Origin of the sequence: Pseudomonas hamedanensis, assembly GCF_014268595.2 — a bacterium.
Taxonomy (GTDB): Bacteria; Pseudomonadota; Gammaproteobacteria; order Pseudomonadales; family Pseudomonadaceae; genus Aquipseudomonas; species Aquipseudomonas hamedanensis.
In genome coordinates this window covers 1,000,605-1,058,275 of the sequence record NZ_CP077091.1, presented here as the reverse complement: position 1 = coordinate 1,058,275, position 57,671 = coordinate 1,000,605, and the positions used below count along the sequence as shown (strand labels likewise).

The following is a 57,671-nucleotide window of genomic DNA, read 5'->3' as shown; positions in this document are numbered from 1 at the left end:
TTCGCGCATCGCGGTAGTACTTCTCGACCGGGTAATCTTCGAGATAGCCGTACCCGCCATGAATCTGGATCGCAGAGGAACACACTTTCTCGGCCATTTCCGAAGCAAACAGCTTGGCCTGCGACGCCTCGGACAGGCAGGGTTTGCCCGCCGTGCGCAACCGCGCCGCATGCAGAATCATCAACCGGGCTGCGTTGATTTGCATGTGCATGTCCGCCAGCAGATTGGCGATGCTCTGGTGCTCGATGATCGGTTTGTCGAACTGCACCCGGTCTTTCGAATACGCCAGCGCCGCTTCGAACGCCGCCCGGGCGATGCCCAGTGCTTGTGCGGCGATACCGATGCGACCGCCTTCTAGGTTGGACAGGGCGATCGCCAGACCCTTGCCGCGCTCACCCAGCAGATTTGCTTCAGGAACGGCGCAGTTATTGAGCGTCACCGCGCAGGTATCGGACGCGCGGATACCCATTTTGTGCTCAGTGCGGTCGACGATAAATCCCGGTGTGTCGGTCGGCACCAGAAACGCCGAGAGGCCTTTCTTGCCCAGGTCCGGATCGGTCACGGCGAACACGATCGCGAGTTTCGCCCGCTTGCCGTTGCTGACAAATTGCTTGGCGCCGTTGATCACCCATTGGCCGTCACGCAATTCAGCGCGGGTGCGCAGGTTGTGCGCTTCGGAACCCGCTTGCGGTTCGGTCAGGCAGAAGCAACCGATGGTTTCACCGCTGGCCAGCGATGCCAGCCAGGTCTGTTTCTGTGCTTCGCTGCCGTAGTTGAGCACCGGACCGCAGCCGACCGAGTTATGGATGCTCATGAACGCGCCCGTCGCGCCGTCGCCGGCAGAAATCTCTTCCACGGCCAGTGCGTAAGCGACGTAATCCACGTAAGTGCCGCCCCATTCTTCAGGCACCACCATGCCGAGCAGGCCCAGCTCGCCCATTTTCGCAACCAGGGCGTCGTCGATCCAGCCGGCCTTTTCCCAGGCTTGCGCGTGGGGGGCGATTTCGCCGCGGGCAAAGTCCCGGGCCATGTCGCGGATCATCACTTGTTCTTCAGTCAGTTCGAGATCGTGCATGGCTCAGTTCCCGCTTTCATCAAAACCGTGGAAGAAACTCGCAACCTTCGCCGCGTCCAGCCCTGCGAGGGTTGGCGGGTTCCAGCGAGGTGACTTGTCCTTGTCGATCAGCAGCGCGCGGACGCCTTCAATCAAGTCGCCACGGGCGAACCACTGGCGATCCAGATGCAGTTCAAGGGCAAAGCAGTGCTCCAGGCTCAAGTGGCGACCGCGACGGAGCATTTCCAGAGTCACCGCCATGGCCAGCGGCGAGCGGGTTTCGAGCAGATCGGCCGTGGCGGTGGCCCATTCATGGCTGTCGGCGACGGTTACGGCACGCAGTTGCTCGACCATGCTTGGCACGTCGGGCAAGGCGAAAAAGTGGTCGATGACCGGGCGCAGCGTTTGCAGCGGCGCATCAGGCAGGGTCTGCACGGCGTGTTTTGCCAGCAGGTTCTGCAGGGCCTTGAGCGGCGTGTCCTGCCACTCCATCTGGTCGAGTTTCTCGTCGAGCAGCGACAGTTTGTTGCTGTCCAGGTACCAGTCGGCCAGCCCGCAGTACAACGCATCGGCTGCACGAATCTGCACGCCGCTGACACCCAGGTAAATCCCCAGTTCGCCGGGAATGCGCGAGAGAAAATAGCTGCCGCCGACATCCGGGAAATAGCCGATGGCAACTTCCGGCATCGCCAGACGACTTTTCTCGGTGACCACCCGCAGGTCGGCGCCTTGCACCAGGCCCATGCCGCCGCCGAGGACGAAACCGTCCATCAAGGCCAGCACCGGTTTGCGGTAGTGATGAAGGGTCAGGTCGAGGGCGTATTCCTCGACGAAGAAATCTTCGTGCAGGGTGTCGCCGCTTTTGTAACTGTCGTACAGCGAACGAATATCGCCACCGGCACAGAACGCTTTCTCGCCGGCACCGCGCAGGACCACCGCGTTGACATCGGCGTCCGTCGCCCAGGCGTCGAGCTGGCGTTGCAGCTGGCGCACCATGTCGAGGGTGATGGCGTTGAGGCCGGCGGGGCGATTGAGGGTCAGGTGCCCGATGTGGTTGCGCACCTCGGCCAGCACTTCGTTTTGCGTGGCATCCATGGACTCGGTCCGCGGGGATGAAGCCTGAGCTGTCATCAGTAACTCCCTGCTTTTATTGTCTTTATTCGAGAAGCTCGCGCGCGAGCGTTAACGGATCCTAACAGTGCAAATTTGCCTTGTACAACGCGGATATGTGCAGGGGGAGTCTGCATTTTTATCTTATGGTTGCGGTTTGGGTAGGAGCTGCCGAAGGCTGCGATCTTTTGATCTTTAGAGAGCAAGATCAAAAGATCGCAGCCTCGTTGCACTCGTCAGCTCCTACGGCTTCTACGGTCTGTGCGTGCGGTCAGTGCGTACGGGGCGGCGTTTGCTGTGTCAGCGGGTGAAGACTTCGCCGATGCTGCGGCGCTTGGCGTGCAGTTCGGTGGCGTGGATCAGCCGTTCGAGGTCTTCGGGGGTGACGTCGATGAAGGCTTCCATGTCTGCCAATGCGCGCTTGAGGTCTTCGGCGGTAATGGCCTGGCTGTCGACCGGAACCACCGGCGGGGCCGGATCGGCCGGGCGTTTCGGGTAGCGAATGCGCGTCAGGTTGTTGTAGGCCAGGGCGCTGGCAAGCATGCACGCCGCGCCGAGCATCACCGGTTCCATGGCTTTCCAGTCCAGGGCGATGGTCGCGGGGTCGGCCAGCACCAGCGTCAGCGCGAGGGCGCCGGCCGGTGGGTGCAGGCAACGCAGCCAGCACATCAGGATCAGCGCCATGCCCGCCGCCAGACAGGCGCTGCCGAGGGTGCGCCCGAGTACGTGAGCGACCAGCAACGCAACGACGCCGGCACACAGATAGCCACCGAGAATCGACCAAGGCTGGGCGAGGGCGCCGGAGGAGACGGCGAACAGCAGCACGGCCGACGCGCCTAATGGGCCGATCAGGTGATAAGCGACTTCATGACCGAACACCTGGGCACACAGCCACACGCTGAACAGCGTGCCCAGCGCCATGCCGATGGCGGCGCGGCTCCATTCGGAGGGGCGGGTGTTGATGGCGGCGGGCAACCAGCGAGCAAGCATGTAGAACCGATCCTTAACAAAATCCGGGCAAAAAAAAGGACTTGTCCGGCAAATCCGGAAAGCCCTCGAAGCGTTCCAACATTGGGGGAGGAACGCACACAGTGTGCCGTTCCGTGACGATGCTGACAAATTCATATAAATGCAGCTTTAGTGCATTATTTTTGAGCTATGGCGATGCGTCGACCGCTCATGAAACACAAGTAGCCGCCTACTGCGGCCAATGCGCTCAAAGCGTAAAACATGCTTGGCGCCGGCGTGTGCATCAACAGAAAACCGCATATGACCGGGCTGGCCGCACCGCCCAGTGCCGCCAGGTTCTGCGCGCCGTAGTAGCTGCCGCGCAAGTGTTCCGGGGCCAGCGTGTCGACAAATAGAAAGTCTGCGGGATAGATGATCATCTCGCCCAGGGTAAAGATGAACATCGCCACGCACCAACCGACGAGACTGTCGGCCAGACTGAAGCCGATCAGCCCAACGATGAACAGGGCGGTGCCGCCGGCAATCCAGTGGCGCAGGCGTTCGCGGGTCAGCAAACGGCCGACCTGATATTGCAGCAGGATTACGGTGATCGCGTTGCAGGCGAGCAGGGCGGCCATGGTGTCGAGCGTTTGTTGCTGGGTGTGGGTGACCAACAGGTATTGCGACAAATACAAGGTGAAGCGCCCGTGCACCAAGGTGCTGAGCAGGCAACCGAGGGTGAACAGGACCATCGTGCGGTCGTTTTTCAGAATGACCAGCGTGTTCACAAAGCTCGGAGGTGGGTTGATCGATGATTCCGGCTTGGCGTCCCTGCCGACGCCGAGCAACAGAAAAATGCTGCCAATGGCAATTGCCCCTGCGACCAGAAACGGCGCCGCAGGCTCTACACCGGCAATCACCACGCCGATCATCGGACCGACTGCATAGCCGATATTGGTCAACGTGTAATTGAGGGAAAACGCCTTGACCCGTTGGCCCACCGGCAGGTTTTCACTAAGGATGGCCTTGGAGCAGATCAGGAACAGGGCAGACGCCGTTTCGCTGATGATCAGCACCAGGGTGGTCAGATACAGGTTCTGTGCGAAGGTCAGCAGGATCAGGCCGATCCCGCTTGAGAGCATGGTCAGGATCAGCAGGCGGCGCTTGTCCAGGCGGTCGATGATGTAACCGCCGTAAAGCGAAAGTAACGTGGCGCTGAATACCGCGATCCCCAGCAACAGCCCGACGTCCTGGGGGTTGAGCCCGAGAGTGTTGCTGAGGAACAAGGTCAACAACGGGCTGATCAGGGCGCGGCTGATGACGACGCTCAACGAACTGATCATCAAGCGGCGGATGAGGCGCGAGTAGGTGGCCACGGAGGTCAATGTCCTTATTTCAAAGCCGGGCGGGCGAACGCTATCCTCTCTGTGCAGGCTCTGCCGGTCAAGCTGAGACATATCTGTGGCAGGAGCTTGCTCCCAAAGGTCTGGTGAACACCAGGGCTATTTACTACCCACCACAAAACCAATGTGGGAGGGGGCTTGCTCCCGGAGGCGGTGGGTCAGTCAGCACTGATATCGACTGACAGGCCGCCTTCGCGAGCAAGCCCGCTCCCACAGGTTTGGAGTGCAACAGAGTTATTACTGATCATCACAAAACCAATTGTGGGAGGGGCTTGCTCCCACAGGTTTGGGGTGCGCCGGGGCAATTGCTGACCACCAAAAAAACCAATGTGGGAGGGGGCTTGCTCCCGGAAGCGGTGGGTCAGTCAGCACAGATATCGACTGACAAGCCGCCTTCGCGAGCAAGCTCGCTCCCACAGTTTCGGAGTGCGCCAGAGCTATTACTGACCATCACAAAACCAATTTGGGAGAGGCCTTGCTTTGTTCACGCGACGTCCGAGGCGTGCGTCCACTGTTGCAACGAAATCGGCAATTTGCGCGATTCACCGCGGCCCATCGGGAAGTATTGGAAGCCGTTGCGCGCCAGGCGGTCGGCGTCGTACAGGTTGCGCCCGTCGAAAATCACCGGACTGTTGAGGCGTTGCTTGATCAGGTCAAAGTCCGGTGCCTTGAACTGCTGCCATTCGGTGCAGATGATCAGCGCATCGGCGCCGGGCAGGACCGATTCCGGGGTGCCCATCAACAGCAGTTTTGATTGGTCCGGATACAGCTTTTGGGTTTCCTGCATGGCCTCCGGGTCAAACGCGCGAACGCTGGCGCCGGCGGCCCACAACGCTTCCAGCAGCACCCGGCTCGGCGCATCGCGCATGTCGTCGGTATTGGGTTTGAACGCCAGGCCCCACAGGGCGAAGGTCTTGCCGCGCAGCTCGCCTTTGTAGAAGGCATTGATGCGTTCGAACAGCTTGTGCTTCTGCCGCTGGTTGATCGCTTCGACCGCTTGCAGCAAATCGCTGGAGCAGTGTGCCTGCTCGGCGCTGTGGATCAGCGCGCGCATGTCTTTGGGGAAACATGAGCCGCCGTATCCGCAGCCGGGATAGATGAAGTGATAACCGATGCGCGTGTCAGCACCGATGCCCTGGCGCACCGATTCAATGTCGGCGCCCAGGTGTTCGGCCAGTTCGGCGATCTGGTTGATAAAGCTGATCTTGGTCGCGAGCATGCAATTGGCCGCGTACTTGGTCAGCTCGGCGCTGCGCAGGTCCATGAACAGGATGCGATCGTGGTTGCGGTTGAACGGCGCGTACAGATCGCGCATCACATCGCGCACCGCATCGCCTTCGCAGCCAATAACGATGCGGTCCGGACGGCGGCAGTCGGCAACCGCCGAACCTTCCTTGAGAAACTCCGGATTGGACACCACATCGAAATGCAGCAGACGGCCAACCTTGATCAGCGCTTTTTCAATGTACGTGCGCAGGGCATCGCCGGTGCCGACCGGCACCGTGGATTTTTCCACGACGATCAAGGGCTGCTGGCGATGACGGGCGATGGCGTCGCCAACCGCCAGCACATGGCGCAGGTCCGCCGAGCCGTCTTCGCGCGAGGGCGTGCCGACCGCGATGAACGCCACCCGACCATGCTGCACCGCGAGTTGTTCATCAGGGGTAAATTGCAGCCGCTTTGAATCCAGCCCCTCGCGCACCAGACTCGCCAGCCCCGGTTCGAAGATGCTCACGTGGCCCTGACGCAACAGGTCGACTTTATTCTGGTCGATGTCCATACACACGACATCATGACCAACCTCTGCCAGCACTGCCGCTTGCACCAGACCGACATAACCACTGCCAAACACTGTGATTTTCATCGAACACTCCTGAGCGCTGTTCCTTGCGTCAGGATAAGAAGGTCATGTTTCAGTTCGCCTACCGTGTGTTGTCGGTAGCAACACTGTGCAGTCAGCGAGGAAGCAGACCGTTCGGGGAATGCCCGATTGACTTTTGCCCCCACGAACGGCAGGTTGTCGGCCTTTTGCGGCAACCCCTGTTATTGAGTCATGCCGTTTTTTGCCAAAGATGCCCGTACAGAGCGGTCGGCTACTTATCTTTCCGTCTCCAAAGCCACCGTAATGATGTTCTGCGTGCAGTGTTTTTTGTTGAATCGTTTTCTATTTCAAGGCCGTTTCGTTTGATCGACTTATCGAGTACTGAATCCACCCCGTCCAACTCCAATCCGCTGACGCTGTATCTGGCACGCCTGGCGCCGTCCAGCCAACTGACCATGCGTTATATCCTGCAGGACGCTGCCGACCGTCTGGGTTTCGAAGACATTGATATCGAGGAAATCCCCTGGCACGGGTTGCAGCCCGAGGATGTTGTCGCCCTGGTCGCCGCATTGCGCGCCGACGGTTACGCGCCCAATACTTCGTCGCTGTATGTGAACGCCGTGCGCGGCGTGATGAACGAAGCCTGGCGCATGAGCCTGATCACTCAGGATCACCTGTTGAAGATCCGCTCGGTCAAAGGCATTGCGGGCACGCGGCTGGCGCAGGGGCGTAATCTCAAGCGCACCTTGATTCGTGAATTGATGGAAGTGTGCGCGGCCGACCCGCGGCCGCAAGGGCTGCGCGATGCCGCGGTGATTGCGCTGCTGTACGGCACCGGCATGCGCAAGTCGGAATCGGTCGACCTGGACCTCAATCAGGTCGATTTCAGCGAACGCAGCCTGACCGTCACGGGCAAGGGCAACAAGCAACTGATCAAGTACGCGCCGGCGTGGGCGTTCGCCAAGCTCGATGCGTGGCTGGAACTGCGGCGTTCGCAGCTCAAGGAAGGGGAGAGCGACGATGCGTTTCTGTTCAACCGTATTCGCCGTGGCAACCACATCACTCGTGAGCGCATCACCAAGCACGCGATCTACTACATCGCCCGCCAGCGTGGCACCCAGGTCGGGGTGAAGATCATGCCCCACGACTTTCGCCGGTCGTTCATTACCCGGGTCATCGAAGAGCACGACTTGTCGATTGCGCAAAAACTGGCACATCACAGCAATATCCAGACGACCGCCAACTACGATGTGCGCGATGACAACGAGCGGCGGCGGGCGGTGGATCGCTTTGACTTGTAGGTGGATTCAGGACGCGGTCGGGCAACTGAACGCCTCACTCGCCGCCGCCTGATTTATCGCGGCGGCGAGGCGTTTGACGTTGCTTTGCTGGGCACCGACCAGGTCCTCGATGCTTGTGCCGGACGGTGTTTGAATCAGGGTGCGACAGGTCAGCGTCGATGGGTTGGCCTCGGCACGCTGGCGCAGGCGCCACTTCACATCGATCAGTGCGTACTGGCCGGGAATCGAGTCGAACCGCTGCACGTCGATGCGCACCGACACCGGCTGCTGACGGACGCCGGCACTGAGCTGCTCGTTCAGCGCACCGCGCAACTCATCGGCGAGGGTGGCGGCCCACCAGTCTGTTTCCAGAATCGCCACGCCGCTGTTGCCCTGGCGGATGACGATTTGCGCGCGATCGACCTGGGGCGGCACGGTGATGCCTTCAATGGCAATCTCCGCACCGCTTCTGCCAGCACCCGGCTGGACTGGGGTCAGGGTGTGAAAGCTGATCGGGTCGCTGCGGCACGCGCCCAGCAACAGACACGCAGCGAGCACGGTGATCTTCAGCGGTACAGCCATGGTTCAGCTCCTGTGCTCAATTGCGCGGCGGCCCTTGCAGATCCAGTGGCGCAGCGTTGTCGGGACGGCCGCGGATCAGCGATTCGGGATGCCGGCCCAGATAATCCGAGAGTTCGCGCAGCGAGCGCGACATGCGTCCGAGTTCGTCCAGGGTCTCGGTGAGTTTCTCGCGCTGCGGCGAATCTTCAGCCAGCGTCGAGCTGGCCGATTGCAGGGTCTTGCTGAGGTCGCCCAAGGTGGTTTGTACGCCCGGCAAGGTTCTGCCGTTGAACTGGGCCAGGCCTTTGCGCAGCTCGACCAGATTGCTGTCGAGGTTGTTGGCGATGCGGTCTATCGGCAGTTTGTTGACCTTGTCGACCATGGCTTCAAGTTTTTCCTGCATCTGTTCGAGGCTGCCCGGCACGGTCGGGATCACTACCGGGCGCAACGTTGGGTCGAACGCGACTTTTTCCGCTTTCGGGAAGAAGTCCAGGGCGATATACAACTGCCCGGTCAGCAGGTTGCCACTGCGCGCCTGGGCACGCAGGCCGTTGTCGATGAACGTGCCCATCAGCCGTATGCCCGCGGCTTCGTCGTTGGGGTCATGCTTGAACGCCGTGAGCATTTTCGAGTAAGCCTGGCCGAGGCGCTGCGGGTAGATGACGATGCCGACATTCAGCGGGAAGCTGCGTTTTTTCGCGTCGAAATCCAGATTGATCGCCACCACGCGACCGATCTCCATGCCGAGGAACTCCACCGGTGCATCGACCTTTAGCCCGCGCAGGGCCTGGTCGAAACGCAGGCTCAGATATTGCGCCTTGCCATTGGGTGGGGCGAGGGCCGTCTGTTGGTCGGCGAACAATTCGAAGTTTTTATCGTCGGGGGCAGCGCTGTCGTTGGGGTTGTAATTGGGCGCGCGGAAGGCAATGCCGCCCACCAACAGCGTCGAGAGCGACTCGGTTTTTACCGCAAAACCGTTGGCGCCGACATTGATGTCGATGCCGCTGGCGTTCCAGAAACGGGTGTTTTCGGTGACAAAGGCATCGTTCGGGGCATGGATGAACACTTCGATATTTACGCCTTTGCCGTCAGGGTCCAGCGTGTAGGTGACGACCTGGCCGACCGGGATCTTGCGGTAATACACCGGCGAGCCGATGTCCAGCGAGCCGAGGTCTGGGGCATGCAACATGAAGCGCTTGCCGGGTTCGCCATAGGTGATCGGCGGTGGATTCTCCAAGCCCTTGAAGTATTTGGCGCGGTTGTTGGACTGGCCGATGTCGGCGCCGATGTAGTCGCCGGAGAGCAGCGTGTCGATGCCTGAAACCCCGCCAGCGCCGATCCGTGGGCGCACCACCCAGAATTGCGAGTCTTCGCGGGTGAAGGTTTCGGCCTGCTTGGCCAGTTTGACCGTGGCGTTGACGTTTTTCTGGTCGTCGCTCAGTTCGACCCCGGTGACATGGCCGATCACCACGTTGCGGTATTTCACTTCAGTCTTGTTGGCCGTCAGACCGCTGCCGGTCTTGAAGGTCAGGACGATGGTCGGGCCTTCCTGCATGACGTTGTGCACGACCAGCGAGATGCCGACCAGCACCGCGACGATCGGCACGATCCACACCAGCGAAATGCCGAAACGGCGGGTTTTGATTGGCGCCTGGCCGGGTGCTCGCGGCTCGTCGGTGGCTGACGACTTCATCCATGTCCTCCTCGATTGATTGGGCACTGAGCGTCAGGAACGCCAAAGCACCTCATGAATATAGAAGTGCTTGGCGATAGAGCAAATGTGAATAGGTAACCTGCGAGGCGAATTTTGCGGCAGGTGTTGCCGAAGGCTTCGATGTGGGGACGCAGAGCGTCCCTGGCTGCATTCCCACGCAGAGCGTGGGAACGATCACAGGTCAGCCGAAGATTTCCCGCAGGCGATACCAGAACATGCCCAACGCCAACAGCGGCGAGCGTAAGGCCGGGCCGCCGGGGAAGGTCATGTGCGGCACAGCGCTGAACACGTCCAGGCCTTGACTGTGGCCGACGTGAATCGCCTCGCCGAGCAGTTTTGCGCACCAGTGGGTGACATTCAGGCCATGACCGGAATAGCCCTGAGCGTAGAACACGTTCGGGTGTTGCTTGAGGCGACCGACCTGGGGAAAACGGTTGGCGGTGATGCCGATTTTGCCGCCCCACTGATAGTCGATGCGCACGTCCGCGAGCTGCGGAAAGACTTTGAGCATTTTCGGACGCATATAAGCCGCAATGTCCGCCGGGTCGCGACCCGAGTAATGACAGGCACCGCCGAACAACAGGCGCCGGTCTGCCGAGAGCCGGTAATAATCCAGGCCGACTTTCTGGTCACACAGGGCCAGGTTGTGCGGGATCAATTGCGCGGCGCGCGCTTCGGACAGCGGCTCGGTGGCGATGATGTAGCTGCCGGCCGGCAGGACTTTGCCGCTGAGCTGCGGTTCGAGTTCGTCCAGGTGCGCGTTGCAGCCGAGCACCAGGCTGCCGGCGCGCACGCTGCCGCTGGCGCAACGAACCTGCACGGTCGCACCGTGAATGATTTCCAGCACCGGGCTCTGCTCGAAAATCCGCACGCCCAGTTGCGCGGCCACACGGGCTTCGCCCTGGACCAGATCGAGCGGATGCAAATGACCTGACCCCATGTCCACCAGCCCGCCGGCATACACACTGGCATCAACCACTTGCTCGCGGATTCGCTCAGGGCCGACCAACCGTGTTTCGTGGGCGTACCCGAGGTCGGCAAGGCTGACTTGCTCGTCCTTGAAGGCGGCAAACTGCGCCGCCGTGTTAGCCAACTCGCAAAAGCCCCAGCGCAAATCGCATTCAATGCCGTGGGCACTGACACGCTGGCGCACCAGTTCCACCGAATCGATGCCGGCGCGCTGTAAATAGCTCACGCCTTGTTGGCCGACGTATTTGCCGAAGCCGCCGACGTCATGGCCAATCCCGCGGATCAACTGACCGCCGTTGCGCCCACTGGCGCCCCAACCGATGCGCCGGGCTTCGATGAGGATCACCGAGAGCCCGCGCTGCGCCAGTTCGATGGCGGTGTTGACGCCGGTGAACCCGCCACCGATGACGCAGACGTCCGCGCTCAGATCGCCATCCAGCAGCGGGTAGGGTGTCGCCGCCCGGGCCGAAGCGGCGTAATAGGAACGGGCGTGTTGCTGGGTGTACTGATTCATTTGTTCGACTTCACTTTGCTCCAGGAACGGGTCATCAGACGCATGATGGCCTGGGGCGGGGTCGTGGAGATGTACAGTTTGTCGAGTACGGCCTGAGGCGGGTACACCTCGGGGTTGTTGACCAGTTCCGGATCCATGTATTGCTTGGCGGCAGGGTTCGGGTTGGCGTAACCGACCGAGGCGCTGACCTTGGCAATCACCTGCGGATCGAGCAGGTAATTAATGAAGGCGTGGGCTTCTTTGGCATTGCTGGCGTCGGCGGGAATTGCCAACAGGTCGAACCAAAGGTTGGCGCCTTCCTTGGGAATGGCATAGGCGATGTTCACGCCGTTGTTGGCTTCTTTGGCGCGATTGGCGGCCTGAAACACGTCGCCGGAGTAACCGAAGGCCACGCAGATATCGCCGTTGACCAAGTCCGAGACGTATTTCGAGGAATGGAAATAGGTGATGTACGGGCGGATGCTCAGCAGCTTCGCCTCGGCCTTTTTGTAGTCTTCGGGACTTTCGCTGCGCGGGTCCATGCCCATGTAGTTGAGCACGGCCGGAAAGACTTCGTCGGCGGAGTCCATCATCGACACACCGCACTGGGAAAGCTTTTTCAGATTCTCGGGTTCGAACAGCACAGCCCACGAGTCGATGCGATCAATGCCGAGCACTTGCTTGACCTTGTCGACGTTATAGCCGATGCCATTGGTGCCCCACAGGTACGGCACCGAGTGCTGATTTCCAGGATCATTTTTGTCAAGTAATTCAAGTAGTTTGGGGTCGAGGTTAATCCAGTTTGGTAGCTGCGAACGGTCCAGTTTCATGAACGCGCCGGCCTTCACCTGACGGGCGAGAAAATGGTTGGACGGCACGACTACGTCATAACCGGTGCGCCCGGCCAAGAGTTTGCCCTCAAGGGTTTCGTTGGAATCGAAGACGTCGTAGATCACTTTGATCCCGGTCTTGCTCTGGAAATCGGCCAAGGTGGTTTCGCCGATGTAGTCGGTCCAGTTGTAGACGCTGACCGTCGGCTGGGCGTGGGCTGCGGCGCTGAACAGCACACTCAGCGCGACCGGGAGTACGGATTTCAACAGACGCATTTCAACACCTCTTCTTGTAATGATCGTTCCCTCGCTCTGCGTGGGAATGCCTCAACGGACGCTCCGCGTTCGGCTGTGGATGGGACGCGGAGCGTCCCGGGATGCATTCCCACGCAGGAGCGTGGGAACGATCGATTTCTCAGGCGCGCCCTCCCACAAGGACGGTGCAGATCTGGATCAGACGCTCAGCAGCAGGAACTCGCGCTCCCAGGAGCTGATCACGCGTTTGAAGTTTTCGTGTTCAGCGCGTTTCACCGCGACATAACCGCGGACGAATTTGCTGCCCAGGTATTCGGCCACTGTCGGGCACTCTTCCATCTGCGTCAGCGCTTCTTCGATTGTGATCGGCAGGCGCAGATTGCGCCGCTCATAAGCACGGCCCTCGACTGCCGCGCTCGGCTCGACCTTCTCGACCATGCCGAGGTAGCCGCAGAGCAGGCTCGCCGCGATTGCCAGGTACGGGTTGGCGTCGGCGCCGGGCAAGCGGTTTTCCACGCGCATCGACTCAGGTCCCGAGGTCGGCACGCGCAATCCCACGGTGCGGTTTTCCTCACCCCATTCAACGTTGACCGGTGCCGAGGTGTCCGGCAAAAAGCGGCGGAACGAGTTCACGTTGGGCGCAAACATCGGCAGGACTTTGGGAATGTATTTCTGCAGGCCGCCGATGTGCTGGCGGAACAGTTCGCTCATGCTGCCGTCGGCGTTGGCAAAGATCGGCTGGCCGGTGGCGATGTCGACCACGCTCTGGTGCAAGTGCATGGCGCTGCCCGGCTCGTCGCCGATCGGCTTGGCCATGAACGTTGCCGTCACGTTGTGCTTGAGTGCCGCTTCGCGCAGGGTGCGTTTGAACACGGTGATCTGGTCGGCCAGATCCAGCGCGTCGCCGTGGCGAAAGTTGATTTCCATCTGCGCCGGGCCGTCTTCATGGATCAGTGTGTCGAGGTCCAGGCCCTGCAATTCGCACCAGTCGTAGACGTCTTCGAACAGCGGATCGAATTCGTTGGCGGCATCGATGGAAAACGACTGCCGACCGCTTTCCGCGCGACCCGAACGTCCCAGCGGTGCCTTGAGCGGCAGGTCCGGGTCTTCGCAGCGCTGCGTCAGGTAGAACTCCATCTCCGGCGCAACGATCGGCTTCCAGCCTTTGTCGGTGTACAGCTGCAAGACTTTCTTCAGCACGTTGCGCGGCGACAGTTCGATCGGGTTGCCAAACTTGTCGAAGGTGTCGTGGATGACGATGGCGGTCGGTTCGATCGCCCACGGGATGACATACACGGCGTCGGAAACCGGCTTGCAGACCATGTCGATGTCGGCCGGGTCGAGCAAATCGTAGTAGATGTCGTCGTCGACAAAATCCCCGGTTACCGTTTGCAGCAGCACACTTTCCGGCAGGCGCATGCCGCGCTCATGCAGGAACTTGTTGGTCGGTGCAATCTTGCCGCGGGCGATGCCGGTCAGGTCGCTGACCACGCATTCGACTTCGGTAATCTTGTGATCTTTCAGCCACGTGAACAGCTGATCGAAAGGGACATTCATAAAGACCTCGTTATTGGTTTTATAGACGCCGGGGAGGGCGGGTTTCATCTTCCGCCCCTTCCCCTGTGGCGCGTTGGCGTCTATCTTGGGCGCGGCTGGTGAATCCATCTATCCACTTTAAGCAGCACCAAAGCGCACCAAAAGAGTGCGCAAGGTCACTCCATGACGACGTGCAATCCGCTCCAGGTTCAAGCCTTCAATACCGCCGATGTCGCTGAACAAGTCCGCGCCACTCCGGGCTGGGTCCAGCATTACCAACAGATGTCGCCGGGGCATTTCGCCGGGCATATCCGCTATCTGGATCTGCAGGGTGTCGAGGTCTACGAAGAGCAAATGAATACTCGGGTCGAGCAGAACTTCAGCGCGCCAACGGGTGCCCTGGCCTTTTGTTTCGATCGCAGCGACAACGCGCTGTACCTGCTCAACGAAGAGAGCCGCAACATCTGGATCACCCCGGAGAACTACCAGGAAATCGCCGTGGTGTTCGGCCCGGCCTTCGTCCGTGAGCACGCGCTGGATGTGGCGAAATTCGACGGGCTGTTCATGGCGCCGCTCACTTGCGGGCAGAACGCCTTGTTCAGTCGCTGGTTAAGCTCGACTCTCACGAAGTTGTCGCAAACCATTGATATCGATAGCAAAGAGGTGTTGGCCGAGCAGTTGCTGGAAGATTGTTTGTTCATCCTCGACAACGCACAAGCGCGCCTCGATCGCAGCGGCCTGCAACGGCGCGGCGAAGAACGGATGATCATGAAACGCGTGGGAGAGTGGGCGGCGGATTCGCCGGAAGATGCGCTCAATCTGCTTGAACTGGCGCAGGTGGCGGGGGTGTCGCTACGGCAATTGCAACAGGCCTTCAAGGCCTATACGGGGATGACGCCAAGTCACTGGTTGCGCTTGCGTCGACTGAACAGCGCGCACCGCGAACTGCTCAGGCGCAGGCCTTCGGAAACCACCGTGGCCGAGGTGGCGATGCACTGGTCGTTCTGGCATCTGGGGCGGTTTTCCAGCAGCTATCGGGCGCTGTTCAAAGAGCTGCCGAGCGAGACGCTCAAGCGCAGTTGAGGCCGGACGGCCTAGTCGGCCCTGACCAGTTTGAAGGAAATCGAAAGTGACCGTTTGATCGATCGTGCCATGGGCTTTTCTATCTGTTTGTGGATCAGCCAGGAAACACTGACCATGAACGCCACAGTGCCCCACAGCAGCACGTGCGGATCTACCGCCGGATAGGCGATGTTGAAGATCATGAAGCCGATCATTTGATGCAGCAGGTAAAGCGGGTACGTCAGCGCGCCCAATGCGGTCCAGTTCCAGCGCTGCAAGGCGGCCATTCGGTTCGTCGCGATCAACAGAAAAATCAGGAAAAACAGCACGACCATGGCGCAGATGATCAGCGGGTTGTAGTCGGTCGAGTATTTGCTTTCGATCGATGCCGCCCAGACCACTGCGGTGAAACTCGCCAGTGCCAAAGCACCCACCAGCAGCAGAATGCGCAAGGGGGTGAAGCCTTTGGCCCACGCCAGATAAAACGTCGCACCGGCGATGAACCAGGCCGCGTAATCGGTAATCAGCAGCGAGCGCAGCTTCTCGAATTCGAGTACCTCGGCGATGGCGGAAATCAACAGCCAGACCACCATGCACGGCTCGATCCGGTCGATTTTCTTCAAGGCCAACAGCACGGAAATCATCAGATAGAACTTGATCTCCACGAACAGCGACCAGTACACGCCGTCGATGGGCTCGACATTCAACAACTCGCTCAAAAAGGCCATGTTGACCACGTATTGATAAAAATCAGCGCTGAACCGTGGCTGCCCAACGGCGAGGGTGACCAGGAACGTCATCGTGCAGCACACCCAGAAGGCCGGGCAGAGACGAACCACCCGGGAAATGAAAAAGACCTTCAGGTTATTGCTGGAGGCGGTCATCAGAATCACGAACCCGCTGATCATGAAAAACAGTTCGACGCCCAGATAGCCATATTTGGCCGGCTCAGCCAGCAGCGGGTAGGGCATCGCCGACATATCGCCCTTGGCATAGCCGCGAAACGCGTAATGAAAAAACACCACGGCCATGGCCGCCAAAAAACGCAGTAAATCCAGTTCCTTGAGCCGTCGGTTGTTCATGTAAATGCGCTCCGGACTGATCAGCGCTGATCAAAAACTGACGACTCTGCCGAGTTAAGTCGACCCAAGGCGCAAGCTGAAACAGCAGTGGCGGCTCACGGCGTGCTCCCGGCCTGGGACAGCGATGAGCGGCGTTGCCACATCTTGATGTAGTCGACTTCGAACGTTGAGGGGAGGTCAGCGTCCTCGACCACGCCAAACCACGACCACATGGCCTCGCTGTCGAAGACGATTTCCATAGGGAAGAAGAAGTGCTTGTTCCTTGACTCCCGGACCAGTACGCCATCGACATACCAGCGCAGGGTATCGGGCTGCCAATCGAAGCCGTACACATGGAAGTCATCCGCCAGCCGCCATGGACTGATCCAGATGCTGCCATCGGCGATGTGCTCGGTACTTTGCGGGGTAGCCCACAGGTGAGCGTTCATGTGGTACGAACGGTCCAGCTTGCCGTCCTTGGTCTTGCCGGCGATTTCGAAAATATCGATTTCGGTGGCGTTGTCGACCATGCCCGTCCACGCCAGCCAGAAGGCGCTGGAGCCGGCGGAATTCATCGGTTTCGCCCGCGCTTCGTAATAGCCGAACAAGCCTTTCTCAAGGGTGCGGACCATCGCGGAGGTGTAGTCCTTGAAACCGAGTTTCACGTACTTTTCCGGCAAGGTTTCCTTGCGAAAGACAATGTTCAGGTTGCCATTGCCGACGCTGGCGTTTTTTTCGGTATACAGCGCCGGTTTGCGGCCGAGCGATTCGTTGCCGACGCCGTGGTTGACGTGCCAGCGCGTGCGGTCGAGGCTGCTGCCATTGAACTCATCGGACAGCTTGTCGTTGAGTACCCATTGACCGGTATTGGCCTGGTCGGACAGCGGCAGGTTCGGGTTGTTTCGGGTCGGTACAGGGTCGAGTGGCCCGACCCGGGTCCAGGTATCCGCGACCGGGGGGATGGCGATCGTCCACCTGTCCGCCAGGTACTGAAAAGCCTGCTGGCGTTCGGCGAGGGAGGCGAACGCACGGTCGTACACCAGTACTTCGGCGATGTCGCCGCGAAAGTTATCGGCCGTGCCGACAGCGTTACGCCCAATGCCATAAGGACCAATCGGCACATCGTAAAGCTCCAGCACGGAAACGCTCGGCGCGTAGGCGGCGGTGTCTCTAAGGCTGATGGCGAAATTCGGCAGCACGTTATCGTTGTCGGCGGTTTGCGGGCGTGAGCTGAACAAGCGTTGCCAGGGATCGACCTGGGCTTGTTCGGCTGTGCGCCGGGACACGACCAACACCGTCACCGGACCTTTGGCGCTGCGGATGGCTTTGCCGAGCAAACCCGACACGCCGTTGAAGCGCACGATTGCACGACCGTTCACCGCGTCTGGCAGCCACTGTGGCGCCGCGCCGGGATTGTCGACGCTCGCATCATGGCCGCTGGCGGATTTGTCCTTCCAGCGCAGGACACGGTTCTGTTCATCGAGCTGCAGGCTTTGCGCATCGGCCGCGTCCAGCCACAGCACCAGCCCGGCGCCAGGCACACCGGGTGGCGCTTGCGCAGCGTTGCCGGCCAGGGCAAAGCACAGCAGCCAGAGGACCAGCGCGGCTTTGAGTTTCATCTGACCGCACTCAATGCCGCGATCTTGAAGGAAGACTGATACCCCTGCGGATTGCACGACTGCCACCGCCAGGCATCGATGATCATTTGGCGCAGATCGCGTTGCGCCGTCCAGCCCAATTCCCGTTTGGCCTTGCCGGGGTCTGCGAAACATTTGGCGATGTCACCCGGGCGGCGTGGTGCAAAGCGATAGGGAATGGCGATGCCGGTGATGTCTTCGAAGCTGTGAATGATCTGCAACACGCTATAGCCAACGCCGGTGCCGAGGTTCCAGACATCGATGCCACTGGTTTGCTGCAATTTCAGCAAGGCCTTGAGGTGGCCGATGGCGAGGTCCACGACATGGATGTAATCGCGCACGCAGGTGCCGTCGACCGTGGGGTAGTCGCTGCCGAACACCGTCAGTTCAGGAATCCGGCCAATGGCGACCTGGGTCAGGCAGGGCAACAGATTGTTGGGGCGGCCCGTGGGGTCTTCGCCGATCATGCCGCTCTCATGGGCACCGATCGGATTGAAGTAGCGCAACAGGGCGATGCTCCAGCGCGGATCGGAGTGGCACAGATCGCTGAGCAATTCTTCGATCATCAACTTGGTCCGGCCGTACGGGTTGACCGGTTTGCCGGTGCCGAAATCTTCGGCAATCGGCGTGCGTGTCGGCTCGCCGTAGACCGTGGCCGATGAGCTGAACACCAGCTTGAACACGTTGTTGCGGGCCATGGCCCGGCACAGGTCGAGCGTGCCGGCGACATTATTGGTGTAGTAGTCCAACGGGTTGCTCACGCTTTCTGCAACCGATTTAAGGCTGGCGAAATGCACCACGGCCTCGACGTCATAACGGCTGAAGATGTCGTCGAGCAAGCGCGAATCGCGGATATCGCCTTTGATGAAATCGACCCGCGTCAGGGTCAATTGCTCAAGACGCTTGATGCACTCCCGACAGCTGTTGCACAGGTTATCGAGGACCAGCACGTGACGTCCGGCATTGATCAGCGCCAATGCAGTATGGGAGCCGATGTAACCGGCCCCGCCAGTAATCAACGTAGTTTTGCGCATGGATTGGCCTTCCTGTTTTTCGGGGACTGAATTCAGCGAGTGGTGAACACCGATTTGAATTCCTGCGGCCAGCGCGGGTGCAGGACGCTATACGCCACGGCATAGCTCAGCGCGCCAAGCAAAATACTGCCTGCCAGGTGCAGATAGCCTTGAACACCCAGCTGCGGTGATACCGACAGAACGGTCGCGACCATCACCAGCGAGGCCAGCACGCTGCGGTAATTGGAATCGAGGAACCGACGCCAGTCATAGCCGACGGCGGCGTTGAGCCCACGGATCTGCAACGGCGTGATCATCAGCATCCGCGCCAGCAGCGCAACGGCGGCGGCCATGCCGCCATAGACACTGCCGAAGACGTACACCAGCAGCAGCGCCAGCACTGTTGTGGCCACTTCCGCCTTGATCGTCAGGTGGCTGCGGTTGACCGCTACCAGGGCCGTGGTAGCGTACATCGCCGTGTTGCCGATGGCCGCCGTGCAGGCCAGCACTTGCAGCAGCGGGATGGCTTCGGCCCACTTGGCGCCGAAGATCAACAGGATCAGGTCGCTGGCGGTGAGGGCGATGCCGAGGAACAGCGGCGTCAGCAGAAAGCTGCTGACGACGGTCGAGTCGCCGATGATTCCGAGCAGGCGCACCGGCTCGCTGCTGCGCCGGGAAAACGCCGGCAGCGCATAGCTCAGCAGGCCGTTATAGATCGCCGTACGCGGCAGATCGATGATGCGCATGGCCATGTTGAACATGCCGACCGCATTGGCCCCGGCCGTCATCCCCAGCACCACGTTGACGCCGCGCTGGAGGGTCTGTGAACTCAACGCGTTGATCGCCACCGGTGTGCCGGCCCTTAACAGCTCGCGCAAGAACGGACCGTCAATGTAAAAGGCGATGCGCCGCGGATCTGCGCGCATCAAGACGATGATCGAGACAAACTCCATGATCAGCGCCTGGGCAATCACCGCCCAGGCGCCCAATCCCCACAGCGCGACAGCAATGCCGGCGACACCGCCGACCACCTTGCCCAGTAACGTGCGCGACGCGAGCATTTTGAAGTTGCCGCTACGGCGCATTTGCGCCACGTAGACACGCGCCATCATGGTGAAGAGGATTTTCACCGAGGCCAGCGCCGTCATCCAGCGCAGCATCGGGTCGGAGGTGTAAAACACCACCGCCACCGAGATCAGCACAATCGACAGCAGGCTGACCAATACCGCCGCCCAGAACGCCGTCGAAATGTGCTTGTCCTCCAGCCGCTGCAGACGAACCAGCGGATCTTCCAGTACCGATGAGTAAATCAGCCCGACCAGCTCGACGATGGCAATGATGATCGTGCCCACGCCCAGTTCGGCCGGTGACAGCAGCCGCGCATACGCGACAAAAGTGATCATCGACAGCAGGATCAGGCCGAATTTTTCGGTAAAGATCCAGCCGAGGGTGACGAGGCGGTGGTTGGCCATGGCGGATACCGATTCATTGAGCGATGGTTGACGCCGGTGCCTTGCGCCATGACTTGGCGAGGGCGTAGAGGTAGCGCAAGGTCGGTTTGCCGTGATCGAAGATCAGCGTTTGCCAGGAGTAGTCGAACATCCGCCGGTACACATCGAGCACCTCGACATGCTCGCCGCGCCGGGAAAAGGTGTTGAGAAAATCCGTGTGATTGCCCAGCACGAAATCGATGTGTTGCTGTTTGCTCAACTGCGCGCCATAGCGTTCGAGATACACCTCGATGAACTTGATCTTGTTCTGGTAGTGCTTTTTCGGTTGCGCGGTCATGTTGCCGTCATTGACCGTGCGCTCGAGCAGCACCTGCGGCACGGTGTGGATCTCCCAATGCTCGGCGATGCGCGTCCACATGAACCGGTCTTCGCAGTAACGCAGGCCGGCATCGAAGCCGCCGAGTTGCAGCATGACGTCGCGCTTGACCAGTGCGGCAGATACGCCATTGAGCACGTTGGCGTGGACGAAATCGTAGAAGTGCATGCCGCTCTTGCGCACGTTGTCCAGTTGCCGCTTGCCGTTGCTGTAGTTGACCTGGGCGTAACAGTCGATCAGCCCGACCGGGCGGCCCTGACGCTCCAGTTCGTCATACAGCGCCAGTTGCAGCTCGAGTTTTTGCGGGCGCCACTGGTCGTCGGCATCGAGCATCGCCACAAACGTTTCCTGGCTGTGGTGCAAACCGGTATTGCGCGCACTGGCCTGGCCGGCGTTGGCCTGCTGCAACAGGGTCAGACGAAACGGCGCGGCGAAGTCCCGGACCCGTTGTGGCCCGTCATCGGTGGAGCCATCGTCGATGACAATGACGTGATCGGGCAGCCGGGTTTGCTCGGCCAGCGACGTCAGCGTTTGCTCGATGCTGTCGGCGCCGTTGTACATGGGGATCAAAACGCACACGGTATGCGCTGAAAGCGGGGCTTGGTTTCGCACGGGTGCTTCTCCTTGTGTCACGCCTTGGCTGAATCAGGCGCAAATGCCTGGCCAGCCGGACGCTGACGCTGGGTTGCGGGTGATGACGCGGGGTACATGACCAGCCGATGCCGGAACGACAGGGCGAGGGTGCAGAACACGAGAAACTCGGCGGAGCGGTAGTTGGGGATCACATACGCGACATAGTTGGTGACGACGAACAGGCCGATGATTACCAGCGCGCTGGCGCGGTACTGGGCCGCGTGGTTCGCGGTGACGGCGCGGTATTGCTTGAACAGCGCTTCGCCCAACAACAACACCAGCGCGCTCAATTGAATAACACCGCCGTTGAGCAGGGTTTCCATGTAGCCACTGTGGGCGTTGCCGATGTAGCCCCAGCGCGTGATGAAGGCATCGGCATCGGGACTGGCCCAGAAGGCGCCGAAGCCGTAGCCCTTGAGCCATTGTTGCTCGACGAACGGAGCGAGCAATTCCCAGATCAGCGTGCGATCGGTCAGTGACGGATCACGACCGGCGATTTCCAGCAGCCAGGCCAGGTGGTTGTAAAGCAGCAGGCACACCAGCAGAAACAGCACCGTGCAACCGAAGAACAGCCACTGCGAGCGGTTGATGCGCAGACGGATCAACGTGAGGAAGTAGGCGTAGCTCACCGTCCCGGAAATGACCAGCGCCACGCCGGTTGCCGACTGCGCGAGCAGGATAGCAATCAGCGAACACAACGCGCAGAACAGCGCCCGGCGATTGCCCTGACGGATCATCGGTAACAGCAGCAGGATGGCGACCGCGTTGAGTCGCGCGCCGGCATTCTTTTCGGCAAAGATGCCCTTGAAGGCGCCGTCGCGGATGCCTCCGGACAGGAACGCGACCTCGGGCATGACCAGCGCGAGAATCAGCCCGATGAACGCTGCCACACCGATCGCACAACCGAGCATGAAAACGATTTTTTCCAGCGGGTAATTCCAGGCGATGAAGCCGGCAAAAAACACCACGCCGAGCAGGGCGATCACCCGCTTGAGCGTCAACATCGGGTCATGCGACCAGCCGATCGAGGCGATGACACAAAGCAGGAACAGCAGCAGAAAGAAGTTGCTGCGGTAGAAGGTTTTGCTCAGGAATACCTTGTGGCGGATAAAGAAAAACAACGGCACCAACAGCGTGATGAGCCCGCAGATTTGGTTGGCGACACTGCCTTCGAGGTCTTTGTCGACATCGCCGAAGCTGAATCCGCCGCCCAGCCCGAGGACAAACGTGATCACCTGAATGTAAAACAGCACGCCGAACAGGGCGAAGCCGTCGCGTAATGTCGAATATCTGATTGCCAGTGTGCTCATGATGCAGCGCTCCCGAGCATCGCGGTGAGGTAAGTCTGCACCGCACGGGTATTGGCAAACCGGGCAGCCGCCTCAAGCCGGGTATGGCGCTTGAAATTGCGCGGCGTGCCGAGTTGCAGGACGATCGCCTGTGCCAGGGCGACCGCGTCGTCAACATCGACCAGCGGCGCCACCAGGCCGTTGATGAGAATTTCCGCCGGGCCATGGGGGCAGCGGGTCGCCACGACCGGCGTACCTGTGGCCAAGGCTTCTACCAGCGCATTGGGGCTGCCTTCGAAGCGCGACGACAAGACAAAACAATCGGCCGCAGCGACTTCGGCCAAAGGATCGGCGGTGTACCCCGGCAGGTCGACACGATCGGCCAGACCCAATGCCCGAGCCTGATCCAGCAATTGAGCCCTGAGCGCACCTTCACCGAAAATGATCAAGCGCACGCTGGTGGTCGGGAGCGCGGCGATTGCCGCGATCAGCGTATCGAAGCCTTTTTGCTGGGCCAGACGGCCCACGGCAACCACCACTGCGCCAGACTTTTCCAGCAGCCAGCGGTGACTGGGGCGGCCCGGCCGCTTTTTGTAAAAGTCATCGTCGAGCACTGGATTGTCAGCCGTGGTCACATCCTGGCGACGCGCGATGGTGGTGTCGACCAGATCCTGGGCAACACCTTTCGAGACGCAGATCACCGGGTTGGGTATCAGCCGATACAGCAGCGGGGCCGCCCAATAAGCGAGCCTTACCGTCAAGGCTGGATTGACGTGCTTATCGTGGGAAAAGGCATTGCGCTCACTGACGTGCAGGCGCGCCAGCGTGCCCGACAGCGCGGCCGCGGCGATTGCCACGACGTTGACGTGAGTGAGGACCGCCAGTTGCGCATCGAAGCGATTGGTACGCAGAAACTGCGCCAGCGCCGGCACCGCACGGGCGCTGCGGGGGCAGTGCAGTTCAACGGTCTTGACCCGCGGGTCGAGGTAGGCCGCATTAACGCCGCCACCGGTGAGCAGCAGCAAGGTCACCTCGTTACCGGCGTCGACCAACGCGCCGGCCAGGCGCGTCATCATCTTTTCCGCCCCGCCTGCGCTGAGGTCGTGCAGGATGATCAGGAATTTTTTCATTGATTCCATACCTGGTAATACGCTTGCGCCGCGTGCTGGCTGGTGTACGGGCGAAGGGCGTCGGTCAGGGTCGTTTCGTTGGTCACCACGTCATCCCGAGAGGTCAGGCTGCGCAGCATGCCCTCGGCCAGTGCCGGTACGTCGTTGACCTTGACCAGCAGGCCAAGTTGACCGTTATTCAACAGCTCTCTGGGGCCGGTTTCGCAGTCGCAGGCCAGCACCGGCGTACCCAGCGCCAGTGCTTCAATCAGCACGGTCGGCATGCCTTCATGGGTCGAGCTCAGAATGAACAGGCGCGCGTGTCTGAGCAGTGGATAGGGGTTGCTCAGAAAACCGGTGAAGTGCACCCGTTGCGCGATTCCGAGGCGCTGCGCCTGTGCGATCAGTGTGTCGCGCATCGGCCCGTCGCCGGCAATCACCAGATTTGGCAGCGCACGGTGTTGCAATGCCAGGGCGTAGGCGTCGAGTAACAGATGAAAGCCTTTCTGCTGTGTCAGTCGCCCCAAGCCCAACCAGTAAGCATCGGGCAACCCGGCGACCAGAGGCTCCCGTGAGGCCTGGAACAGTTGTTCGGTGATGACGGCGTTGGGGCAATAGCTGATTCGCTGCCGTCCCCACGGTAACAAGCCGACCAGCGACTGACGCAACGCAGTCGAGACCGTGACCACTTTGCCGCTGCCGCACAGATACAAGGCATAGAGCAGGCGCAAGCTCGAAGGGCCGGTTTTCTGCTCCTTGCAATCGAGGGCGATGTGCCGGCTGTAGATGACTTTGCAGGCACTGCCCAGCGTCGCGAACCAGGTGCAGACGTTGGCCTGTTCCTTGGCGGAAACCAGGTGAGTGACGTGTTCGTCCCGAATGAGCCGGCGCAACAGCACGATCGAGCGCAGCAGGCCGACGACGCCGTTGCCACCGCCACTGTGGTGGCGTTGATCGCCTTCGGTGTCCGGGGTCTCGCCGTTCATGACGAAGAAGCTCACGCGCCGGCCATCCTTGAGGAATTGCTCGGACAACCGTTGCTGCACGCGCTCGACGCCGCCGCCCGATTTGAAGTCCTTGAGAATGAACAGAATGTGCATGATCACTCCCCGACACTGATGGCGACTTTGCGCCGTGCGAGCAGGGCCAGCAGGTGCAAGAAATTGCTGGGGTAATCGATGAGGTAGCGTTTGATCGTGTGGGGCTCGCGATACATCCGGTAGAACGCGCGCAAATGCAGGCGATTGATCAGCGCCGGGTAGTATTGCCGCGATGCCAGTGCTTCCTGGCGAATGAACCCGCCGCAAGTGAAAGCCACGCCTTCAAAGCCTGCGCGCAGCACGTCCTGTTCGAATTGTTCTTGCAGCCCGGCGCCGAGGCCAACGATGAGGATGTTCGCTTCGCTGCGGCAAATATCGGCCCGAATGGCCTCGGCCTCGGCGGCATCGAAATAGCCGTTGTGGTAACCGGCAATGATCAGCCGTGGATAAAGCGTATTGATCTTCTGGACGAACAGATCGAGTTCGGCTTGGCGGGCGCCGACGAAATACACGCGTTTGCCTCGCTGCTCGGCACCGCCCAGTACGTGGTCGGCGATGGACGTGAAGTCAAAACTGACCCGGCCGATCGTTCTGCCGGTCACCCGAGACATGAAGGTCGACATCAGCATGCCGTCGCAAAAATACGTGATGGTGCTCGGACGCTGCTCGAAGAAGCTGCTGATCGAGGCAAAATTAATGAAGGAATAGGCGTGGTTGGCCTCAAGTAATTTCGGCGAATACTGTCCGACCAATTCAAGTTTCAACATGGCGCGGCTCCCGTCAGATCACTGCGGGGGTCTGGCGACCCACGGAGACGTAGGTGAAGCCGCGTTTGCTCAAGCGTTGCGGATCGAACAGATTGCGTCCGTCGAAAATCAGCGGTTGCTTGAGTCGCGCGCTGAGCACATCAAAGTCCGGCGCACGAAATGCTTGCCACTCGGTGACGATGATCAGCGCGTCGGCATTTTTCAGCGCCGCTTCCTTGGTGCCCGTGAGGGTCAAGTCATCGCGCGCGCCATAAATGCGCTGCGCCTCGTCCATGGCTTTGGGGTCGAACGCCTGGACGTTGGCCCCGGCGCGCCACAAGGCTTCCATCAACACGCGGCTGGGTGCTTCGCGCATGTCGTCGGTGTTGGGCTTGAAGCTCAAGCCCCAGAGGGCGAAAGTCTTGCCGCTCAGGTGGCCGTCGAAGTGATTGAAAATCTTGCTGTAGAGGCTGGTTTTCTGTTCCTGATTGCGCGCCTCCACGGCCTTGAGCACCCGGGCATCAAAGTCGACGCTGGTCGCGGCGTGGATCAGCGCCTTGACGTCCTTGGGAAAACACGAGCCGCCGTAGCCCGGGCCGGGATAGATGAACTGATAACCGATGCGCGGATCGGAGCCGATGCCGTGGCGTACCTTCTCGATGTCGGCGCCAAGACTTTCGGCGAGGCAGGCCATTTCGTTCATGAAGCTGATCTTGGTTGCGAGCATGCAGTTGGCGGCGTACTTGGTCAGCTCGGCGCTGCGCACGTCCATGACGATAATTTTTTCGCGGTTGCGATTGAACGGCTCGTACAGTTCGCGCATGACGTCTTCGGCCCGCGCGCTGTCGGTGCCGATGATGATCCGGTCCGGGCGCATGCAGTCTTCGACGGCGCAGCCTTCCTTGAGAAATTCAGGATTGGAGACCACGTCGAAGCTCAGGTCGCTGCGGTCGTTGGCGGCCAGCACTTGTTCGATATGGGCGCGCACCCGATCGCCCGTGCCGACTGGCACAGTGGACTTGTCGACGATGATCTGATGACGGTCCATGTGCAGCGCGATGGTGTGCGCCACGTTCAGCACGTATTGAAGATCCGCCGAACCGTCTTCGTCAGGCGGTGTACCGACCGCGATCAACAACACATCGCCATGGTGCACGGCCTCGACCAGGTCGGTGCCAAAGCGCAGTCGGCCGCTCTGGTAATTGTCGCGCACCAGGCTTTTCAAGCCTGGCTCGTAGAGGGGCAGGGTGCCTTCCTTCAACGCCTCGACCCTGGCAGCGTCGACATCGACGCAGAGCACACTGTGCCCGACCTCCGCCAACGCGGCGCCTTGGACAAGGCCAACGTAACCAATACCGAATACGCTCACATTCATGGTCAAACCTCAGGTCGTCATGACGGTTATCAACGGTCGGGCGGGGGAGGTAGCAGTGGGGCAGGGGGTCAATAGATGTTTTTCGAGAACAGCGTGAAGGGGGTCTTGAGCAGGATTTTTATGTCGAGCCACAGCGACCACTGGTTGATGTAGTTGAGGTCCTGGGCGACCCGCAGCTGCATTTTTTCCAGCGTCTCGGTTTCGCCGCGATGCCCGGTGATCTGGGCCAGTCCGGTGATGCCCGGCTTGAGGCGATGGCGGGCCATGTAGGCGCGCACCTTGCCGGTGTAATAAAGGTTGTGGGTGACGGCATGCGGGCGCGGACCGACCAGGGCCATCTGGCCGGACAGGACATTGAACAGTTGCGGCAGTTCGTCGATGGAACTGCGCCGCAGAAAGTGGCCGATCGGCGTGAGGCGGTTGTCGTTGCGGGTCGCCTGGCGCACCTCACGGTCGTCGTGGACATGCATCGAGCGGAACTTCCACACCTTGATCACTTCGCCGTTGCAGCCGTGACGGTTTTGCTTGAACAGCACCGGCCCGGCAGAGGTGAGCTTGACGGCGGTCGCCACCAGCAACAGCAACGGGCTGAGCAGAATAATCGCCAGCGCGGCCAGGCTGCGTTCGAACAGATCCTTGCAAAACAGGCTGGCCGGATGCGAGCTGATCAGACTTTCATTGAGGTAGATGGCCGGCATTCGCTCGATTTCCGAGATCGAATGGTTGAGCAACACCATGCTGCCAAAATCCGGAATCCACACCACGTCGACATTGACGTCGAGCAGGTCGATGTAGAGCGCCTCGATGGTGGCGGCATGCGCCATGGTCAGCACGATGTAGACGCGGCGCACTTCAAGGCGCGCGATGATCTCGCGGATCGCATCCACATGGCCGAGCAGCGGCAAGATACTCGGGGCAGGGCCAGTGTCGTCGGCGGCGGCGACGAAGCCCAGCACCAGCGCGCGGTTGGGACTGGACAGCTTTTTGGCCAGCTCATGGGCGGTCGGACAGGTGCCGATGATGACCGAGCGACGCTCGTTGCAGATCCGCCGCGAGTGCAGTCGGGCGAGGTAGTGCAGGGGCAGGAAACTCGCCGCCTGGACCACGAATCCGAAGACTGCCCAGACGATGATTACCTGGCGCGAATAGACCGCGCTGGTCTGGGTGACGAAGGCAATCGTCGCCAGCACCGCCAGCAGGATCAACCAGCCGGCCAGTAGTCTGCCGAGCCCGGCCAACAGGCCATAGCGTTTGTGGTAAACGCGCATGACGCTGTAGATCGGTACTGAGCCAAGCACGGTCAGGATGATCAGGATGCGATATTCGCTGGTCAGATGGCCGACTCGCCAATAAACCAGTAGCACCAGCAGCGACGTGGCCAACGTCAGTGCGCACGACCACTGGCCCCAGAAAGTCAGGCCTCGGCGGTGCGTCATATGAGCGGTATAGAGCGGTGTCATGGGCTTGACCTCAAGGCAGCAGTAATGCGTCAGCGCTGAGCGACAGACACGAGGGTGTCTCCCGCTGGCTTTTCCGTGGCTCGGCAGAGGTGAAGCGAGTTGTGTAGTGGCAGAACGGGGTGCAGCGACAGGCGTAGTCGCCCGGTGTTACCTGGGCGCGAAATCGTAGTTATAGAACGCCCGGGAGTGGTGATGGCCGTACTTGCGCGCCTTGCGCAGGTCGACCTGGTTGAGCACGGAGCCAAAGACCGGCACATGGCTCTGTTGCAACATGGCGAGGCCACGCTGCACTTGGCTGATAGGCGTGCTGTCAGCCTTGACGACGTAAATGACCGCATCCGCATGTTTGGCCAGCAACAGGGCGTCGCTGATCATTTCTGCAGGTGGTGAGTCAATGATGATATGGCGGTAACGCGACCTCAGCGCTTCAAGCATGCGCGCCATGCGCGGTGAACTGAGCAAATCCTGCGGCGGCGGTTGCAGAGCGTTGCGCGGCTCGGCAGGTGAGGGCAGGCGTGGCGCGGCGAAGGTATCTCGCGCAGCTGGCATTACCTTGCCAGCCAGCAGCATGTCCAGATTGCCCACCGAAACAATGCAGTCTTCAAGCCGCGCGGTACCGGCAATGACATTCGCCAGGCCAGGGCTGTCAGGCGGGAAATCGAAGTTCAGCGACAGGGTTGGCTGGCGCATGTCGGCATCGATGAGCAGCACCCGTTCCAGCGGCGTCAGGGAGCTGGCGAGGTTGTTGGCAATGGTGCTTTTCCCCTCACCGGCCACTGTCGATGTGATCAGCACCACCTGCGAGGGCATATCGTTGCTCTGCAACATCAGCCAGGTGCGCAGGTTACGGATCGTCTCGGAAAAGCGCGGATGATCGTTGTCTTCGAACAGGCGCGCCAGTTGCCGACGATTTTTCTTCATGACCAACGGCACGACGCTCAGCAGCGGAATGTTCAGCGCGCTTTCGATCGATTCGTCGGTCTTGAAGGTATTGCTCAGGCTGTCGAACAGCAGCGCCAACGCTACACCGACCACCGCAGCAATCAGCGCGACGATCGCAACAATCAACGTTTTACGCGGTTTGCTGGGGTCAGCGGGAACGATGGCCGGGTCGACGATCCGCACTTTGGTCGAGTCCATGTCAGCGGTGGCCGTGGTTTCTTTCAAGCGGGTGACGAAGGTTTCGTACAGCGCGCGGGAGCTGTCGACCTCACGCTGGAACTCGCGCAACTGGAATTCCTTGCGGGCAATGTCCTGAATTTGTGCCTTGTTGCTGTTGAACGATTGACGCAGTGAGGCCTCACTGGCGGTAGCGAGCTGGTATTGCCGTTCGATGCCGGCAACCACCTGCTGCACCTGTAGCTGCAGGTTGCTGGTGGCCGTGCGCAATTCCGACTGCGCGGAAAGCAGGCTAGGGTGCTTAGGCCCGTAACGCCCCGACAGCTCATCGACCTTGGCCTGGGCCATGGCGCGATCGGCCTGGAATTTCTGCACCAAGAGGTTACTCAAGACCGCGGGTACGCTGGACAGTCGACTCAGATCGCCGTTGCTCAAAGCCTTCGCCTGCCGGTATTCGCTTTCGGCTTCGGCACGGTTGCGCCGGGCGTCGACCATGCGATTGCCGGTCATTTCCAGTTCGTTGGCGCTGATCGTGGCCACGCCGCCGACGTCGACCAGGCCTTGTTCTTCGCGGTAGCCCTGGAGCTTTTTCTCGGCCGCGCGCAGGTTGTCACGCAGCTTGACCAGCCGTGTGTTCATCCACGCCGTGGTGGTTTGCGACGACTTTTCGCTGGTGTCGAGCTGGCTGTCGGTGAAGCCGCGGGCCAGCGCATTGGCTGCTGCGGCTGCCAGTACCGGGTCTGGCAGCTCGACTTCGATTTCCAGCAACTGGCTCTTGCCGACGAACTTGACGCTGGTGTGCAGCATCAGGTTTTGCGTGACCTGGTTGAATACATCGTCTTCGGTGATGGCTTCTTTTTCCGGTAGCCAGCGCTCCAGGCCGAGGCCCGGCAACCATTTGTCCAGATCAAGATCGGCCAGCCATTCACGCGGTGCAAACCATGGCTTCGGTTGCTGGCGCGGGTCGGTGAGCGGGTGAGTGGTCAGCCCGAGTTTTTTCACCGCGCGCTCGGCAAGATCACGCGATTGCAGGAGTGCCTGTTGTGTCTGTAGGTAATCAGTGGTGTTGCTGTTCGAATCCTTGACCTGCTGAAAGGACATCAGCGGAGGTGTTTTATCGTTGAACAGCAGGGTCGTGCTGCCGATGTATTGCGGGGTGATGTTCGAGACCACAATGGCCGCCAGCAGACCGCTCACCAGGATCAGCCATCCGATGCTCCATTTGGCGCGCCAGATCACCCTCCAGAGTTTCAATAGATCAAGGGTGTCCTTGTCTTCGCTGTACGGCTGGTGCTGATGCACATGCGTTTGCAAAGGACGTTCGACGTAGGTGCCAAGGCTGTTGTCCATGATCAGAAGAACCCTTGTGCGATGGAAATGGTGTCGCCGGGGGCAATCGTGGTGCTGCGCGTCACGTCATCGGTGAGGGTCGCACTACCATCGCCACGCAAAATGGTCACGCGCTTGATCGAGGCTCGCTCGGTCAAACCGCCGCCCAAGGCAATGGCCTTCTCCAGTGTCAGGCCCGGCACAAACGGATAGCTGCCGGGTTTTTTCACTTCGCCATTGATGTAGAAGGAGCGGTACTCGATCTGGCTGAGGCTGACTTTCGGATCGACCAGATAGCCCTGTTTAAGTCCATCGACGATGATCTTTTCAACCTGCCCAGGGGTCAGCCCTTTGGCGGAGATTTCTCCGAGAAAGGGGTAGGAAAACGTGCCGGCATCGCTGAGACGGATCTTTTTCAGGCTCAATTCCGGCTCACCGAAAACGATGATGCGCAACACATCGCCGGCGGCCAGTTTGTATTGAGTGCCGGGATCGTCGGCATGGGCAGTCGATGCCACAGCCAGCGTGAACGACAAGACAAGTGCGTGTGTGTTCATGTCGAGACCCTCTTAAAGGCTGACGTTGAAGCTGATCTGAAACACGTTGCGGGTGAAACTTTCATTGTCGGCATCGGAATCGTTGTCGCGGTAGCGATAACCGAGTTCGATATCCAGCCAGCGGCGCATGGCGTAGATGAGCGCCAGGTTGTAATCCTGAAAGTCATCGGTGCGACTTTGTCCTTCGTAGACATACCGACCGAGTCCGGCTTGCGCCACGGTGGTGATTCGTTCGGTCCAACCGTGTCGCCATCCGACTTGGGTGAACGTCGACTTTACGGCCTCCGCACCATCGTCGCCTTCGGCAAGTGCCTGGCGAGCAACAAAGGTAAACGTCGAATACGTCCGCGGTTTCCATTGCAAATCGACTTGCCAGGTGGGGTTGTCGAGGTCGTTGGATTCGCTGCTGTCGAAGTTCTTTTTTTCATACCCGACGCGCACTTTGCCCGTCGTGCGTGCGGTGAAATCCCATACGGCACCGGCCAATACGGCGTCGGATTTACTGCTGCGCGGACTGTTCGCCTGCTGATAGTCGAAGTCGGTGTGGTCATATTCCAGCAAACCTCGGGTATTGCTGCCGATGCGGTGGTACCAGGTACCCGTGACGGCGGTGGTATCGCGTTCTTTATCGTCATTGATGCCATCGGCATTGTCGTAGCGCAGTTGTGCGTAATTCGCCCCGAGCTCGATTTGGTTGTCGGCACTCTTGGCGCCAAAGGTGTAAAGGCCGCCGACGCGTTTATTGTTGATTTTGTCATTGACGCCTTCGACCGCCGTCGACTCCGTGCGCTCGTACTTGCGATATTCGGCTTCGAGTTTCAAACGATGACGGTCGGTGAACTCCATGATGCTATCGGCGCGTACGCGTTGCGCTGTGTTCGAGGCATCAGACTCGTCGTGATAGATGTAGCGAGTCGGCTGCCAGATCAATCGCGTGGCGCTGTTGCGATCTTCGGCCTTGAGTTCGAAGGAGGGCGCCAGCTTGGTAATCAAGGAGGACTGTTTGCGGTCCTCGAGTTCGCGAAAGTTGTCGTCATAACTTTCCGAAAATATAAAGCTCGGCGTGAAATCGAATCCGTAAACATCAATGGCTTGCGGCTCGATACTCCAGGTCATTCCCGGGTAGAAAGAGGCCATGACCAGTGCAACAGGGCAGCGTGATTTCAAGGCCATGTCATGGCTCCTGAGAAAGGCACATGAGACAAGCGGTTATTTGTAGGATTGAAAGCTTGGTTTTTGTCGTTCAATGACGCTAAGCGGCAAACAGACCGGTTGTTCCCGGTTGAGAAACTGCAGAAGGAGCAACACGCGATCGTTACCGTGCAGCGCCTGGAATACGCCCTCCAGTGGCGAGAGTGGGCCGCTTATGATTCGCAACGGCTCGCCGGGTTCGAGGCGATCGTGCACATTCGAATCCGACTCCAGGCACCGTTCGCGCAGATGCTCGATGACGCGCTCTTCCACTGCCACGGGGCCATGATTGAATTCGACGACCCGGCTGACACCTCGCGTCGAGCGCAAGGGAGCCCAATTGTCCGTACGGCTAAGTTGGATGAACAGATAACCGGGGAACAACGATTCCATGACCCGCTGCCGTTTCCCGCGAATGACGCGCTCGGTAAACAGTTGAGGATGGAAGACCACGTAGTTTTGCTGCAGCAGGTTGAGGTGGGCGCGCTCATCCTGGCGAGGCTTGCATTGCAACAGGTACCAATTGGGTTGATCCGAGCTGATTGCTGGCATGCTGGTAAACTCTTTTAGGTTCGAAAGTTTATGCAGGCAGAAGCTCTATTCAGGGCTGTGAGAAGACAATTGGCAGGGTGTGTTTTTATTATGATGTAACGCTGAAGTGTTTCAACAATGAATCACTTGTTCAGGTCGACGTGCGGCTGAACTTTTTCGAAGACAAAGCTACCGCACTGTCTGCATGTTGCAGCATTTACGTTAGGTTGCTAAGTGGTTAGCTCGGAAACTTCGGGAAGCGAGAAAAGAGCACTCGCGCCGTGTTCAGCTAGACGTTGGTAGTTATCGGCCAGTCTTCACGGTCTGTCAAACGATCCGAGTCAAAAAACACGCCATTTGTCGAGTAGGAGCCTTACTAGCGTCTATCCTATTGTTTTTTCGTGTTTTTTATTGGCGGCCGCGTTTCTGAATTTTTCTGATCCGACTGACAAAGACCTGAACTTTACGTTTGACCTACTTCAAATTCGTTATAAGGCATGAACCGCGGCCGCCCATCAAGGCTATAACTAACCGCCAATTCGCTTGAAGGAAGCAGAGATTCTGACCAGTCATTAGAACTGGCGCCGCAGGACTTATCGGGTGTGCACGGTTAAACACTTATCTCTTTGCAAGGCGATAAATCCATGCATCGATGACTGTTACTTTGGTGCTACTTGCGCAGCTTAAGTAACTAATGAGCTATAGGATCTTCATTGTTCAATTCTCGCGGATGGAGGCTCTGAATGGGATTTCTGACAATAATTAACAATCTGCCTGATCTGGCGATAGTGCATCTATAGTTTATCCGCGACCTGCAAAAATGAACTAAGTCTTCAGACAAGGAAAGGAGTTTCACAATGCATCGAGTTTCAAACGTTCTTGAGATCTTGGGAGGAAGTTATGCCTAAATCCGATACTTGGTCCGGGGCGGTAGACGGGAAGCTGGAGAATGGCCAGAAAACGGGCTTCATGGTCCAGAAGGGAGACACCCTTACGATCATCGCGTCAGGGTGGGTGGAACGCGGCCCCGGCAGGGCTTTTGGCCCTCAGGGGGATGAAAGCCTGGTGGGTTCATACAAGCCCGAGGGCCTGACGTGCCCAGAAGGTCTTGTCGGTGCGCTTTTGATGAAAATAGGGGCTGACTATCTCACTCCGATCAATACAGGAGTATTCCGTTGGACGGTGCCGGTCGACGGGGAGCTCACCTTCCTGATCAATGACGTAGCCGGCGACTATGACAATAACGCCGGCTCATTCAACGTAAGTGTTGAGAAGAAAGCAGCCGTTAACCCGTCGGCCGCGGATGTACTTAAATACGGCGACAAGGTTCGCCTGCTCAACGGTTATGCCGATTGGAATGGTGGTTACCTGGTTGTCCATGACCGTTCCAGAGAAGTTGGAGCCAAGCATGGCGTGGTGACCGCTGACACTCCGGAGCTGGCCGGGCCCATCGATACATGGTTGATCCGCTCAGCCACTGGCAAGGCAGATGGCTCGAGAGTCCGCAGTGGCGACGTCATCAGGCTCTTCAACCTGTATGGAGACAATCCTGCCTACAACGATACAAACGGAGCCGGCTATCTCGATACGAATGGTCACGCCACGACACCAGAGCTCTACAACGTTTCGAGTGCGGACATGGCAAGCCGCGGTTTTGACAAAACCGGCCACAAGACGCTGGATTGGGTAGTGCTCTTCGGCGCTGTCGGTACGCAGATCAATATCGGAGATCCGATTAACCTGCGAAACGAATACAACAATTCTCAGGGCGGGTACTTGGACACTTGTGGTCATTTCGATGGACGGAAGTTCAAAGGCTACAGTGTTTATACAAACCCATCTCCGAACAGGGCAGGTGTCGGCACGGGTAGCTGGAAATTCCTCAGGGCCAGAACATCTGGACCAACCGCTCGCTAGACAATGGACTGGCACGACCGAACTGAAGTAGGTCTTACTTTAAAGGAGTGAATAAGTGGATATTGAAAACAAAAAGGTTGACCTGGTTTTTTTAATCGACTCCAGTGACTCAATGAAAGATGAGGCGGCCGCGCTCAGTGAAAAACTCAATGCTGCGATCGAGGAAGCGAATAAAGCTTGTCCTTCGGATCTCCGTGTTGAGTTTCTCGGCATTGAAGGTACGTTTGCCAATTCGAAGTTTGATAAAACCGTACGCAACTACCTTACCGAAACACTCGGGGTAGATGACGGCCTGATCAAAAGTCGAAAATACGCGGCGATTGGAAATCCCGCGCAGGAAGACGTGGCACCTGCGGCCGAAGACATTATTAAGTCATATGACTGGCGCGCTGGAGCGGAAAAGAATCTGTTCGTATTGGGCGATGAAAGTCTGTACGGCGGAGAGATGGTCCTCAATGAAGAGCGTATCAAAGCCTGTGATGACGCCATCAGTGCTGCGTTGGATCACGCGGTTAAGGTTCACACTTATTTAGGAACCCCGCATCAAACTCTGCCTTATCCTACACCCGCCGATGAAAGAGCCATGATCAAGGAATACAAGCGATTGGCCTTGCGTACGGGCGGCGAACACTACATTTACACTAAGGGTATCGCTGATTTTATCCAGGTATTGAAAGATACTATTTGCGCCAGCAAAGTACCGCATGAAGATAGCGTGGACGAGAAGAAAGAAGAAGCCGATAAGCTGGAGGGTAAGGAAACCCCGGATAAGCCAGACAATACTGGACCTGGGAGCAGTGGTCTCTGTGGGCAGGCTGCCGATATTGTTCGGGCGGTAAATACACTTGCGGATGTACTCAAAGGCTTGGTCGAGTCTTGCGGACCACAACGCGCAGGGAACTGCACTTGCCATGAAAAGCCGCTAGCTAAACCTCAACAAACGGGTTGCAAGTGTGAGGGAGAACCAGCCGCAAAAAAGCCTGAACCGGCGCCCCAGTCAGACTCGTTGACTCAAAAGCCGCCGGTTAGCCCTCCACCAGCACCTGCTTCCCAAGATGAGTCCACGCAAAAACAACCCGACCAACCCATTTCCCCTCCGGTAGTACCAGCGCCCCCTCAATACACTGAAATCGACGAACTCCTCGCGATTGCTATCAATGAAAATAGTCAGGATGGCTCGGATATATACAGTCACGACCCACAAACCGGCAAAATCCTGAAGAAAGTCGTTGATAACAATCGCAATATCGGGCAAAGCAACGCACTTACAACTGACGGTTACTCCTATTATTTCTGGTCAAATCAGCGAAAAGCCTATCGGGAAAAAGATGGCAAGAGGGAGGAAATTCCCGGTCTGTCAGGTAAAAAAATTGATGGCATGGCATTCCGTAAAGACAACACTGGCTTTATGTTTACCGACTCTGCCAATCAGGTTTATTACTATCAGCATGACCCTGCAACATTGAATATGAAAAGGAGCGATAGTCACCGCCTGCAGGTCACACCTGGACCGGGAGAGAGCGTCGTGGCATTTGGGCGTGCCGACAGCCAGAAAGTCACCGACATGGCTTTCGACTCAGCCAATCGCGCCTATTTTATCGGCCTTCAGGGGCGTTTATGGGTTGTGGAGGACACGTCGTCAACCACTTCATGGCTAACGCGCTACTTGTTCCAGTTTGAACAGTTAGAGTCTGGCGCCGAAACTCAGTTCACCGGCATTACTTTTGACTCGCAAGGGTATGTTTATTTGTGTGGTCGGCAAATCAATGGAGGCGTGTCGCGAAGATTTATTGCCAAAGGTCGTCTAGAGGACAAAGGCAAGCTGACCCTGCTGTATAAAGGCGATCCGGGTGGTTATGCCAATATTACCACCCGCGCATTTCCTGATATTGCGGAGGAGGTGCTGAAATAAAGCAGTTATAGAAAAAAATAACTAGCCCCTAAGCACCTGTTTGGTGACGATACTTTCCATATCGTCAAACAGGTGCGGCTTTTCTGGAGTACAAGTGGCACATATAGATACGGCATCCACTAACTGATCGAAGTTATTGGTAGCCATATAACTCAATCAAAGAGCCATTTAGTTTAGTTATATTTAATTGTTATTAGGAATGGAGGAGGGCAACTCACCCAATGACCTAGGGTTAGCTCATCCTTGGCCGTCGATGTATTCACTACAAAAGACAATGCATTATGGACTATGAGCGTTTGCCAAGTCCCTGGGTTATCGAGGAAGCGCGTGCTTTTTTGAGGGCCGCACAGATCCTCGAACAAGGTGCTTCAAACGGCGATTTCCAGCGCTACTGGCCAGCCGTGATGAATTCGGCGCTTGCGTCTGAGCTGCTTCTCAAGTCATTCCTTGTTGAGGCTGACCGTCGATTTCCACGGTCTGAATATGATCCTGAAGTACATTTGCGTTTGGTCGCCGGCTTACCAGGAAACAGGCATGGTCTGATCGATCTCTACAACGCTATTCCTATTGAGCTGGCAAACCAGTGAGCTGGCAAACCAGCTGCGTGAAATGTCGGAGAGATTGGCTCCAGGCTTTCAACTGGAGAAATGGATCACGGCTAGCTCGAAGCTTTTCGTTGGCACTCGATATCCATATGAAGCCAACTCGGTTCAATCCGTTGACTTCGATGTGTTGAAGCTCGCGCCGCACCTGGATCAGTGCTAGAGAAAATGACTCGTCAACCAGTCGGTCTTAAGCTTCAAATCTGACCGCCAGAGCCCCCCAGCTCCGTATATGGCGGTTCACATAATGTATATTATGTTAAATCATGTATTGCGCTACGTGCCCTGGCAGCAACACCTGTCTCGTTTGGTTTGGCATGCGCATCTGGATCATCCAGAGAAACGACCTACCTCATTACCCACCAGCGTGGTTCTTCCTCAGTGGTTGAACCGTAGTTTTTATACGCGCCCTTTTCTTTTATTCTCACAATTTCAAAGGCTTTCAAACTCAAATCGAAACCGACCAAAGACTGACACTTCTCTATAACAAACAACCTCCAATTTCAAAATATTCAATAATTAGCACTCAAAGGATTTCAGCTCCAACCTCAATAGCCAATAAGTCTAAAGACCACACTTTATTTTTTGCGGATGAAGACTAGGCTCACCATTCGCGCAGGGACATATGGATGTAATGCGCGATAGCCAATCACGAAGAAATCAACGAAAGGACTACTCCATGGAAAGCTTTGGTCTCAACGATTCGCAAACCAATTGGAACGGCGGCCAGCGTATTACGCTAAACGCGGGAGATACGGCGACGTGTACTACTTTGCGTCCTGGCCAAATTTACGGAATATTCTTATACAACTCAGCGGGCAACGATAATAATGTCGACGTCAATGTTGTATGGAGCAACAGCAAAGCGCCGGTGAAAATACTCGTCCCAGGCACGACAGCCAACGCTGGCCTGGCGTCTATGGGCTTCGTCTCTGGCAGCGACACCCAGACCATTTCCATATCTATTTCGAGCGGGAGTGGCAACGGTCAAGTCGAAGCCTGGTTGGGCAGTGTGAGCATGCCAATCAATACAAGCGGCCTTACCAATAATGTTTTGCAAGCCAATGGAGAACAATATCAGTTCAACAAATACTCCCGGTACTTCGCCGTACCACCTTCAAAATGGATGAATTTGACTATTGTAAGCAAGATTACACAGTTCATCTCTTGCCAGTTTCGCGAAGCAAATGCAACTGTGTTCGTGGTCAATGAAACTTCCAACGGCTTGCTAACTGGCCAAGTGACCAGCATCGGCCCAACTGCCTCAGAGCCTGGCGCGGTTACTATCATCCCGACACAGATACAAAGCGTCTCCAACAATCTTCAGGGTGACGGTAGCCAGTGGGTATGGATGGATGCGGATAGCGTGCAGGATTCTTCAAGTGCAAGCATTTCGCTGCAATCGCTTTAATTAGCAATAAGAATAAAGAGTCGCACAAAGTGCGGCTCTTTGATGAGAACTTATAGATTACCTGTTCACAGATGCTGCCGGCCGCCGACCCGCTCATGGGGAACTCACGCAGGGGACGCGCAGGCGGCTCATCACCCGATTAATCTCCCCAACCACCCGCCTTGTCGCCTCCTCGAGCGCTCCCTCGTTGCGGCATAAAAACCAGCCCTGTTCAGCAACGGCTTGCTCAAACGCCTGAGTACAAGCGCCATGCTCCTCCAGACCGCGAAGCACAGTACTGCTCAAGCCGCGCCGTCGTGCCCCTGCCCTCGCCCACGAAATCTCCGCCGCTGTGACCACCCCAACATGCAGGTCTGGCACCTGTACGTTGCGATCAAGGTTCAATTGGAGGATTTCTTTAAACGGGACTAACCGGCGAAACGCAGCATCGGACGGATACCAGCGGTCGATCAGGATAATGCTGTCGGTGGGTTGTTTCGTCAGCACGTGCCGGGAAATCCAGCTGCGGCTATCAGCCAGGCGTCGGCAGACTTCCAGCTCCAGATCACGGTCAGGATGTCGGACGAGCCGGTTCACCAAGTGCATTGTCTCGCCCCTGAACGGGTCGCTTTTTCTCTCGCAAAGCCGGATGACTTTCTTGTTGTCAGCCCTCAGGACTTCGGTGATGGCCTCCAACAGCGAGGTTTTGCCGACGCCTTTCGGGCCATCCAGAGCGACAAACAGCGGACGATTCATTGTTCACAGGCTTCAACGGAGAGTAGCGAACACTCTAACGGATTTTCAGGTTGAACCTCTGACGCTCAGGCGTACTCCGAAATTTAAATCCAGGAGAAACGTATGACCCAGACAGCTTTGGTCGTGGGCGCCAGCGGCATCGTCGGTAGCGCCATCACTCAATTACTGATCGACAACCAGTGGCAAGTCGCCGCGCTGTCGAGACATCCTTCACAAGCGCAAGGCGTGATCCCTGTCGCGGCCGACCTTCAGGATCTTGCTTCGCTGCAACAGGCGCTGGCAGATTTAAAACCCGCTCATGTGTTCATTACCACATGGTCGCGGCAAGCCACGGAGGCCGAGAACATTCGCGTGAATGCCGCCATGGTACGCAACGTGCTCACCGCTATTCGCCCAGCCAAGAGCGTTCAGCACGTAGCACTGGTTACCGGGTTGAAACACTACCTCGGCCCGTTCGAAGCGTATGGTAAAGGCAGCCTGCCGCAGACACCGTTCCGCGAGGAGCAGGGTCGTCTGGATGTTGAAAACTTCTATTACGCCCAGGAAGACGAACTCTTCGCCGCGGCTGAAAAGGACGGCTTCACCTGGAGCGTTCATCGCCCGCATACCGTCACCGGGATAGCCGTTGGCAACGCGATGAACATGGCAACCACCCTCGCCGTCTATGCCTCGATTTGCAAACAAACCCATCGGCCTTTTGTGTTTCCCGGATCACGGGTGCAATGGGACAGCCTCACCGATATGACGGACGCGCGGCAGTTGGCGAAACAACAACTGTGGGCAGCCACTACGCCGGCTGCCGCCAATCAGGCATTCAACGTTACTAATGGCGACGTATTTCGCTGGAAGTGGATGTGGGGCCGCATTGCCGACTACTTCGATTTGCCTGCTGCCGATTATCCCGCTTCACTCTCACCCCTTGAGAAACAGATGGCTGACGACCAAGCCATATGGACGCAAATAGTCACGGAGCACGGCCTGAAAGAACCCGATATTGGTCGCCTGATATCGCCATGGCATACCGATGCAGACCTTGGTCGGCCCATCGAAGTTGTCACGGATATGTCGAAAAGCCGCACCCTGGGCTTCACGGCATACCAAGCGAGCGATCAGGCATTTTTCGACGTGTTCGACAAATTACGACAGATGCGTTTGATTCCTTAGACCGTTCCAGAACGCTGGGCTGACGCTGCTCCCACAGAAAATCAAGGTGGGCACTTGGCGCTGTCCCTGATTGAACAGAACTTTTCCGCGCTCTCTCTCCGAACGACCTGGTGGTCCATCCGGAAACCTCGACTTGATGTTCCATAGCGCCGCGTTACAGGTTAAACCTACGCGCCTTTGCCCTCCCCTGATCTGAAATATCCAAACTCCAAGCAAAATCCAAATGCCTCAGGCCAAGTGCCTGGATAGTGCGTTCTACAAGAGTGCTCTGTATCCAAGTGTGTACCGAGGCGGACGCGTTACACAACATTGAGCTTGCAGCAGCGCAAGACACAAGCGAGATACACCAATCGGATGAACTACGGTCACGGCCAGCGCAGTGGGTCCGGTGCCTGCCACCTCTCATTGGAAGTACCTGAAGTGCTTCCACTTTCTTGACGACAAGGCGGAGAATTAAATCAATGCAAGCAAACATGTCATCAGTCTTGAATCGGCTGCACCTTAACCTCGATCGCGTTGGAGACTGGATCGCACCTTTAAGCTTGCGCATATTTCTCGCTTGGGAGTTTTTTGAAGCCGGGTGGGAAAAGTGGAACGGTGAGAACTGGTTCCCAGGCATTCAAGGTGCATTTCCTTTTCCCTTCAATCAGCTGCCGGCTACGTTTAACTGGCAGTTATCAATGTGGGCAGAACTGCTCTGTTCCATTGCTTTGCTTGTAGGTCTGGGAACCCGCCTCTCGGCACTTGTCCTCATAGTAGTAACCGTCGTGGCAACTGCCGCAGTTCACTGGCCAGCAGACTGGTCGACGTTGAGCGAACTGGCCAAGGGTTACTCCATCAGCAACAAAGGTTACGGCAACTTCAAGCTGCCCTTGATCTATCTCGTAGCACTGCTGCCGCTGCTGTTCACAGGAGCCGGCAAGTTGAGCCTGGATGCATTCATCGATCGGTGTAGCAAGCGTTTGAATGCACGCTGAGGACCGTGGATTCCAAACATCGAATCGGAGAATGAAACTCATGCAAACGAACATTTCATCATCAGTGCATTTAGATCCACAGCCCCCATTTGAGGCAACCGTTGGCCTCGGACTTCGCCGTGCGCTTCTCAAAACGCTTCGTGACGCTCCCGCTGGCGATTTCGACTTTCTAGAGGTTGCTCCAGAGAATTGGATCGGCATTGGCGGCGCTCATGGAGATGCCCTGAAGTTGCTAGCTGAACGCTATCTGCTGTCATGCCATGGCCTGTCGCTTTCGTTAGGTGGCAGTGCGCCCCTGGACGAGTCTTTTCTTGAGCAAGTACGCGGGTTCCTCGATCGCTTCAACGTGACGTTTTATAGCGAACACCTGAGTTACTGCAGTGACGATGGCCAGCTATACGACCTGCTGCCATTGCCTTTTACTGAGGAGGCAGTACATCACGTTGCTGCGCGCATCCGTCGTGCACAGGACATTCTCGGCCGCCGTCTTGCTGTAGAGAACGTCTCTTACTACGCCGCTGCTCATCAGGATATGGACGAACTTACGTTTACCAACGCAGTACTTCGCGAGGCCGATTGCGACCTGTTGCTCGACGTTAACAATGTATACGTCAACTCAGTGAACCATCGGTTTGATCCAACGGTTTTCCTGGCCGGCCTGGAACGAAAGCGTGTAGTCGCTATGCACGTGGCGGGCCATTATGACCAAGCCGATGACCTGATAATTGATACCCACGGCGCCTCGGTCAAACCGGTCGTCTGGTCATTACTGGGGCAGGCTTATGGCCTCTTTGGTGTGAAACCAACGCTGCTGGAGCGCGATTTCAACTTTCCGCACTACGACGAACTTGTGGGTGAGCTCAATATCATCAAGCGGTTGCAGCGCGACGCGGATGCTTTGGTGAAGGTGACGGTCGATGGCTGACTTCACTTCAAGTTTGCACAGTCAGCAACTTGAGCTGACCCGTTACCTGCGTGATCCGGACAGTTATCCGCCACCTGCGCAGATGAATCCCGCAAGAGCGCAGGTTTATCTCGATTTGGTGTTGAATAATCTACTGGGGTTACTGGGTGGAACGTTTCCGGTACTGGTTGCCGTGCTCGGTGATGCCGGTTGGCGTGCACTGGTGCGACGTTTTTTGCGTGACTACCGCGCGCAAACGCCACGTTTCGGAGAAGTCGCACGTGAGTTTGTTGACTTCGTAGCAAGCTTGGAGGACTCGCCGGGTCACGAACATCCCTGGTACGCGTTCCTGCCTGAATTGGCCCATTACGAGTGGGTGGAGATGGCGCTGCAACAGTTGGACGCTGCGCCGTTAAACACCCGCGATGCGGCGCAGCTACTCGACCGCCCTCTTCGGCTTTCCCCGCTCGTCTGGCCGCTGGCTTACATCTGGGCCGTGCATCGTCTCGGGCCAGGAAACCTGCCTTCTGAAGCGCCGGAACAACCAACTTTACTGTTGATCAGCCGTGTGCCGAGTGGCCAGGTGCAGTTCTCGCAGGTCAGCCCGCTGGCATGGCGTTTGTTGCAGCGGATCGAGCAGTTCCCGGATATGGACGGCCGCGCGCAGTTGCATGCTTTGGCTGCAGAGGCTGGTGCTTCAGATGTGACGAGCTTCGTTGCCGACGCACTGGTTCTGCTGCGCCAGCTTCATGAGCAAGCTGCAGTCGGCGTAGCGGCGGCACCTGTTTTCAGGCTGTTGTCCTGACTGACCATTAACGGCTCAGTGGGCGGCTGTGTGCGTCCAGCAGGAAATGCAATCGCACTTTTTGTATCGCTGTGTACCCGTGCGCGGACTCTTGGGATTGGCTTACAAATCGCTCCCTTGCTTGATACAGCGCGGATACATAGCTCCGGCTTAATAGGTCTTACCCGATAAGGTCGCCCTGTCGAGGTGGAAAACGCTTGCGCGTATAAGCCATGTAATTCCAGGCTTTCCCCACTTCGCCTGGAGCTTCCTTAAGGGTTTATTCGCCCTGTGGCATGAACTGCGGCTTGGCCGCACAAAGCATCTGGAGAATCACCATGTACCGTAAACCATTATCGAACAAAACCACTTTTGGCTTGGCCGCTATTGCTTTAGCTGGCGGCATGAGCCTGGCATCGTCTGCGGCTTTTGCTGTTGAGGCATTGCCCCAAGGCTATGAACTGGCATCGGCAGATAAAGTCGGCGAAGGCAAGTGTGGCGAAGGCAAATGCGGTTCTAGCCAAGCCAGCGACAAGTCCGCTACTGCCGAAGGCAAGTGCGGTGAAGGCAAGTGTGGTGACGACTCTTTCGCTCGCACAGACACCGACCATGACGGCCTCGTCTCTCTTAAAGAACTCCTGGCTGTGGCACCTCAAGGCGGTGAAGAATTTCAATCGATGGACACCAATCACGATGGTTTTCTTACAGAGGGTGAGGTCTACAAGTTCAGGACCAACCAGTACACCTCCAACGGCAAGAAGGTACCTACCGAGCTTTTCACCCGCATGAGCAAAGCGCAGAACTGATTCCTGCTCCCGCAATATTCGCCCTCCCTGCGGCTGTAGCCAGGGAGAGCGATTTACCTTCTGAAAAGTACCCTTGGCCTGCATCCGACTTTGTCCGGAATCTAATCACGCCAGATATTTATTAGTTACACGGCGCCATAAGTGATGTTCTGCAACCCGCATTTATTCATTGAACGCAACCTTCTAAAGTCCACCCCACTGCTCGCCTCATCCTATCGATGGGTCGCCAAAAGGAGACTTTCCCATGCCATTCATCAGCAAGTACCGTAAACAAATGACGGAGTCCAAAAAATGACTGTTCCCGTCAGTATCGATTTTGTGTCGGATGTGGTGTGTCCCTGGTGCGCACTCGGCGCCACAGCGCTGGAGCAAGCCATCGCCAATCTTGCCGGCGAGGTTGCCGTGGAGCTGACCTTCAAGCCTTTCGAACTGAACCCGGACATGCCGGCCGAGGGCGAACACGCCATCAAGCACATGATGCGCAAATACGCTCGCAGCGCCGAAGAGGTCGCCTCCCGCAATGAAATGATCGTCGCGCGCGGCAAAGCCATCGGTTTTCAGTTCGACCTGGAAAAGCGCAGCCATTTCTACAACACCTTCGATGCCCATCGCCTTCTGCTCTGGGCCGTGCAAGAAGGCCACCAGGTCACGCTGAACAAAATTCTGCTCAAAGCTTATTTCACCAACGGCGAAAACCCCAGCAACCACGAAACACTGGTACGCCTGGCCGGTGAAGCAGGACTTTCAACCACCCGCGCCCGGGAAATTTTGGCCAGCGAGGCGTTCGCTATCGAGGTACGTGAACTTGAGAGTTTTTACCTCCAACGCGGGATTAACTCGGTCCCGGCCATGGTGCTGAACGGACGTCAGTTGATGTCAGGATCGTTATCAGTCAAGGAATACGAACAAGTCCTCAGGCAAGTGGCACGCGAGTCCGCCACAGCCTGACAAAGCGACTTGTTTGCAAGTGAATGAGTGCCAAGAGCTTTGGCTTTGCCATCCAGGACGACGTTAACCTCACTTTCAGGGCGTATCAAAGCAAGCCTCAAACGGTGCAGGGCAACCTTTTTCGAACCCCTGCGCAACCCATAGGTCTGCTGCGGAACGATCTCTGGGAATAACCGCCATGTCCACCCGACACACTCTGGTCTTACTTGCTCGAGGCGGATATGCCGCGCGAGGTGTTCTGTATCTAATCATCGGCATCTTCGCGCTGCTAGCAGCGCACGATTCCACCAAACCGAAAGACAGCCACAAAAGTCTTGAGGCATTGCTGAGCCAGCCGTTCGGCTATGTGCTTGTGGGTCTGGTGGTCGCCGGGCTTCTTGCCTTCGCCGCCTGGCGTGCGTTACAAGCTATTCGCGACATCGATCACCACGGCAACGAACTAAAGGGTCTGGTCATTCGTGCTGGTTTGCTGGCTGGTGGTCTGGTCAATGCGGCACTGGCCTTCTTTGCCTTGAGCCTGCTGGTGAGTGGCGTCAGAAATTCCGGCGGTTCCGGGGATGGCAAGACCAAGGATCTATTGGCGCAGCTGTTGTCGTTCGAGCACTCGAACATGCTGATTTACCTGATCGCGCTGATACCGCTGGGCGTCGGAATCGCGCACATTATTAAAGGCTGGAAGGCTTCGTTCGAGAAGTATTTCGAGGCGGATGATGAAGTGATGCGCTATGTGCGCCCAGTGTCGCGGTTTGGGCTGATCGCCCGCGGCGTGGTGTTTATCGAGATTGCCCTGCTGATGGCCGTCAGTGGCTCGATATACCAAGCGACCAATCCCCCCGGCATGAAGGAGGCGCTTGATGCACTGCAGAATCTGCCGGCAGGCGGTGTGCTGCTGATACTAATGGCGTTGGGCTTGATCGCGTTCTCGGTTTACAGTTTTTCCGAAGCCGCCTGGCGCAGGATCAACATGGATGTGCCGTTGTAAGCGGCGCCATTCGAGGGGGCGTACCCCCTCGACATCCAGTTATCAGGTAAACAGATCAACACCTAGCTGGAAGGCGACCCAAAGCGCCAGTCCGGTGGCAAACAGCAGCGCGATGTTTTCAAACAGGTTGTTGCGATATTGCTTGTCCAGCAGCGACTTCTGGTTGGACATGATCAGCAAGCCCAGGGAAATCACCGGCAAGCCAATGATGTTCAACGCGCTGACACCAATGGTAAGCGTTACGAAATCCGGCATGCCCGGCAGCGACCAGATCAGCGGTGTGACGAGGATGAACAGCATGAACCACTTGTGCATCGGGTCGTGATGGAACTCTTTGCCGTACTTCTCGCGACGCTCAGGGCGCACATGCTGGAAGGCATCGGTGATCAGCATCGGGAACGCCGTCGTCTTGCCTGAAATGCTGGCAAACAACGTCGCGAACACACCGATGAAAAACACGTACCAGCCGATCGGGCCGAAGAAGATCTCCAGTGCCTTGCCCAAGTCGCCCAGGGTTTTCACCTCGATACCGTTGGGCCGCAGGATTTCCGCACCAACGATCCAGATGGCCAGGTTGATGATGATCCCGACGAATACGGCAAACAGCAAATCGTTGCGCTGAATGCGCTTGTGCTGCGGTCCGATCCAGCCTTTTTGGCGCATGACATAGGGGTGAACGAAGTTTGCGATAGAGCCTGCAACCGCACCGATCACCGAGACGGCCACCAGCAATGCGCCATGCACGCCTTCGTCAGGCGGAATGCTGAAACCGATGGTGCCTTTGATGATGCCGGTGACATCCGGGCCCGACATCACCGCCAGGGCGATGAACGCCAAGGTCATGATCGCCAGCAGCAGCTTCATCACGCCTTCGATCATTGTGTAGATGTTGCGACCCACCAACATCCAGACCGCCAGCACCACGGCCAGCGAGCACAGCAATGGCTGATCGATCTTGAACAGCATCGCCAGCGACTCCCCTGCTCCTTTGATCATGTAGGCATTCATCAGATGCCCCATCAACAAGGCATAAACGAGCATGAACCAGGCAAACACCGGGTTGAGCTGGGCGTAGCCCTGGAGAATGGTCATGCCCTGGTTATTGCACAGCTGGAAGCGGGCAATGATGTTGACGATCAGATACCGCAACAACAACGAAACCGCCAGCACCCACATCATGGCGTAGCCGTAATTCGCACCGGCCACGGAGGACGTGATCAGATCCCCGGCACCGAGCCACGACAGCACGGCGATAATGCCGGGGCCCAACAGTTTAAGCATGCGCATGAAACGGTTTTGCGGTTTCGCAGCGGCCTGATGATCGAGTGAAGGCATGCTCGTCATAGGGGTATCTCCGTTATTGTTTTTGTGAGAACGATTGCAGCTCGGCACATTAGGTACGATGTCGTACAACAACGCTAATGGGAGAGTATGTAAAAATGTTTCAAGCGTCTCTGGTCGTCGCCCTCCCCGATCATTTATTCCAGACCAACCCAGTCACCTTATCGTTATCGCTCGAACGCAACGGCGCGGACAGCCGACAAAATAAGCGTTGAGACATCCGTTAATCACTCATAGGATGACTGATCACAAAAACAACAAGGCTGAACTTCATGAGAAAAATCGCCGTTATCGCCGCTGCTGTCGCCTCAGGTCTGTGCCTGTCTGCCAATGCGGCTACCTATGCTTACGTCTCAAGTCCTGGCGATGGTCTGATCTCGCAATACCGCCTCGATCAGGACAACGGCGCACTTACTCTCGTGGAACAGATTCAGGCTGGTGACCAGGTCAATCCCATGGCCATCACCCCTGACGGCAAGGTGCTGTTTGCAGCCTTGCGCGTCAAACCCTTCCAGGTTCTGGGCTACCGGATCGATTCGAAGACCGGTCACCTGACGCCATTTACCCAGGCGCCTCTGGCAGAGAGCATGGCCTATCTGTCTACCGACCGAAAGGGACGCTATCTGCTCGCTGCGTCCTACGGCGCCGATCTCGTCAGCGTTCAGAAGATCGCTAAAGATTATCAACCTTCCGCCAATGTCCTCCGCTACAAGACCGGCCTGCATGCGCATTCGATCCGTACCGAGCCGAGCAATCGCTTCGCCTACGCCGGTAATCTTGGGACAGACAAGGTTCTGCAATATCGCCTGGATGCGCAGACTGGTGAACTCAGCCCGATTGGCAGCGGCTACGTCAGTGTTCCAGACAAAACCGGGCCTCGGCATCTGGCGTTCTCGCCGAACGGAAAATTCCTCTACGTGGTCGGCGAAATGAGCGGCACCGTGACCGCGTTTTCAATCGACCACACTACCGGCGCGTTGACGCAGATTGCCGATGCCAACGGCATTCCCGCGCGCTTGAAACTGGCCCACGGCGAAGTTCGTGATGCGCGCAACAACGATTTGAAAGACGACCCTACTCCACGCATCTGGGCCGCTGACCTGCGCATCTCGCAGGATGGAAAACTGCTGTTGATGAGCGAGCGCACCAGTAGCAGCGTCTCTGCATTTGCCGTTGACCCGTCTACGGGAGGACTTGAGTTTCTCGACAACTACCCAGTACAGGAACAGCAACCGCGCAATATCGCCTTTTCCCCCGACGGCCGCTGGTTGCTGGTGACCGGGGAAAAAAGCGCCAAAGTCGGCACTTACGCCGTGAGTAAAGACGGCGCCCTGACGCGTGTCGGTGAAGCGGCATCCGGCAAAGGCGCGTTATGGATAGAGATACTGCAAACGCCTGATGCCTGACTATTTGCGCAGCCGCCACTGCTCTGTGCGCCGCACTTGTATCACGGTGTAGCGTTGGCCGGCGCAGATACACTCGCATGCGAAGTTCAGCCGCGCGAACACATATCTGACACATTTAGCGCGCTAAATACCACTGTCGCTTCCATTCCTCCTTTACTCACCGACAGGCCATCACCATGAACAAAGTATTCGCAACCCTCGCCCTCACCGCCGCCATGTTCAGTGCCAGCGCCGCGTTCGCCGCGCAGGACAAACCCACTGTGGTGCTGGTACACGGTGCCTTCGCCGATTCGAGCAGTTGGAACGGCGTGGTCAAGATCCTGGAGAAGGATGGCTATCCGGTGATTGCCGCCGCCAACCCGCTGCGCTCGGTCAAAAGTGACGCGCAGTCGGTGGCGGATGTGCTGGCCAGCGTGAAAACCCCGGTGGTGCTGGTCGGTCATTCCTACGGTGGCCCGGTGATCAGCGCCGCCGCTTATGGCAATGCCAACGTGAAAGCACTGGTGTACGTCGCCGCTTTTGCGCCAGCAGCCGGTGAAACGGCGGCTGAACTGTCCGGGCGTTTCCCCGGCGGCACCCTCGGCCCGACCCTCGCGGCCCCGGTTGCTTTGGCCGACGGCGGCAAGGACTTGTACATCCAGCAGGACAAATTCCATGCTCAATTCGCTGCCGACGTTTCCCCGGCTGATGCGAAGTTGATGGCCGCGACTCAACGCCCGGTGACCGTCGCTGCGCTCAATGAAGCCGCGACCGAACCCGCGTGGAAAACCGTGCCGTCGTACTTCGTCTACGGCGATCAGGACAAGAACATCCCGGCACAAGCCCTGGCGTTCATGGCCGAGCGGGCTCACGCGAAGAAGACCGTGGTGGTCAAAGGCGCGTCGCACGTGGTGATGGTGTCCAACCCGAACGTCGTCGCCAACCTGATCGAAACGGCTGCGACGGCGCAATGACCGATGGATGGGAGCGAGCCTGCTCCCTTCCTTGAATTCAACAGAGAGATCATTTCACCGACTGAAACAATGGATTGCGATTTCTGGCCATTCCCTCCAAACCGACTGAAGGTCAACATGAGCTCCACTTTGGGTTTCCAGCCCTTGGCAGCTCACCGGCCCGTTGCACACGAGGAGAATCGGAATGGACACAGTGTCGAAATCAGCGTCCTCGCCCTGGCACGAAGGTGAGCTGACTCTGCAGCGTGCTGTCGGCGCCGTGGACATGATGGCCGGCGTTGGCCAGCGGCAACTGGCCCGCGACTGGATGCCGGATCAGCACCGTGAGTTCTACGCGCAACTGCCCTTCGTGGTGCTCGGCGCGGTCGACAGCCAGGGCGATGCATGGGCCACGATCCGCACCGGCCAGCCCGGTTTCATGGAGTCGCCATCGCCACAGATTCTCAAGATCAAACTCGACGATCAGCCCAACGATCCGGCTCAGCCAGGTTTGCAGCCCGGCGACGCGATCGGCATGCTCGGCATCGAATTGCATACGCGTCGGCGCAATCGCATGAACGGCACGATCAGCCGTCGCGATGGCAACAGCCTTGAGATCGGCGTAACCCAGGCTTACGGCAACTGCCCGCGCTACATCAATCTGCGCCAGTACGCGTTTGTCGACGAGACCACCGACACCGCGCTCGACTTGACCGTCAGCGAACCCCTCGTGCGCGACATGATCACCGCTGCCGACTCGTTCTACGTCGCCACCTACGTTGTGCGCGACGGCCAGCGACAAGTCGATGCCTCGCATCGCGGCGGCAAATCCGGATTCGTCCATATGGATGACGACGGCACGCTGACCATTCCGGATTTCTCCGGCAATCTGTTCTTCAATACCTTGGGTAACATTCTGCTCAATCCTCGTGCCGGGCTGACCTTCATCGACTTCGAAAGCGGCGATCTGTTGCAGATGACCGGCACCGCAGAGGTGTTGCTCGACGACCCGCAAATAGCCGCCTTCCAGGGTGCCGAGCGTCTGTGGCGGTTCAAGCCGCAGCGCATTGTTTACCGTCAGGCCGCGCTGCCGTTGCGTTGGATCGATCAGCCCGAGGGCGATTCGCCCAACTCGCAAATGACCGGCAGTTGGGAGCAGACCCGCGAGCGCTTGCAGGCGCAAGCCCTGCGTAATCAATGGCGGTCGTTGCAGGTGACACGGGTTGTCGATGAGAGTCCGCAGATCCGCTCTTTTTACCTTCAAGCCAACGATGGCTTCGGCCTGCCCCGCTTCGAACCGGGGCAGCATGTGCCGATCAAGGTTTTGCTGGACGGACACGCCGCCGCGTCGATCCGCACCTACAGCGTTTCCAGCGCGCCGTCGGATGAGTTTGTACGCATCAGCGTCAAACGCGACGGCGCGGTGTCTGCGCACTTGCACGACCGCGTTCAGGCGCTGGATCTGATCGAAGCCCGCGCGCCACAAGGCGATTTTACTGTCGATGCGACGGAGCGGCGCCCTTTGGTGTTGTTGGCGGCCGGGGTCGGGGTGACGCCTTTGCTGTCGATGCTGCGCGAAGTGGTCTATCAGGGCAAACGCATCAGCCGCATGCGCCCGACCTGGCTGATACAAAGCAGCCGCACCGTCGAAGATCTGGCCTTTCGCGAGGAAATCGATGATTTGGCAGCGCGTGCAGGCGACAAAGTGCGTGTGTTGCGGGTGGTCAGCCAGCCACCAGTCAGTACTCCTCCTCAGGGCTACGACCACGCCGGGCGCATCGACATCGCTTTATTGAAAAGCCTGCTGCCGCTGGATGACTACGACTTCTACTTGTGCGGCCCGGGCAGTTTCACCCAGGCGCTGTACGACGGTCTGCGCAAAATGCGCATCCCCGACGATCGCATTCACGCCGAGACCTTCGGCCCGTCGACATTGGTGCGCGATGTTGAAGTCAGCACCCCGGCACCGCCGCAAGTCCCCATCGCTGCGGAACCGGTCAAGGTGCTGTTCGCCACCTCCGGCAAGGAAGCACGCTGGGCACCGGGTTCCGGCACTTTGCTGGAACTGGCCGAGGCCCGCGGCCTGAACCCTGAGTTCAGCTGTCGCGGCGGTTCGTGCGGCACTTGCAAAACCCGCTTGAGTAGCGGCCAGGTGCATTACCTCAGCCCGCCGGCCATGCGCCTGGCGGACGACGAAGTGCTGATCTGCTGCGCCGCGCCGGCGCAGGGCAGCGAAACGTTGGTGCTGGATGTCTGAGTCAGCGCCAGGCTGACTAGGGTTTCGCTACCGCTACCGCTACCACCCTGCCCGCCGAGCCATGCTGACGGGCAGTAACCAGACCGACGAAGGAAATAACCAGCGCCAGGCCAATGGTCGACGACACTTCAAGCCGATGCGCCGGGGTGAACATCATCACAGCGAGGGCCGTGCAAATAAACGCGATCACCAGCCAGGTCAGCCAGGGAAACAGCCACATGCGCAAGGTCAGTTCGACCTTCTCCCTTTCCAGCCGACGGCGCATACGCAACTGCGAAATCGCGATCACCAGGTACACCAGCAAGGCAATCGCGCCGGAACTGGCGAGCAGGAACTGAAACAGCCCGGCCGGCATGAAGTAGCTGAGCAGCGTGACGCCGGCGCCGATCACCGTACTGGCAATGACCGCCGCCCTTGGCACGCCGGCCGCCGAGGTCACTTTCAGCGCGGGCGGTGCGTCACCGCGTCGGCCCAGCGAATAAAGCATGCGCGAAGAAATGTAGATCGACGAATTCATGCAACTGGCCACGGCGATCAACACCACCACGTCGACGAGAAACTTGGCGTGAGGAATGTTCATCAGTTCGAGGGCGCGCTGGTAAGAGCCCACCGAGGCGAGCAGCGGGTCATTCCACGGCACCACGGAAATCACCACGAAGATCGACAGCAAATAGAAAATGCCGATGCGCCAAATCACCGAGCGTGTGGCCTTGGCAATGTTCTGCGCCGGGTTGTTCGATTCCGCAGCGGCAATGGTCACCGCCTCAGTGCCTATGAAACTGAACATGATGGTGATGAACGCGCCGACCACGGCGGACAAGCCGTTGGGGGCAAAACCACCGTGCTGCGCCATCAGCGAACTCAAACCACTGGCTTCCCGCTCGGGAATCCAGCCCATCAACACCGCAAAACCCAGGCCGATGAAACCGATGATCGCGATGACCTTGGCCATCGCAAACCAGAACTCGAACTCACCGTATTTCGACACGCTGAACAGGTTGGTGATCACTAACGCGACGATCGACAGCAAGGCAAACAGCCACGCGTCGACCTGGGGAAACCACTGGTTGAGCACATGCCCGGCGGCCAGCGCCTCGATCGGTATCACCAGCACCCAGAACCACCAGTAAAGCCATCCGATGGTGAACCCGGCCCAGCGACCGATCGCCTGATCGGCATAGGTCGAAAACGAACCGGTGTCGGGATGCGCCACGGCCATTTCGCCGAGCATGCGCATGACCAGGACCACCAACAGCCCGGAAAACAGATAAGCCAGCAAAACGGCTGGCCCGGCGGCGGCGATGGCGTGTCCTGAGCCGACGAAAAGTCCCGCGCCGATGATGCCTGCGATGGAGAGCATGGTGACGTGACGCGGTTTGAAACCTTGCGCCAACTGACCGGTAGAGTCCTTGGGGTTCAGGCTATTCATGGGTTCTTATTGTTCTCATGATCGACGTTTGGGCCACTGACTGAGCGTCAGGCGATCACCATTGCTCGCCGTCGAGGCCGGCGAAAGCGGCGGCGCAGACGCTTCGGCGAGGAAATGATGCGTCACCTTACGTGGCCAGGCCGCACGCTCACTAGCCTGTATGCGGCATGTCGATGCCTGATCTCGACATGCCACAGTCAGGCCATCATGGCGCAGAAGCGACAGCTGAGCCGGGTTTACAGCGTGTAGGAAATCCCCACCTGTACGGTTCTCGGTGCGCCCGGATAGGCGTAGACGTTGCCGAACGCGCCCTCTTCGTAATCACTGTCGAACAGGTTTTTCACGTCGAGATTAAGCCGCACGTTGTCATTGACCTTGTAGAAACTCAGCAGATCGACCACGGTGTAGTTGCCCATCGAAAATGCTGTGTTGGCAGTCTGCCCGGCGCGCTCGTCGACGTATTTCACCCCAGTGCCCAGGCCAAGGCCTTTGAGGGTGCCGTCCTGGAATTCATAAACGTTGAGCAGGCTGAAGCTGTTCTGCGGAATGTTCAGCAGACGCGTGCCGGAACGCAACGTGTTGTCCTTGGTCACCTCGGCATCGACGTAGGCGTAACCGCCGATGACTCGCCACTCGGGGGTGAGATTGCCGGTGACGTTGAGGTCCAGGCCACGGCTGCGCACCTCGCCGGCCGCCACGTTAAACGTCGAATCCACCGGATCGGTGGTCAGCACGTTGCGTTTTTCGATCTGATAGATCGCCGCCTCGACACTCAACTGCTGGTCCAGCGCCTCCCACTTCAGACCCATCTCGTAGGACTTGCCTTTCTCCGGGGCGAAGCCACCGCCAGTGCGGCTGGCGCCGGTGTTGGGCTTGAACGAGCGTGCGGTGTTGGCGTAGACCGCCAGCGTCTCGGTCAAATCGTAGGTCACGCCGAGGCGCGGGGTTACCGCGTTGTCGCTGGCTTGCCAATTCTTGCCGCCTGGTACGTAGGTTTCGTAGTCATGTTCGAAGCGCTCGAAACGCGCCCCGGCCAGCACTTTCAGTTTGTCGGTCAACGCAACCTGATCCTGGACGAACGCAGCGTAAGTCTTCAGGTTTTCCTTGTCGTGAGTCGGCGTACGGGTCAGTGCCGGGCGTGGCTGACCGTAGACCGGATTGAAGATGTCGATCGGATAGGCCCCGACCGCGCCGCTGGAGCGCTGGATGATCGATTTGTAGTCGTAATCTTCGTATTCGATGCCGGTGAGCAAGGTGTGCTGCAAGGACCCGGTGCTGAAATGCCCGGTGAGGTTGAGCTGGGTGTCCTTGTCGGTCCATTCCAGTTTGCGATAGTTGAAGTTGCGCCCCAGCGTGCGGCCGTCAGCGGCAATGCCGTTGGCCTCGATCGCGTCGCCCTTGAGCGAGCCGTCGAGCCACTGGAAACCGCCGCCCAGGGTCCAGTCATCATTGAGCATGTGCTCAAAACGCAACTGCGCCATGTTGTTGTCGTTGTGCAGTTTGCCGACGTCTTTCTCACCGAAGAACGTGTCACGCGAGGCCGTGCCAATCTGCTTCGGATAGCGCGTCAGGCCTCGGTCCAGCGGCGCGTTGTTGCGCATGAAATCGCCTTCGAATATCAGCTTGGTCGCGTCCGATGCCTGCCAGGTCAGCCCCGGCGTAATGCCGTAGCGTTCGGTCTCGACGTGATCGCGAAAGGTGTCGCCGCCCTCGCCCACCACGTTCAGTCGGTACGCCAGTCGGCCTTCTTCATCAAGCGGGCCGGAGGCGTCCAGTGTGCCACGCTTCATGCCCTGGTCGGTCAACTGACTGCCCAGGGTCACGCTACGCTCGGGCAATGGCTGCTTCGACACCACGTTGAAGGTACCGCCCGGATCGCCACGACCATAGAGCATGGTGGCCGGGCCGCGCAGGACTTCCAGACGTTCAATGGTGTTGGCATCCGGCATGTTCGGGTAGCCACGATTGATCGGGAAACCGTTGCGGTAGAACTCGCCAGTGGTAAAGCCGCGCACGGTGAACGTGGTCAGCCCCTGCCCGCCGAAATTGTTCGCCCGCCCTACGCCGCCGGCGTAATCCAGGGCGTCCTGCAAGCGGGTCGCGCCGATGTCTTCAACGGCGTCCTTGGTCACGACGCTGATCGATTGTGCGGTTTCGTGGATCGACGTATCGGTGCGCGTCGCACTGGCCGAACGTGTCGCCCGATATCCTTGCACCGGGCCGTCTGCCCGCTCGTAATCCGCCGTGCCGACGACGTCGGTGGCCTCCAGCTCCAGCGTTGTTGAGGACTTGGCTTGCTCGGCCCATGAAGTGGAAGACAACGCCTGCAGCACACAAATGGAAAGCAGAGTACGACGCATGAAGTGAAAACCTTTACGAATAGGCCAAAACGAAGGGCAAAGCCGCCAATGAAAACGCCGCGCATGGTATACCGGCCTATTCGTAATTGAAACGTATTCTTATTTGTCATGTTGGTCAGGGTGTGCGATCACGAAGTGCCGTGTCAGGCCACTGACGCGTTGAATGACAGATCGCTTTCGCGAGCAGGCTCACTCCCACAGAAATCGGGGAGTGAATAAATATCAATGGTTCGCCGCTCTACAGTGTAGGAGTGAGCCTGCTCGCGATAACGGTGGGTCAGCCAACTCATGTATCAACTGACCCGCCGCCTTCGCGAGCAGGCTCACTCCTACAGGGATCGCAGTGACGGGCTCAAACCCGCAACAACTGCCGGGTCATCGCCATCGAGGTCTGCAGCGACTGCCCGGTGCGCTGCAATTTGTTCAACAGACTGGCGCCGAGCCACAGCTGATACAAAGTCTCGGCAAGATGCCGTGCGTCGCCCTCGGGCAGACTTTTGTCGGCCTGGCCTTGTTCGATGCACACCGTGATGCGCGCGATGATGCGTTCGGCGCCATCGCGCAGGGTCAGGCGCATCGACTCGGACAAGTCGGCGACTTCGGCGCTGAGTTTCACCACCAGGCATTCGTCGCCGTGGCCTTCCAGGGTGCAGCGGTTCTGCCAGCCCTGCCAGTAATCCATCAGCCGCTCGAACGCGCTCAGCCCGGGCAGCGTCAGGCGCCGCTCCATGTCGGCGAGGTAGTCGACAAAGTAATCTTCGAGCAGCGCCTGACCGTACAACTCCTTGGATTTGAAGTAGTGGTAGAACGAGCCCTTGGGCACGCCGGCGGTCTGCAGGATTTCGTTGAGGCCGACACTGGTGAAGCCCTTCTCGGCCATCATCCGGTGGCCGGTGTCGAGCAAGTGTTGGCGCGTGTCGTCAAAGGTCGGCTTCATGGTGCGCAAAATTCCAGACAATAGACCAGTCGTATAGTTTTCAGGACCGGGAGTTTGCCACATCCCTCGGGCAAAAACATTTTTTGAAAAAATTACTAGACGACTGGTCTAATTGGAAACTATGCTGCGCCCCGACACACAAATTCATGCGGCACCGACAACAAGCGAATCCCTCGCCTTCTGCCGATGCCTGACCAACCCAAGGGTGCACTATGAAAATCTTGATGGTTTTGACTTCTCACGATCAACTCGGCAGCACCGGCAAAAAAACCGGTTTCTGGCTGGAAGAGTTTGCCGCTCCCTACTACGCCTTCAAGGACGCCGGCGCTGACGTCACGCTGGTTTCGCCCGCTGGCGGACAGCCACCGCTCGATCCGAAAAGCGATGAGCCCGGTGCCCAGACTGCGGAGACGGATCGTTTCCGCGCTGATCCCGTCGCACAACAGGCACTGGCGAACACTGGTCGCTTGGCGGATGTCCGCGCTGACGATTTCGATGCAGTGTTTTACCCGGGTGGCCACGGCCCGCTGTGGGATCTGGCCGAAGACAAAGCTTCGATTGCGCTGATCGAAGCCTTCGACCGCGCCAACAAGCCCCACGGTTTTGTCTGCCATGCACCGGGAGTGTTGCGCCATGTTGTGCGAGCTGACGGCCAGCCAATCGTCAAAGACCGCGACGTCACCGGTTTCACCAATGCCGAAGAAGCCGCTGTCGGCCTGACTGATGTAGTGCCGTTCTTGATCGAAGACGAGTTCCAGCGTCTCGGCGGACGCTATTCGAAAGTCGCTGACTGGCAGGTGCACGTAGTGGCCGACGGTCAATTGGTCACGGGCCAGAACCCGGCCAGTTCCGCCGCCGTGGCTGAGAAACTGCTGAAGTTGCTGGGCTGAATGCCCCCCGCTGAACCGTAGCC

General features: G+C 58.3%; 47 protein-coding genes (1 of these 47 only partly in view). 17 read left to right on the top strand and 30 right to left on the bottom strand.

The window, feature by feature from the left end; translation table 11 throughout:
* From HU739_RS04545 to HU739_RS04525, 5 genes are all read right to left on the bottom strand, one after another.
* On the bottom strand, window positions 1-1,075 hold the 5' portion of the coding sequence (locus tag HU739_RS04545; protein WP_186548152.1) for an acyl-CoA dehydrogenase family protein. It extends 77 nt beyond the left edge of the window; the window shows 1,075 of its 1,152 coding nt (coding positions 1-1,075); the start codon lies at window positions 1,073-1,075; its stop codon lies beyond the left edge, outside the window.
* Between the two features lie 3 nt (window positions 1,076-1,078).
* Window positions 1,079-2,185 carry an enoyl-CoA hydratase/isomerase family protein gene (locus HU739_RS04540; RefSeq protein WP_186548154.1) on the bottom strand — a complete coding sequence of 369 codons (1,107 nt, stop codon included), beginning with the start codon at window positions 2,183-2,185 and terminating at the stop codon, window positions 1,079-1,081.
* A 279-nt stretch (window positions 2,186-2,464) separates the two neighbouring features.
* Entirely contained in the window at window positions 2,465-3,154 is a 690-nt protein-coding gene (locus HU739_RS04535) for an HPP family protein (RefSeq protein WP_186548156.1), read from the bottom strand.
* Window positions 3,155-3,309: 155 nt separating this feature from the next.
* Window positions 3,310-4,488, bottom strand: coding sequence for an MFS transporter (locus HU739_RS04530; RefSeq protein ID WP_186548159.1), 1,179 nt, complete (start codon window positions 4,486-4,488; stop codon window positions 3,310-3,312).
* 511 nt (window positions 4,489-4,999) lie between these two features.
* Window positions 5,000-6,379 carry a UDP-glucose dehydrogenase family protein gene (locus HU739_RS04525; RefSeq protein WP_186548161.1) on the bottom strand — a complete coding sequence of 460 codons (1,380 nt, stop codon included), beginning with the start codon at window positions 6,377-6,379 and terminating at the stop codon, window positions 5,000-5,002.
* Window positions 6,380-6,792: 413 nt separating this feature from the next.
* Between HU739_RS04525 and HU739_RS04520 the strand changes: the two genes are divergently transcribed.
* On the top strand, window positions 6,793-7,638 hold the full coding sequence (locus tag HU739_RS04520) for a site-specific integrase (RefSeq protein ID WP_225922837.1): 846 nt from the start codon (window positions 6,793-6,795) through the stop codon (window positions 7,636-7,638).
* A 6-nt stretch (window positions 7,639-7,644) separates the two neighbouring features.
* On the opposite strand, the gene HU739_RS04515 is transcribed toward HU739_RS04520, so the two are convergent.
* The 5 genes from HU739_RS04515 to HU739_RS04495 all read right to left on the bottom strand — a co-directional run bounded on the left by HU739_RS04515 (window position 7,645) and on the right by HU739_RS04495 (window position 13,996).
* On the bottom strand, window positions 7,645-8,199 hold the full coding sequence (locus HU739_RS04515; protein WP_186548163.1) for a PqiC family protein: 555 nt from the start codon (window positions 8,197-8,199) through the stop codon (window positions 7,645-7,647).
* A gap of 16 nt (window positions 8,200-8,215) precedes the next feature.
* Window positions 8,216-9,871, bottom strand: coding sequence for a PqiB family protein (locus HU739_RS04510; RefSeq protein ID WP_186548165.1), 1,656 nt, complete (start codon window positions 9,869-9,871; stop codon window positions 8,216-8,218).
* A gap of 202 nt (window positions 9,872-10,073) precedes the next feature.
* Window positions 10,074-11,375, bottom strand: coding sequence for an NAD(P)/FAD-dependent oxidoreductase (locus HU739_RS04505; protein ID WP_186548167.1), 1,302 nt, complete (start codon window positions 11,373-11,375; stop codon window positions 10,074-10,076).
* Window positions 11,372-12,460, bottom strand: coding sequence for a polyamine ABC transporter substrate-binding protein (locus HU739_RS04500; protein ID WP_186548169.1), 1,089 nt, complete (start codon window positions 12,458-12,460; stop codon window positions 11,372-11,374). Before HU739_RS04500 ends, HU739_RS04505 begins: the two co-directional genes overlap by 4 nt.
* Window positions 12,461-12,637: 177 nt before the next feature.
* On the bottom strand, window positions 12,638-13,996 hold the full coding sequence (locus HU739_RS04495; protein ID WP_186548406.1) for a glutamine synthetase family protein: 1,359 nt from the start codon (window positions 13,994-13,996) through the stop codon (window positions 12,638-12,640).
* Window positions 13,997-14,158: 162 nt separating this feature from the next.
* On the opposite strand from HU739_RS04495, the gene HU739_RS04490 reads away from it, so the two are divergent.
* A complete protein-coding gene (locus HU739_RS04490) occupies window positions 14,159-15,058 on the top strand; it encodes a helix-turn-helix domain-containing protein (protein ID WP_186548171.1) in 900 nt (299 codons plus the stop codon).
* An 11-nt stretch (window positions 15,059-15,069) separates the two neighbouring features.
* On the opposite strand, the gene HU739_RS04485 is transcribed toward HU739_RS04490, so the two are convergent.
* The 15 genes from HU739_RS04485 to rfaH all read right to left on the bottom strand — a co-directional run bounded on the left by HU739_RS04485 (window position 15,070) and on the right by rfaH (window position 32,975).
* Window positions 15,070-16,119, bottom strand: a complete 1,050-nt coding sequence (locus tag HU739_RS04485; RefSeq protein WP_186548173.1) for an acyltransferase family protein — start codon at window positions 16,117-16,119, stop codon at window positions 15,070-15,072.
* Between the two features lie 95 nt (window positions 16,120-16,214).
* Entirely contained in the window at window positions 16,215-17,717 is a 1,503-nt protein-coding gene (locus HU739_RS04480) for a family 16 glycosylhydrolase (protein WP_186548175.1), read from the bottom strand.
* Window positions 17,714-18,769, bottom strand: coding sequence for a UDP-glucose 4-epimerase GalE (gene galE, locus HU739_RS04475; RefSeq protein ID WP_186548177.1), 1,056 nt, complete (start codon window positions 18,767-18,769; stop codon window positions 17,714-17,716). The genes HU739_RS04480 and galE overlap by 4 nt, the downstream gene beginning before the upstream one ends.
* Before the next feature lie 32 nt (window positions 18,770-18,801).
* Entirely contained in the window at window positions 18,802-20,220 is a 1,419-nt protein-coding gene (locus HU739_RS04470; RefSeq protein WP_186548179.1) for an oligosaccharide flippase family protein, read from the bottom strand.
* Between the two features lie 13 nt (window positions 20,221-20,233).
* On the bottom strand, window positions 20,234-21,187 hold the full coding sequence (locus tag HU739_RS04465; RefSeq protein ID WP_186548181.1) for a glycosyltransferase family 2 protein: 954 nt from the start codon (window positions 21,185-21,187) through the stop codon (window positions 20,234-20,236).
* A gap of 17 nt (window positions 21,188-21,204) precedes the next feature.
* Window positions 21,205-22,518 carry an O-antigen ligase family protein gene (locus HU739_RS04460; RefSeq protein ID WP_186548183.1) on the bottom strand — a complete coding sequence of 438 codons (1,314 nt, stop codon included), beginning with the start codon at window positions 22,516-22,518 and terminating at the stop codon, window positions 21,205-21,207.
* On the bottom strand, window positions 22,515-23,627 hold the full coding sequence (locus HU739_RS04455) for a glycosyltransferase (RefSeq protein WP_186548185.1): 1,113 nt from the start codon (window positions 23,625-23,627) through the stop codon (window positions 22,515-22,517). The genes HU739_RS04460 and HU739_RS04455 overlap by 4 nt, the downstream gene beginning before the upstream one ends.
* The gene (locus HU739_RS04450) at window positions 23,624-24,706 is read right to left on the bottom strand and encodes a glycosyltransferase (RefSeq protein ID WP_186548187.1); all 1,083 of its coding nucleotides are present in this window, start codon (window positions 24,704-24,706) and stop codon (window positions 23,624-23,626) included. The genes HU739_RS04455 and HU739_RS04450 overlap by 4 nt, the downstream gene beginning before the upstream one ends.
* Window positions 24,707-24,708: 2 nt before the next feature.
* The gene (locus HU739_RS04445; protein ID WP_186548189.1) at window positions 24,709-25,413 is read right to left on the bottom strand and encodes a WecB/TagA/CpsF family glycosyltransferase; all 705 of its coding nucleotides are present in this window, start codon (window positions 25,411-25,413) and stop codon (window positions 24,709-24,711) included.
* Window positions 25,414-25,426: 13 nt separating this feature from the next.
* Window positions 25,427-26,767 carry a UDP-glucose dehydrogenase family protein gene (locus HU739_RS04440; protein ID WP_186548192.1) on the bottom strand — a complete coding sequence of 447 codons (1,341 nt, stop codon included), beginning with the start codon at window positions 26,765-26,767 and terminating at the stop codon, window positions 25,427-25,429.
* Between the two features lie 68 nt (window positions 26,768-26,835).
* The gene (locus HU739_RS04435) at window positions 26,836-28,227 is read right to left on the bottom strand and encodes an undecaprenyl-phosphate glucose phosphotransferase (protein ID WP_225922808.1); all 1,392 of its coding nucleotides are present in this window, start codon (window positions 28,225-28,227) and stop codon (window positions 26,836-26,838) included.
* A 147-nt stretch (window positions 28,228-28,374) separates the two neighbouring features.
* Complete coding sequence (locus tag HU739_RS04430) at window positions 28,375-30,696, bottom strand: GumC family protein (RefSeq protein ID WP_186548193.1); 2,322 nt, start codon at window positions 30,694-30,696, stop codon at window positions 28,375-28,377.
* Window positions 30,697-30,698: 2 nt separating this feature from the next.
* Window positions 30,699-31,232 carry a polysaccharide biosynthesis/export family protein gene (locus HU739_RS04425; protein WP_186548195.1) on the bottom strand — a complete coding sequence of 178 codons (534 nt, stop codon included), beginning with the start codon at window positions 31,230-31,232 and terminating at the stop codon, window positions 30,699-30,701.
* 12 nt (window positions 31,233-31,244) lie between these two features.
* A complete protein-coding gene (locus HU739_RS04420; RefSeq protein WP_186548197.1) occupies window positions 31,245-32,405 on the bottom strand; it encodes an outer membrane beta-barrel protein in 1,161 nt (386 codons plus the stop codon).
* A 36-nt stretch (window positions 32,406-32,441) separates the two neighbouring features.
* A complete protein-coding gene (rfaH, locus tag HU739_RS04415) occupies window positions 32,442-32,975 on the bottom strand; it encodes a transcription/translation regulatory transformer protein RfaH (RefSeq protein WP_186548199.1) in 534 nt (177 codons plus the stop codon).
* 879 nt (window positions 32,976-33,854) lie between these two features.
* Between rfaH and HU739_RS04410 the strand changes: the two genes are divergently transcribed.
* From HU739_RS04410 to HU739_RS04395, 4 genes are all read left to right on the top strand, one after another.
* Entirely contained in the window at window positions 33,855-34,871 is a 1,017-nt protein-coding gene (locus HU739_RS04410) for a LecA/PA-IL family lectin (RefSeq protein ID WP_186548201.1), read from the top strand.
* Between the two features lie 55 nt (window positions 34,872-34,926).
* A complete protein-coding gene (locus tag HU739_RS04405) occupies window positions 34,927-36,783 on the top strand; it encodes a hypothetical protein (RefSeq protein WP_186548203.1) in 1,857 nt (618 codons plus the stop codon).
* Between the two features lie 281 nt (window positions 36,784-37,064).
* Window positions 37,065-37,370 (top strand): hypothetical protein, encoded by a 306-nt coding sequence (locus HU739_RS26675; RefSeq protein ID WP_225922807.1) that lies wholly within the window; start codon window positions 37,065-37,067, stop codon window positions 37,368-37,370.
* Window positions 37,371-38,064: 694 nt separating this feature from the next.
* A complete protein-coding gene (locus tag HU739_RS04395) occupies window positions 38,065-38,796 on the top strand; it encodes a hypothetical protein (RefSeq protein WP_186548205.1) in 732 nt (243 codons plus the stop codon).
* A 93-nt stretch (window positions 38,797-38,889) separates the two neighbouring features.
* On the opposite strand, the gene HU739_RS04390 is transcribed toward HU739_RS04395, so the two are convergent.
* Complete coding sequence (locus tag HU739_RS04390) at window positions 38,890-39,531, bottom strand: dTMP kinase (RefSeq protein ID WP_186548207.1); 642 nt, start codon at window positions 39,529-39,531, stop codon at window positions 38,890-38,892.
* A gap of 102 nt (window positions 39,532-39,633) precedes the next feature.
* Here HU739_RS04390 and HU739_RS04385 point away from each other — a divergent pair, with 102 nt between their 5' ends.
* The 7 genes from HU739_RS04385 (at window position 39,634) to HU739_RS04355 (ending at window position 46,096) form a co-directional block, all read left to right on the top strand.
* On the top strand, window positions 39,634-40,695 hold the full coding sequence (locus HU739_RS04385; RefSeq protein ID WP_186548209.1) for an SDR family oxidoreductase: 1,062 nt from the start codon (window positions 39,634-39,636) through the stop codon (window positions 40,693-40,695).
* Between the two features lie 461 nt (window positions 40,696-41,156).
* Window positions 41,157-41,672, top strand: coding sequence for an HvfX family Cu-binding RiPP maturation protein (locus HU739_RS04380; RefSeq protein ID WP_186548211.1), 516 nt, complete (start codon window positions 41,157-41,159; stop codon window positions 41,670-41,672).
* A gap of 40 nt (window positions 41,673-41,712) precedes the next feature.
* Entirely contained in the window at window positions 41,713-42,597 is an 885-nt protein-coding gene (locus HU739_RS04375) for an HvfB family MNIO-type RiPP peptide maturase (RefSeq protein WP_186548410.1), read from the top strand.
* Window positions 42,590-43,381, top strand: a complete 792-nt coding sequence (locus HU739_RS04370; RefSeq protein WP_186548213.1) for an HvfC family RiPP maturation protein — start codon at window positions 42,590-42,592, stop codon at window positions 43,379-43,381. The genes HU739_RS04375 and HU739_RS04370 overlap by 8 nt, the downstream gene beginning before the upstream one ends.
* Window positions 43,382-43,698: 317 nt before the next feature.
* On the top strand, window positions 43,699-44,166 hold the full coding sequence (locus tag HU739_RS04365; RefSeq protein WP_186548215.1) for an HvfA family oxazolone/thioamide-modified RiPP metallophore: 468 nt from the start codon (window positions 43,699-43,701) through the stop codon (window positions 44,164-44,166).
* Window positions 44,167-44,457: 291 nt separating this feature from the next.
* Window positions 44,458-45,114 carry a DsbA family oxidoreductase gene (locus tag HU739_RS04360; RefSeq protein ID WP_186548217.1) on the top strand — a complete coding sequence of 219 codons (657 nt, stop codon included), beginning with the start codon at window positions 44,458-44,460 and terminating at the stop codon, window positions 45,112-45,114.
* 178 nt (window positions 45,115-45,292) lie between these two features.
* Window positions 45,293-46,096 (top strand): DUF1206 domain-containing protein, encoded by an 804-nt coding sequence (locus HU739_RS04355; protein WP_186548219.1) that lies wholly within the window; start codon window positions 45,293-45,295, stop codon window positions 46,094-46,096.
* Window positions 46,097-46,138: 42 nt separating this feature from the next.
* On the opposite strand, the gene HU739_RS04350 is transcribed toward HU739_RS04355, so the two are convergent.
* On the bottom strand, window positions 46,139-47,431 hold the full coding sequence (locus HU739_RS04350; RefSeq protein WP_407681954.1) for an Nramp family divalent metal transporter: 1,293 nt from the start codon (window positions 47,429-47,431) through the stop codon (window positions 46,139-46,141).
* Window positions 47,432-47,709: 278 nt separating this feature from the next.
* Here HU739_RS04350 and HU739_RS04345 point away from each other — a divergent pair, with 278 nt between their 5' ends.
* The 3 genes from HU739_RS04345 (at window position 47,710) to HU739_RS04335 (ending at window position 52,032) form a co-directional block, all read left to right on the top strand.
* Window positions 47,710-48,843 (top strand): lactonase family protein, encoded by a 1,134-nt coding sequence (locus HU739_RS04345; protein WP_186548223.1) that lies wholly within the window; start codon window positions 47,710-47,712, stop codon window positions 48,841-48,843.
* Window positions 48,844-49,019: 176 nt separating this feature from the next.
* Entirely contained in the window at window positions 49,020-49,796 is a 777-nt protein-coding gene (locus tag HU739_RS04340) for an alpha/beta fold hydrolase (protein WP_186548225.1), read from the top strand.
* A gap of 184 nt (window positions 49,797-49,980) precedes the next feature.
* Window positions 49,981-52,032, top strand: a complete 2,052-nt coding sequence (locus HU739_RS04335; protein ID WP_186548227.1) for a 2Fe-2S iron-sulfur cluster-binding protein — start codon at window positions 49,981-49,983, stop codon at window positions 52,030-52,032.
* Between the two features lie 16 nt (window positions 52,033-52,048).
* Here HU739_RS04335 and gabP read toward each other — a convergent pair whose 3' ends face one another.
* The 3 genes from gabP to HU739_RS04320 form a co-directional block, all read right to left on the bottom strand.
* On the bottom strand, window positions 52,049-53,461 hold the full coding sequence (gene gabP, locus HU739_RS04330) for a GABA permease (protein WP_186548230.1): 1,413 nt from the start codon (window positions 53,459-53,461) through the stop codon (window positions 52,049-52,051).
* Window positions 53,462-53,697: 236 nt separating this feature from the next.
* Window positions 53,698-55,821, bottom strand: a complete 2,124-nt coding sequence (locus HU739_RS04325; RefSeq protein ID WP_186548232.1) for a TonB-dependent siderophore receptor — start codon at window positions 55,819-55,821, stop codon at window positions 53,698-53,700.
* Window positions 55,822-56,173: 352 nt separating this feature from the next.
* Window positions 56,174-56,758: a TetR/AcrR family transcriptional regulator gene (locus HU739_RS04320; RefSeq protein ID WP_186548234.1), complete on the bottom strand. Its 585-nt coding sequence runs from the start codon at window positions 56,756-56,758 to the stop codon at window positions 56,174-56,176.
* Window positions 56,759-56,970: 212 nt separating this feature from the next.
* Between HU739_RS04320 and HU739_RS04315 the strand changes: the two genes are divergently transcribed.
* Window positions 56,971-57,648 carry a type 1 glutamine amidotransferase domain-containing protein gene (locus tag HU739_RS04315; protein WP_186548236.1) on the top strand — a complete coding sequence of 226 codons (678 nt, stop codon included), beginning with the start codon at window positions 56,971-56,973 and terminating at the stop codon, window positions 57,646-57,648.
* Window positions 57,649-57,671 lie beyond the last annotated feature (23 nt).

Coding starts and splice junctions, on each gene's coding strand:
- HU739_RS04485 (WP_186548173.1), bottom strand. CDS start 16,119: ATGAACAACCGACGGCTCAAGGAACTGGATTTACTGCGTTTTTTGGCG.
- HU739_RS04430 (WP_186548193.1), bottom strand. CDS start 30,696: ATGGACAACAGCCTTGGCACCTACGTCGAACGTCCTTTGCAAACGCAT.
- HU739_RS04495 (WP_186548406.1), bottom strand. CDS start 13,996: ATGAATGTCCCTTTCGATCAGCTGTTCACGTGGCTGAAAGATCACAAG.
- HU739_RS04370 (WP_186548213.1), top strand. CDS start 42,590: ATGGCTGACTTCACTTCAAGTTTGCACAGTCAGCAACTTGAGCTGACC.
- HU739_RS04390 (WP_186548207.1), bottom strand. CDS start 39,531: ATGAATCGTCCGCTGTTTGTCGCTCTGGATGGCCCGAAAGGCGTCGGC.
- galE (WP_186548177.1), bottom strand. CDS start 18,769: ATGCGCAAAACTACGTTGATTACTGGCGGGGCCGGTTACATCGGCTCC.
- HU739_RS04320 (WP_186548234.1), bottom strand. CDS start 56,758: ATGAAGCCGACCTTTGACGACACGCGCCAACACTTGCTCGACACCGGC.
- HU739_RS04540 (WP_186548154.1), bottom strand. CDS start 2,185: ATGACAGCTCAGGCTTCATCCCCGCGGACCGAGTCCATGGATGCCACG.
- HU739_RS04315 (WP_186548236.1), top strand. CDS start 56,971: ATGAAAATCTTGATGGTTTTGACTTCTCACGATCAACTCGGCAGCACC.
- HU739_RS04350 (WP_407681954.1), bottom strand. CDS start 47,431: ATGCCTTCACTCGATCATCAGGCCGCTGCGAAACCGCAAAACCGTTTC.
- HU739_RS04420 (WP_186548197.1), bottom strand. CDS start 32,405: ATGGCCTTGAAATCACGCTGCCCTGTTGCACTGGTCATGGCCTCTTTC.
- HU739_RS04480 (WP_186548175.1), bottom strand. CDS start 17,717: ATGAAACTCAAAGCCGCGCTGGTCCTCTGGCTGCTGTGCTTTGCCCTG.
- HU739_RS04395 (WP_186548205.1), top strand. CDS start 38,065: ATGGAAAGCTTTGGTCTCAACGATTCGCAAACCAATTGGAACGGCGGC.
- HU739_RS04385 (WP_186548209.1), top strand. CDS start 39,634: ATGACCCAGACAGCTTTGGTCGTGGGCGCCAGCGGCATCGTCGGTAGC.
- HU739_RS04365 (WP_186548215.1), top strand. CDS start 43,699: ATGTACCGTAAACCATTATCGAACAAAACCACTTTTGGCTTGGCCGCT.
- HU739_RS04450 (WP_186548187.1), bottom strand. CDS start 24,706: ATGCACATTCTGTTCATTCTCAAGGACTTCAAATCGGGCGGCGGCGTC.
- HU739_RS04410 (WP_186548201.1), top strand. CDS start 33,855: ATGCCTAAATCCGATACTTGGTCCGGGGCGGTAGACGGGAAGCTGGAG.
- HU739_RS04340 (WP_186548225.1), top strand. CDS start 49,020: ATGAACAAAGTATTCGCAACCCTCGCCCTCACCGCCGCCATGTTCAGT.
- HU739_RS26675 (WP_225922807.1), top strand. CDS start 37,065: ATGGACTATGAGCGTTTGCCAAGTCCCTGGGTTATCGAGGAAGCGCGT.
- HU739_RS04455 (WP_186548185.1), bottom strand. CDS start 23,627: ATGAAAAAATTCCTGATCATCCTGCACGACCTCAGCGCAGGCGGGGCG.
- HU739_RS04375 (WP_186548410.1), top strand. CDS start 41,713: ATGCAAACGAACATTTCATCATCAGTGCATTTAGATCCACAGCCCCCA.
- HU739_RS04360 (WP_186548217.1), top strand. CDS start 44,458: ATGACTGTTCCCGTCAGTATCGATTTTGTGTCGGATGTGGTGTGTCCC.
- HU739_RS04490 (WP_186548171.1), top strand. CDS start 14,159: ATGACGACGTGCAATCCGCTCCAGGTTCAAGCCTTCAATACCGCCGAT.
- HU739_RS04510 (WP_186548165.1), bottom strand. CDS start 9,871: ATGAAGTCGTCAGCCACCGACGAGCCGCGAGCACCCGGCCAGGCGCCA.
- HU739_RS04345 (WP_186548223.1), top strand. CDS start 47,710: ATGAGAAAAATCGCCGTTATCGCCGCTGCTGTCGCCTCAGGTCTGTGC.
- HU739_RS04440 (WP_186548192.1), bottom strand. CDS start 26,767: ATGAATGTGAGCGTATTCGGTATTGGTTACGTTGGCCTTGTCCAAGGC.
- HU739_RS04335 (WP_186548227.1), top strand. CDS start 49,981: ATGGACACAGTGTCGAAATCAGCGTCCTCGCCCTGGCACGAAGGTGAG.
- HU739_RS04355 (WP_186548219.1), top strand. CDS start 45,293: ATGTCCACCCGACACACTCTGGTCTTACTTGCTCGAGGCGGATATGCC.
- HU739_RS04325 (WP_186548232.1), bottom strand. CDS start 55,821: ATGCGTCGTACTCTGCTTTCCATTTGTGTGCTGCAGGCGTTGTCTTCC.
- HU739_RS04435 (WP_225922808.1), bottom strand. CDS start 28,227: ATGACACCGCTCTATACCGCTCATATGACGCACCGCCGAGGCCTGACT.
- HU739_RS04470 (WP_186548179.1), bottom strand. CDS start 20,220: ATGGCCAACCACCGCCTCGTCACCCTCGGCTGGATCTTTACCGAAAAA.
- HU739_RS04460 (WP_186548183.1), bottom strand. CDS start 22,518: ATGAGCACACTGGCAATCAGATATTCGACATTACGCGACGGCTTCGCC.
- HU739_RS04520 (WP_225922837.1), top strand. CDS start 6,793: ATGCGTTATATCCTGCAGGACGCTGCCGACCGTCTGGGTTTCGAAGAC.
- HU739_RS04525 (WP_186548161.1), bottom strand. CDS start 6,379: ATGAAAATCACAGTGTTTGGCAGTGGTTATGTCGGTCTGGTGCAAGCG.
- HU739_RS04380 (WP_186548211.1), top strand. CDS start 41,157: ATGCAAGCAAACATGTCATCAGTCTTGAATCGGCTGCACCTTAACCTC.
- HU739_RS04505 (WP_186548167.1), bottom strand. CDS start 11,375: ATGAATCAGTACACCCAGCAACACGCCCGTTCCTATTACGCCGCTTCG.
- rfaH (WP_186548199.1), bottom strand. CDS start 32,975: ATGCCAGCAATCAGCTCGGATCAACCCAATTGGTACCTGTTGCAATGC.
- gabP (WP_186548230.1), bottom strand. CDS start 53,461: ATGAATAGCCTGAACCCCAAGGACTCTACCGGTCAGTTGGCGCAAGGT.
- HU739_RS04445 (WP_186548189.1), bottom strand. CDS start 25,413: ATGTTGAAACTTGAATTGGTCGGACAGTATTCGCCGAAATTACTTGAG.
- HU739_RS04535 (WP_186548156.1), bottom strand. CDS start 3,154: ATGCTTGCTCGCTGGTTGCCCGCCGCCATCAACACCCGCCCCTCCGAA.
- HU739_RS04425 (WP_186548195.1), bottom strand. CDS start 31,232: ATGAACACACACGCACTTGTCTTGTCGTTCACGCTGGCTGTGGCATCG.
- HU739_RS04500 (WP_186548169.1), bottom strand. CDS start 12,460: ATGCGTCTGTTGAAATCCGTACTCCCGGTCGCGCTGAGTGTGCTGTTC.
- HU739_RS04515 (WP_186548163.1), bottom strand. CDS start 8,199: ATGGCTGTACCGCTGAAGATCACCGTGCTCGCTGCGTGTCTGTTGCTG.